Consider the following 57,245-nt stretch of genomic DNA (forward strand, 5'->3'; position numbering starts at 1 on the left):
CCTCGTAGGTGGGGTTGGTGACGATAGTATCGACGGCGGCAGCGGCAATGATGCGGTTTACTATTCGGGGAACCGTTCCGACTATGACATCACGGAAAACTCCGACGGCTCCTACACTGTCATCGACACCAGGACCGATTCACCTGACGGCACCGACACCGTTGCGAACGTTGAGAAATTCTGCTTTTCCGATGGCGATGTTCTCGCAGGCGATCTAGTCGCAAAAGATGTTTCCACGGTTTCGGATTCCGACACAGCCGCCAATACGATCATTGAAAATGGAGAAGAAGGGTCCACGGTCGGAATCAAGGCATTTGCCGATGACGCCAACACGTCCGACTCCGTCTCATACAGTGTCAATGACGCCCGTTTCTCGGTGGATGATGACGGGACCGTGCGTCTTGCGGCCGGTGCAAGCTTCGACTACGAGAGCGAGCCCGAGATCAACATCACCGTGACCGCGACGTCCACGGATGGCTCCAGCTCTAGCGAGAGCTTTTCCTTGAGCGTATCGGATGTATCGGAAAACCTGCAGCTGGCCGATGGTGGCGTCACCTTCACCGACACCGGCGTCGCCGAAAGCACCATTACAGGCGGCACGGGCGACGACTCGATTACCGCCCACAACGATGGCGGTACGACCATCGACGGCGGAGATGGCAGCGACAAACTCCAGGGCGGTGCCGGAAACGACATGTTGATTGGCGGCGCAGGAGCCGACCTTCTGCAGGGCGGCGCCGGTGACGACACTTTCCAGGTCGGCGGCGACGGCACGTGGTCATCAGGTTATTCAGCGCAGAATACCGTCACCGATGAAACTGTATCTATTACTGGACGCATCAGAAGCTCCGATGTTTTCGAGGGCGGCGAAGGCACGGACACCCTTCTGGGCACAGATGGCTCCGATGCGATCTTCCTGCATGACACCTATTCCGACAAGCATGCCGACGCATCAGAACCGCGGCTTGTCAGTATTGAAAATGTCAACCTGGGAGCCGGTGACGACATCCTGGACATGACCAGCGACACCCATGCCTACACCACGGACATGACGGTTGACGGTGGTGTAGGCGATGACATCATCTGGACGGGAGCTGGCAACGACACGATCCTTGGCGGTGAAGGCAACGACTCCCTGTTCGGTGGCGCAGGCAACGACACTCTTGACGGTGGCGCCGGTACAGACACCGCCATCTACTCGGGCAATTGGGAAGACTATGACATCGTACACAACGACGATGGCAGCTACACGATTTCCGATCTTCGCGCCGATGCTCCAGATGGTATCGACACAGTGTCCAACGTGGAATCTTATCGGTTTGCCGATGTCGAACTTCAGTCTGACGAATTGATCGACAGGCCAGTTGGCGATGTCAGCGACACCGACTCCGCTGAAAACACGATACACGAACTGGACGGAGCCGGCACGCATGTGGGGATCACTGCATTTGCCGAAGATCCGAACGGTGAGGCAATCACCTACACACTGAGTGACGACCGTTTCGAATTTGGTGCCGATGGCGTGGTCACAGTTGCCGATCACGCGTTTTTTGACAGCCAGGTCGAAAACTCCATCGACCTGACAGTTACTGCCACCTCTGAGGACGGGTCCCAGTCGAACCAGTCTTTCGCGGTCTCTGTCACGGGGGCATACGACGGTACGTTCACCGGCGATGACGAGGCAGGATCATTCACCGGCACCGACAAATCGTACAGTGTTGACGGCGGTGGCGGAGACGACAGCATCACGACCGGTGACTTCAACGACCGGCTTGACGGCGGTGCTAACGGCGGAAACGACACTCTCGACGGCGGCGGCGGCAACGATCTGATGTTTGGCCGCGGCGGCGACGACGTAATCTACGGCCGCGCCGGAGACGATACAATCATCGGCGGTGCCGGCAACGACACGCTTTACGGCGGCGATGGTTCGGACCTTTTCATGCACGGCCTTGGCGATGGAAACGACACCATCGATGCCGGCGCAGGGGCTGGCTGGACAGACGTCATCGATCTGGGCGGAGGGCCTGACATCGCGTCGGCTGGCGTCTATGAGACGGACTGGACCGTAACGATCACCAGCGGCTCGATTGAATCGACAGACACCGACGGCGGCAGGATTGACCTTTCCCAGGATGCCGATGGCTACATCGACTTTGCCGATGGCAGCCGGGTCAACTTCAACGATGTCGAGGAAATTCGCTGGTAGTTGATGCTAGCTGACAGCGGCAATTGAGCAAAAGCCCCACCGGAAACGGCGGGGCTTTTCATTTGCCGCACTTACGAGAAAACCGGATAGTCTTGTGACGCGCGCTCAACGTTCGCTGAGTGGATCACCGATTGCGCGGGTCACAGGTTTCAGCATGTACTGCAGCACCGACTTGGAGCCGGTGACGATCTTCGCATCAACGACCATACCGGGCGAGATGGTTTCCGCATGCGCGCCATGACCGATGGTGTTGGTCTTGAGGGGGATCGTGGCCTTGAAATAGTAGTTGCCGTATTCATCCCGGAAACTTGAGGCCGAGATAACGGACACCTCGCCTTTCAGGGTCCCCTCGATGTTCGGATCAAATGTTGTGACGGCAATCTCCGCTTCGTCGCCGACATCCACATGACCAATGTCTCGCGGGGAAACACGAACCTCGGCGACAAGATCGCTGTCGCTTGGCACCACTTCGGCCACGACATCACCGGGCGCCAGAACGCTTCCTGGACCTTTGAGATAAAGCGCCTTCACGTGTCCGCTGACAGGGGCCCGCACGAACAGACGATCGAAACGATCTTTCTGCTTGTCGGCTTCAAAAATCAGTTCACTGCGCTCCTGCGTGACACGGCTGCGCTCAACGGCCTGCTCTTCTTCTGCGACGGCGATCGACCGTTCCAGGCTGGCTGTTGCCTCTTCCAATTGTGCCTTGACGCTGCCGCTCATACCTTTCAGTTCACTCAGCTGGCTCTGAGCAACTTGAAGAGCTGACTTGGAATCCAGAAAACGCCGTTTGGAAGTATATCCCTGCTCGAAGAGGCTTTCCTGGATCTGGTATTTTTCCTGTTCGATCTCGACCTGCATTTCCTGAAGCGCGATCCGTTCCAGAATACTGGTCAGCTCGGCCTGCTTTTCGCTGACCCTGGCCTGCAGGGCCTGCTGTTCCTTTTCCAACGCGAGGCGCTGTGCATCGTAAGCAGCCTGCTGGGCCTCGCTGAAGCCTGCTTCAGCACCGAGCCTCAGACCATTCGCGCCGGTACCAAGGTCGGGATTGCCGAGGCGTTGCTCTTCCGTTGCCAGAAATTTCAGCCGGGTCTGCACTTTTTCGAGGTCGCTCGACGTCGCTGCTTCCTGCAGGCGAACGATCGGATCTCCCTTTTTAACCAGCTGGCCTTCCTGAACAATCACCTCGGCAACAATACCGCCTTCAAGATGGCCAACAGTCTGGACCTTGCCTGCGGGAACAATTTCACCCGTAGCATTTGCAACTTCACGCACCTGACCGATGGCAGCCCAGACAAGAAATGCAGCTGCAGTCACCGACAAGACCTGAAGGACGCGACGGTAGGCAACTGGTGGCGGTCCCTCCTCCAGTTCCAGGGGGATGTCCCACGAAAAATTGTCAGCGGTATTTTTACGGATAAACATGATGCCCTGGAGCTGGCTGTAGCTGCGCTAACTATCGATGATTAAAGTAAATATGAGCTGAATCGTACGTTTACCATTTTTCCTCGGTTTCTAAGAAGGATCCCCGCCCCGCAGACGGCCAAAATTGAGCAAACGGAGGGGTAATCTGCATTCTGGCTTTGACCAGAACGGATCGTCGTGCATTGATGTCACAAGAATATCCTATTGCTTGAAAAACACGTGATGCTTTGGGAGGGGCGTATGACTGACGCTAATACCGTGCTCGCTGAACAGCGCGATGGTTGTCTTTTTCTAACACTGAATCGACCGGATCGACTCAATGCTTTCAACGAGGCGATGCATCATGCGCTTCGCAAGCATTTGAGCGCCGCGACGCAAGACGGCTCAATCCGGGCAGTATTGCTGACAGGAGCCGGCCGCGCGTTTTGTGCAGGTCAGGACCTTTCCGACCGTGACATGCGCAATGGTGGCGAGGCTCCCGATCTTGGGGTGACGATTGAGACGCTCTACAATCCGCTGATCCGTCAGATAAGAGCCCTTAAAAAACCGGTCATTTGTGCGGTCAACGGCGTTGCAGCGGGCGCTGGCGCCAATATTGCGCTTGCCTGCGACATTGTCCTGGCCGCCCAGTCGGCACGTTTCATACAGGCGTTTTCGAAGATCGGACTGGTGCCCGATTCGGGCGGAACCTGGTTGCTGCCACGGTTGATCGGCGAAGCACGTGCCAAGGCGCTTGCAATGACCGGGGAACCGTTGGCAGCCGAAACCGCCGCCTCTTGGGGGCTGATCTGGAAGTCGGTTCCGGACGCGGAACTGATGACAGAAGCCGGAACGCTGGCGACGCGACTGGCCGCCGGGGCGACCACGGGACTGGCACTCACCAAGGACCTCATTCAGGCTGCAGCCGACCAGTCGCTCGACCGGCAACTCGATGCCGAACGTGACAGCCAGTGCCAGGCGGGTCGCACGAATGACTATCGGGAAGGCGTAACCGCTTTCCTGGAAAAACGGTCTGCCCGGTTTACCGGCGTTTGAATGAGGCCCCCATGACACCGGACGAACTAGCTCGTGCCTGCGCCGACCGCATGTGGTCTCAGGACACAGCGTCACAGAACCTCGATATGAAACTCGAGGCCGTGCGCGCCGGCCATTCGACAATGGCAATGACGGTTACAAATGCCATGACCAATGGCCACGGGATCTGCCACGGCGGCTATATCTTCACGCTTGCTGACAGCGCTTTTGCCTTTGCCTGCAACACCTACAACCAGGTTACGGTCGCCCAGCATTGTGACATCACGTTTCTGGCCCCTGCCCACCTGGGCGACCGCTTGACGGCCGTGGCCAGCGAAAGATCGCGTACGGGCCGGTCAGGTCTTTACGACATAACAGTGGCCAACCAGATGGGCACTGTTATTGCAGAATTCCGAGGAAATTCCAGAACAACTAAGGGTACAATTTTGCCGGATTGACGGCTGGTGGCCTACGGGCTGCCAAAGGGAGGAAACTATGGAAGATCTGGCTCCGCGACCGGGAGATCTTGAGCCTATTGAAAGAGCAAGCCGGGACGAATTGTCGGCCATCCAATTGCAAAGGCTGCAATGGTCTCTCAATCATTCCTACGAAAATGTTCCGCTTTTCAGGAAACGCTTCGATGAAAAAGGCGTGCATCCTTCAGACTTGAAAACCCTCGCCGACCTGTCGAAATTTCCGTTCACGACAAAGAGCGATCTCAGGGACAATTATCCCTTCGGCCTCTTTGCTGTCCCGCGCGACAAGATCGTACGTGTGCATGCTTCTTCAGGAACAACGGGAAAACCGACGGTGGTCGGCTACACAGCCAACGACATCGACATGTGGGCCGGACTTGTCGCGCGCTCTATTCGTGCATCCGGCGGACGGCCTGGCGATATCATTCACGTTGCCTACGGCTACGGGCTCTTTACCGGTGGGCTCGGCGCCCACTATGGCGCTGAAAAGCTCGGCTGTACTGTTGTTCCGGTCTCGGGCGGCATGACGGAACGCCAGGTGACGCTGATACAGGACTTCAAACCGCGCATCATCATGGTAACGCCATCGTACCTCCTGTCTATTCTGGACGAGTTCCGAAAACAGGGTATCGATCCGCGTGAAACCTCACTGGTCACCGGGATCTTTGGTGCCGAACCCTGGACCAATGCCATGCGTCTGGAGATAGAAGACGCGTTCGACATGCATGCCGTCGACATTTACGGCCTGTCGGAAGTGCTTGGCCCAGGTGTCGCGAACGAATGCGTGGAGACCAAGGACGGCCTGCATATCTGGGAAGATCATTTCTACCCTGAAATCGTCGACCCCGTGACTGGCGACGTTCTGCCGGACGGCGAAATTGGTGAGCTGGTGTTTACCACCCTCACCAAGGAAGGCTTGCCGATGGTTCGCTATCGCACCCGTGACCTGACCCGGCTCTTGCCAGGGACGGCCAGGTCCATGCGGCGGATGGAAAAAATTACGGGTCGCTCCGACGACATGATCATTCTGCGCGGTGTCAATGTGTTCCCGACCCAGATCGAGGAACAGATCCTGAAATGTAAAGGGCTGTCTCCGCATTTCCAGATCGAGCTGTCCCGGTCTGACCGTCTCGACGTCATGACAGTGCATGTGGAAGCCCTGCCGACTGCGGCCGCGGGCGATTCACGGCAGGCCTCCAGCCGTGAACTCTCACACCACATCAAGAGCGTGGTCGGCGTTTCGGCAAAGATCAACGTCACCGAACCTGGCGCGGTAGAACGCTCTGCTGGAAAGGCAAAACGGGTGGTCGATAACCGTCCCAAGAAGTAACGAAGACGCGTAAGCCTCCTGTTGGGAGGCTTACTCTCCTGGACGCAAAAAAGCTGTCGCTCTTGTCTCGGCCAGGCAAAACGCGCTGGGATCATTGCTCCGACGGAGAAACGGCAGGAACTTTGCCAAACGCTTTCGACAAAGAAAAAGGCACCCGATCAGGTGGCCTTTTCGTTTGAAGATGCGGGAGCCTTAGGCAGATACCGGCCATTCCTTGGCGACAAGTGTCAGAACGGTATGCTGGGCGACCGGGTCGCCCTTTTGATTGGTCACAAGACAGTCCCACTGAACTTCGCGTAGGCGACTGAAATCTTTGGCGAAAATTCCTTTTCGGTCTGTTGCACCTTGAGTGCATCGCCCGCATTGACGGGCGCAATGAAGCGCAGGTTGTCGACGCCGTAGTTCGCCAGAACCGGTCCTTCTTCGGCGACGGACGGATCGTTCGTGAAAAGAAACGCGACCAGAGACCCCTCGCCTCTGTGGGTCAGTTCAACAGATTCTTCCAACTCGTCGTAGGGCATTAATGTCGCCACCGGACCGAACGCCTCTACCGAATGCACCGCTTATGCTGTCAGGGGATTGTCATGATCAGTTGTGCAGCTTTGGGCGGAGATGGCTGTAGAAAACTGCGCGCCAGAGTTTCTTTGCCAGAGTGCATGAAGCTTTTGATCCATCGGCATTTTTGCAGGTTTACCCGTTGGTTTCCGGCAAACCAAGACGTTCGCAAACACGTCCGCGAACAAACCGGCGCACGTGGACTTGAAAAACAAAATTCCGAACGTTATAAAATAACACGTTATAAGATTACATCTTTCTAAAGGTAATACCTGATGCCCCTCTCCTTTCCCGCCATCCAAAACGGCGCCACTCGCTCGCTCCGTCTAGTGGCTCCTACGACAGCTGCGCTTTTGAGCCTGACAGTGTTCGCGCATGCTGAAGTCCCGGAGGTTGTCACCTCCATCAAACCGCTCCATTCCATTGCCTCGGCCGTAATGGAAGGTGTCGGCACTCCGCAGGTCCTTATCGACGGAGCATCTTCCCCGCACGGGTATGCGTTGAAACCGTCTCAGGCTTCTTTGCTTCAGGGTGCCGATGTTGTGTTCTGGGTCGGGCCGGAGTTGGCCCCTTCCCTCAAGAAGCCGATTGAAAACATGGCAAAGAATGCCGCGACTGTCGAGCTGATCGAGGCCCCGGAAATCCATCAACTCGACGTTCGGGAAGGTGCTACCTTCGACGCTCATGATCACCATCATGATGACGACGGCGAAGAAGACGAACATGCTGGTCACGACCATGATCATGACCATGATCATGCGGCCGATGAACATGACCACGACGAAGCCCATGGCGCTTCCGATCACGATGATCATGACCACGAAGCAGAGCATCATCACGCGGCGCACGAAGCCGTTGACCCGCATATCTGGCTAAACCCGGAAAACGGCGTCGAGATTGCTAAGATAATGGCAGATACCCTTGCAGAACGGGATCCAGCCAATGCCGATACCTACAAAAAGAATGCAGCAGCGTTCGCCAAACGGATCGGTGACCTTGACAAAGAGATTTCCGCTGAACTCGCCCCCCTGGCGGATCGCAAGTTCATCGTTTTCCACGATGCCTACCACCACTTCGAACATCATTACGATATTGAGGCAAGCGGCTCGGTTACCGTTTCTCCAGAAGCTTTGGCCAGTGCGGACCGGATCAAGGCAATTCAGAACAAGATCAGCGAACTCAATGTCAGCTGTGTCTTTCAGGAACCGCAATTCGACGCCAAGCTGGTTTCCGTTGTCATGGAAGGCAGTAACGCAAAATCGGCCACACTCGATCCGCTGGGAACCGGGCTTGAAAACGGACCGAACCTTTACCCGCAAATGCTCGAAGGGCTTGCAGACTCCTTGAAAGCATGTCTGGGCGACGCGTCCTGAGACGGGCCGTTTAATCGATAAACGCAAAAAACCGCCGAAGGTCTCCCTTCGGCGGTTTTTTTGTCAGTTCCTGCTCAGGAGGTTCTGAGTTTTTCGCGCGCTGTTTCCGTTTTCTCGATTGCCTTCAACAGGTGCATGTCCCTGTCATAAACATCGGTATAAAACGCAATAGTCCCGTCCTGTTGTGGCCATGCTGTGAAGTAGGACACATAAACCGGAATATCACCGGTCACCTGTTCCTGTTCGTTCTGGCCATTCGAAATTCGGGAGCTCACATAATCCTTCGACTTTCCGAGAACGGCAGCAGCCATGGCCCTTGGGTCCTGAAGGCGGACACAACCGTGGCTGAAGGCGCGCATGTCCTTCTTGAAGAGGCTCTTTGACGGTGTGTCATGCATGTAGATGTGATGCTTGTTGGGGAAGAGAATTTTGACCTCCCCAAGTGCGTTTGACCTGCCCGGGTACTGGCGCACATTGATGGACTGCTGTTTGGAGGCCACTGCATACCAATCCACGGCCGACGAGGAAACCTTGCGGCCGCCCGGCGTTGTGACTTCATATCCGGCGCGGTCCAGATAGCTGGGATCCTTGGCGAGTTTCGGCAGCATTTCGTTGACGATGATCGAATACGGCACCCCCCAATAGGGATTGTATTCAACGGTCTCGATCTTGTCGTAGAAGAAGTTGGTCTGATTGGACTTCTTGCCGACAACCACACGCATGCTCAGCGGATCTTGACCCGGTGCCGTATAGGTAGCCGTAAAGGCGGCCTGATTGATGAAGACCTTGCGCTCGCCAAGGTTCTCCGGCAGCCAGCGGCTGCGCTCCATGGCCAGTTCGACCTTTGCGATCTTCGCCGCGTTGGTTTCCCCCACCATCGCTTTGATGGTGTTCTTGCCGATGATGCCATCCGGCGTAAGCTTTGCTTCCTTCTGGAAGGCCTTCACCAGGTCCACAAGTTCCGGAGAATAAAGCTCAGCTCCGTCGTATGCGGTCAGCGTTTCGGCATGAGCCGTCTTGAGTTCCTCGGAACCGTTCTTGTCGATCGCGGCAACAATATTCTTCATTTCAGGGCTGGACTTGCCTGCCTTGAGGAATGTTCCAGGTGCGATGACGATCTGGTCGGCGTCTTCGTCTTCTGCCCTCAAGAGGGCCAGCTCTTCAGTCAGTTCGCGGAAGTGATCACTTTGCGGCTGAACATCGGCCAATTCCTTCTCGACGTCCGATGTATTCTTGAAACCTTCCAACGCGCCAACGAGATCGACTTCGTGCCGAGGCAGGTCGTGATACTCGGAGATCCGGTTCGGATCGACACGGCCGCGTCTGGAATCCAGAACATACGTCAGAACGGCTGCACTCATCTCCATTTCGAACCGCATCATCGCGGCATCGAGCGCCTCGCCTTCCAGTCCGGCGGTCGAGGGAAGATCAACAAGGTAGTCATCCGGGGTCAGCGCGTATTTGGCAGTGTCGCCAAGGCCACGGCGCACGGCAATTGCCTTGTCGGTCGGTTTGCCGTCCTTGACCCACACGAAATCGGGATGCTCGCGGTAAAAGGATATGACTGCAGCCCCAACCTCCGGCAGGACGGTCAGAGACATGTCCTTCAAAGCCGGACGCGCAGCATCGAACGCTGTCAAAACGACCGGAGCCTGAGGCACGCTATCGTTCTCGACAGCCGGCGCTTCCGGAATGTCAGCAGATTGCACGGTCGGCTTTACTTCCGCCGTCTTCATCTCTGACAGTTCGGCCAGAGAGACCGTTTTCCATTTATCGGGCGTGTAATTCAGGTACCGCGGCGCTGAGACCCTGGCCTTGGCTGCCTTCTTGCGCAGGTCCTTCTGTTGCTGCTGTTGTTCCCGTTCCTGCTGGCGCCGGTGCGCTTCAGGATTGAACAGGCGCTGGAACAGACCTTGCGCAGACGCTGTTTCCACGGTCGCAAGATTAACCCCGGAAAAAAGGACCGTCGCCATCAGGCCGGCCCTGAGGGAGGCGCCAAGCACAGAGCGTGTCCGGTTTTTCCTGGAACCTTCGCCCAGTGCCATTTCATTCGCTCGCATTGTTTAAACCCGTTTTTTTAGTCTGTTAGAACCCGACGCCTTGCCAAGTCTTCCAGGTATTTTCATTCCCTGTCAGGGCCGACGGCGTTCCGTCATATGCGCTCCCGACATCGGTTCGATGCGCATTATGCGGACATTGCAGCTTCAATGTGACCGGAGCACACCCTTCGACTCCCTGGAACCGCATCTGTAACCCGATTGATACTATAACAGGGTTCATCAGATGGTTAAGGGACGTCGTCATGCACAGGTTTTGATATCGGCCGAGTGTGACGATTATGCCTCGTACCGGATGCGACCGGATTGGCTTTCGCGCACTCTCTTCATGCGGAAACGCTGTAATTTCCAAAAGCGTTTCAAAGTGACCGGTGTCACTTCACCCGTCACTTCAAAGACGTATCACGGCTTCACGATTAAGTGAGAAAAGCCGGAGAGCAACATGCCGTTTCAATTCAATGTCGGTGATCATTCGTCACCCGTCTGGAAATACAGCCGTTTCGATTCATCCCAGTATTCAAAGCTGAAGTGGGCTCGAAACAAATTGTTCAAAATGGTCAAGAACAATCCCTCCTGTAATGCCTATTTCCGCACGCTGCCCAAAGGGCGCAGCCTCACGGACATGATCAACGACAGCACGATTTGGGTGAACTACGGCCCGACGATATCGCCGCTGCACGGGGAAATACATGCCGCCACTGGTGAGATCGCGGTTGGCGACAGAGCCTTCAGTATGGGCAGGTGGATGGTGCTGGCGACCATTATCCACGAGTTCGCACATCACAACGGTGCGCCGATCACAGGTGGCGACACGCGCGCCGAAGAGGCCGTCTATCATTGCGGCCTGGGTACTGCGAAGGAATATTATGACGGTGTTGACGATCCAAGCACACCTTACGATCCCGACGTAGGTGGCTGATCAACATTCCATGGTGCGCGGCCCTAATGTCAGGGCCGCACATGGAGAAATCGGACTGGATCAGAACGGAATTTCGTCGTCCATCGGGCCACTGCCGCCACCGGACGGGCCACCATAACCGCCACCGCCGCTGGAACCGCCGCCGTAGCCGCCGCCAAAATTCCCGCCGGAGCCGGAACCGGAACCACCACCGCCAAAGCCGCCGCCGCTGCCACCGCCGCCTTGAGAGTCATTGCCGTAATCGGGAAGACCGCCGGAGGCACCGCCACCTTCGCCGCGGCCATCAAGCATGGTCAGGTTGGAGTTGAAGCCCTGCAGCACGACTTCAGTTGAGTACCGGTCCTGACCGGACTGATCCTGCCATTTGCGGGTCTGAAGCTGACCTTCGAGATAGACCTTCGAGCCTTTGCGCAGGTACTGCTCGGCGACCTTGCACAAGCCATCGTTGAAGATCACCACACGGTGCCATTCCGTTTTTTCACGGCGTTCGCCGGTGTTGCGATCACGCCAGGTTTCCGACGTCGCAATCCGGAGATTGGCGATCGGGCGGCCATCCTGCGTGCGGCGGATTTCCGGGTCTGCTCCCAGATTGCCGACCAAAATTACTTTGTTGACGCTGCCCGCCATACTGCACTCCTGTTTGTTTTTCGCTGAAGTGACTGCCGATTTCCACGTGCTTCTCCGGCACGTTCCGGCAATCAGCCCGCGCTGCAAGCTTCGCTGCTAGAAACCAGAACCCTAACGGTACGCCAACAGCTTCGCCGCTATTTTCGCCTGCCTTCACCCATTTTCCACAAGGCAGCATCCAATCAGCGGCCTGTTTCATGCGCCCAAAATTCGAGCACCTCTGAACGATACCACCATGAATTGCAGTTCGTTACAATTTGCTCCGTTGTCACTCCGGGCGCCTCCGGGCTGTCTGGGCGGACGTGAACACACGCTTTTCCCCGGTTTGGCTTCCCTTTCAGAACCGCTTCCTGACGCGGCGCCTGTCAATGTACTTGTTTTGTTCTTATCATTTCTGTAAAAGCGATTCAATCAGGCATCGAAACCGAAACGGCTTTGACCAAGATATCGGATATGCCTCACTGGAAGCTCCGCCCGAAACTGCTATATCGGGGCAACAGACATCATCTTTAATGGAACATCTCTAACGCACGCGCAGCATCAAACGGCATCAGGCGCCGCGTGCGGTCAGGAAGAACGACGATGAAGACAGCCAAGGGATCGCAGTCGGAAGAAACCTGGATGGCGGACCCCACCCGGGTCATCAGCATTCGTGGCGCGCGGGAACATAACCTCAAGGGTGTCGACCTGGACCTGCCTCGCGACAAGCTGATTGTGATGACCGGCTTGTCGGGATCCGGAAAGTCTTCACTGGCCTTCGACACCATCTATGCCGAAGGACAGCGCCGGTACGTGGAAAGCCTCTCGGCCTATGCTCGTCAGTTCCTGGAAATGATGCAGAAGCCGGATGTCGACCAGATCGATGGCCTGTCACCGGCAATTTCCATTGAACAGAAGACCACGTCTCGTAACCCGCGTTCCACGGTTGGAACGGTTACGGAGATCTACGACTACATGCGCCTTTTGTTTGCGCGTGTCGGCATACCATATTCGCCCGCGACCGGCCTGCCGATCGAAAGCCAGACTGTCAGTCAGATGGTCGACCGTGTCCTGGAACTGGAAGAAGGCGCGCGCCTTTATCTGCTCGCTCCAATGGTACGCGGCCGCAAGGGAGAATACCGCAAGGAACTTGCCGAGCTGATGAAGAAGGGCTTCCAGCGGGTCAAGATCGACGGCACTTTCCACGAAATTTCAGAAGCCCCTGCCCTCGACAAGAAGTTCAAACACGATATCGATGTTGTCGTGGACCGAATTGTCGTTCGGGACGATATTTCTGGCAGGCTTGCCGATTCTCTGGAAACCGCGCTGAAACTCGCAGATGGCATCGCCATCGCCGAATTTGCCGACAAGACCGATGAGAACGGCAATCCGGAACGGATGATCTTTTCCGAAAAATTCGCCTGCCCCGTGTCCGGTTTCACAATTTCCGAAATCGAGCCACGCCTGTTCTCGTTCAACAATCCTTTCGGCGCCTGCCCCACGTGCGACGGTCTGGGCACGACGCTCGCGTTCGAGGATGATCTGGTGGTGCCCGACCACTCACTGTCCTTGCGCGAAGGTGCTGTGCTGCCCTGGGCCAAGACCGGGTCAACGTCTCCTTATTATGCGCAGACGCTTGAAGCGCTTTGCAGTCACTTCAAAGTGTCCATGGCGACACCCTGGAAAGATCTTCCGTCTGAGGTTCGCGAAGCGATCCTGCACGGTACCGGCAATGCGAAGATCGAGTTCGTTTACGACGATGGTGTCCGCAGCTACCGGACCGAAAAGACCTTCGAAGGTGTCATCGGCAATATCGAACGGCGATGGCGCGAGACGGAATCCACCTGGGTTCGCGAAGAGCTCTCCAGGTTCCAGTCGGATCACGCCTGCCCGGCCTGCAACGGTTTTCGCCTGAAGCCCGAAGCACTCGCCGTAAAGATTGCCGGCAAACATATCGGTCAGATCACGGAACATTCCATCCGCGATGCCAGCAAATGGTTTGAAGCTCTTCCGTCGCAGCTGAACGACAAACAGACAGAGATCGCCGGCCGCATTCTGAAGGAAATTCGAGAGAGGCTGAAGTTCCTGAACGATGTCGGTCTCGAGTATCTGACGTTGTCCCGGTCTTCGGGAACACTTTCAGGCGGTGAGAGCCAACGTATCCGCCTCGCATCGCAGATCGGGTCGGGGCTGACAGGTGTTCTTTATGTGCTGGATGAACCCTCCATCGGCCTTCATCAACGCGACAATGCCCGCCTTCTGGAAACGCTCAAGCATCTGCGCGATCTCGGCAACACGGTGATTGTCGTTGAACACGATGAGGATGCGGTTATCACGGCCGATTACGTGGTCGATGTGGGACCGGGCGCCGGTGTCCATGGCGGAGAGATCGTCGCCAAGGGCACACCTTCCGAAATCATGGCCAATTCAAACTCGCTGACAGGCCAGTATCTGTCGGGAGCAAAGATGGTTTCGTGCAATGAAGAGCGCCGGAAAATCAACAAGAAGCGGAAGATTTCCGTTCGCGGTGCCCGCGGAAACAACCTCAAGGATATTGATGTCGACGTGCCGCTGGGCACCTTCACCTGTGTTACCGGCGTTTCCGGCGGCGGCAAGTCCACGTTCCTGATCGATACGCTCTACAAGGCGGCTGCCCGCCGCCTCAACGGCGCACGGGACAACCCTGCCCCGCATGATCGCATCGAAGGGCTGGAGGTTCTCGACAAGGTCATCGACATCGACCAGTCACCCATCGGGCGGACGCCCCGGTCCAACCCGGCGACCTACACCGGTGCCTTTACCCCAATCCGTGAATGGTTTGCCGGCATGCCGGAGGCGAAGGCCAGAGGTTATCAGCCCGGCCGTTTCTCCTTCAACGTGAAGGGCGGTCGCTGCGAAGCCTGTCAGGGCGACGGCGTTATCAAGATCGAGATGCACTTCCTGCCGGATGTCTACGTCACCTGTGACGTGTGCAAAGGCAAACGCTACAATCGGGAAACGCTCGAGGTGGAGTTCAAGGGCAAGTCGATTGCCGACGTTCTCGACATGACCGTAGATGAAGCGGCCGTCTTCTTTTCCGCAGTTCCTTCAGTGCGCGACAAGATGGAGACCCTGGCACGTGTCGGTCTGGGCTACATCAAGGTCGGCCAGCAGGCAACGACGCTTTCGGGTGGTGAAGCGCAACGGGTAAAGCTCGCCAAGGAACTTTCAAAACGTTCGACAGGACGTACGCTGTACATTCTGGACGAGCCGACAACGGGGCTTCACTTCCATGATGTCGCCAAACTACTGGAAGTGCTGCATGAGCTTGTCGATCAGGGAAACACGGTGCTGGTGATCGAGCACAATCTGGAAGTCATCAAGACGGCCGACTGGATTATCGACCTTGGACCGGAAGGTGGTGACGGCGGCGGTACGGTTGTCGCGACCGGACGACCGGAAGACGTTGCCGAAGTGACCAAAAGCTACACGGGTCAATTTCTGCAGGAACTGCTCCAGCGACGGCCACAAAGGGCTCACGACGCGGCTGAATAAGCCTTAACCATTCTTTAGTTACGCGACGATGGGCCTGTGTGCGCCGCACACAGGCCTTTTCCGTTTGTTGTTCCGAATGTTATCCGAATCGGCATGGCTCACGTTGCTCAGACTTTGCTGCATTGCACCAAACGCATGTCAGACATGCAGAGATGGCACTTCTTTTATTTCGCGTGGTGAAATATATAATGTTTCAACAACGGCGCGGAACGCACACGCGTTTCGATAAATAAGGAATAAGAAGATGTTTGACACCGTGCGCCAAAAGTACAGCAACTGGGTAAGCTACCGCCGTGCGGTTGACGAGTTGTCCCGCCTTTCGGCCCGTGAGCTTGCCGACCTCGGCATCTGCCGCAGCGACATCAAGTTTGTCGCCCGCCGTCAGATCGGCTGAATGAAATAAAGAGATCGCGTCCCGAGGCATCCTCCTCCCAGCCAACGGACGTGTGACACGCAGGGCATCCTCCTCCCAGCCCTGTCACGTCGAAACGTCGCCCGCCAGCACCTCCTCCCGCTGGCGGGCGTTCGTTTTTCTGGCGTAGCGATTCTGCCTCACATCATTCGGCAAGTCGGCATTCTTCAAAAACGACAGTTCCCGATCGTTCAGCTTCAGCTTGTCACCTTATGCCCATCTTGGATTGGAACCAGGTGGCGCTGCCTCGTTGAGTCGCGTTGATCTGCTTTGACAGATGACTGCAGGACCAACGAGAAAGGAAACACGCATCAGATCATTTGAAGCAGCCTGTGAAAAAACGGATTCACGCTCCCGACTGTGCTGCATGCAAGGTGTGTGGTTGCCCGTGACGACTTCGAAATGATCCGATACGATCATTTCGCAGGATATGCCTGTCACGACCCGGGGACTTTCATCGCCGCAGATGCCGCAATTCGGCAAGCGTGGATGAGTGATGTCCCCTTACAAAAAGTATTTTGCTTTCGAGAGTCAGGACTGGCCTTTTGTGCTTCCGCACCACGTGCCTGCCCGCCGGAATGCCATGGGTTACCCCCCCTTCCTTCTCGCATGTGCGAACACGAAAAACATGACAGGTATGCGACAGGGGCGCAGCTAACTGCCACTTCAACCCTTTTAAGACTCTATTAATCTGCGTTTTCTGCATATCTGCTTCGCGATTTTAGATCTACCTCGCACTGCACAAAACTCCTATCTTCCAGCCTGTAAGAGATGAACGGGCCAGACGCCGATCCGCGGTGCCATGGCCATGAGATAGCGAAAGGCCTAAACCATGATCGATACTGTTGTTCGCAAATACAATAACTGGAAACGCTTCCGTCAGACCTATGACGAGCTGTCCAACCTGTCCAACCGCGAACTGGACGACCTGGGCATTGCCCGCTCCGACATCGCTCGCTACGCGCGCATGTCCGCAAAGTAAAAAGTTTCGCGGTCAGAAGGTATCCTCCTCCCAACCTGATGACGGCATCTCCACACCTCGTGTGTGGAACTTCAAAAGCGCCTGCCGGTACCTCCTCCCACCGGCAGGCGTTTTTTTTGCTTTTCAGCAGCGCATTCGCAAGAGCCCGTCGTGACATCAAAAGGCGATGGCCTTGCGGAGATTGCGGAAGCCCGGCTTTGCCTGTAATCAGGACGGCAAAGCAATTGTCCGGGTGCGCCGTGCCGTATGACGGCGACGACAGGCGGCCGGATCAGTCCCAGGGACACAAAATGACCCCCATCCATATCATAGGCGGCGGCCTTGCCGGTTCAGAGGCCGCCTGGCAGATTGCACAAGCCGGGTTGCCGGTCGTTCTTCACGAAATGCGCCCCGTCCGTAAAACGGATGCCCATCAGACTGATGGTCTTGCAGAACTTGTCTGCTCCAATTCCTTCCGTTCGGACGATTCGGAGCAAAACGCAGTCGGCTTGATACATCACGAACTGCGCCAGCTCGGCTCCCTGGTCATGTCCTGTGCGGATGCCAATCAAGTGCCTGCAGGCAGCGCGCTTGCGGTGGATCGGGACGGCTTTTCGAACGCCGTTACGTCGGCCCTTGAAAATCATCCGAAGGTGACGATGTCCCGTGAGGAAATTGCCGGGTTACCGCCTGAAGACTGGAACAAAGTGGTCATTGCAACGGGTCCGCTGACATCACCGGCCCTCTCGAAGGCCATTCTGGAGAAAAGCGGGGAAGATGCTCTCGCGTTCTTCGATGCCATTGCCCCGATCGTCCATTTCGAAAGCGTTGACCTTTCCAAGGCCTGGTTCCAATCCCGCTACGACAAGGTTGGCCCCGGCGGCAACGGCAAGGACTATCTGAACTGCCCGTTGGACAAAGTTCAATACGAAGCCTTTATCGATGCGCTTCTTGCTGGCGAAACTGCCGACTTCAAGGAATGGGAAGAGAATACGCCCTATTTCGACGGCTGCCTGCCGATTGAAGTCATGGCCGCGCGCGGTCGGGAAACACTGCGTCATGGACCGATGAAACCCATGGGCCTCACCAATGCCCATAACCCGGATGTAAAAGCCTACGCCGTTGTACAGCTGCGCCAGGACAATGCACTGGGTACGCTCTACAACATGGTCGGGTTCCAGACGAAACTCAAATATGGCGCCCAGGCTGATATCTTCCGCATGATTCCAGGCCTTGAAAACGCGCAATTTGCCCGCCTTGGCGGACTTCACCGCAATACGTTCCTGAACTCGCCAAAGGTCCTCGACGGAACGCTTCGGTTGAAAGCCGATCCCCGGCTACGGTTTGCAGGTCAGATTACCGGCTGCGAAGGGTATGTGGAGTCGGCAAGTGTTGGCTGCCTTGCCGGTCTTTTCGCCGTCCTTGAAGCCCGTGGTCAGGATATCGTCCAACCACCGGCGACAACTGCCATGGGCGCACTGCTCGGCCACATAACCGGCGGGCACATCACACGGAACGACGGTGCCGGCAAACCTGGATCCTTCCAGCCAATGAACGTCAATTTCGGGCTGTTTCCCGAAGTGGACGCGCCAAACAAGGACGAGAACGGCAAGCGATTGAAGGGCAAGGACAAGACACGGGCCAAGAAATTGGCCATGACCAACCGTGCAAAGGCGGATTTCGCCGAGTGGCAGGCAAAGCTCGGCCTCGTAAAACAGGCGGCCGAATAAGACAAGTTGTCGGGAGTTGATTTCAGGCAGCACCTGGCTGCGTCAACTTCTGAGCTTCCAACGACAGGCGCTTTTCTTGCGAAGGCGCCTGTTCGCATTTAATGCTTCGACCGGATCAGATGGCCTTCAGGACATTTCCTGAGGCCCGCCAGAGTATCCACTGGCGCTTGAGTTGAGAAAGCTCCGCCACCTGCTTCAATGGATCCAGGTTGTCCTTTTCCAGTTTCTTCAGGAACGGTTCCACGAGAACAAGCGGAAGAAAAGCTGACTGGCAGGCGGCAGGAACATCCTTGGCCGATTGACGAACGCGCCCGAGGTGATGGCGAACATGGCCGCGCATTTCGGCAAGTACCGCACGGAGTTCTGGTGTCGTTTCGCCACGAAAGACACTTTCGGTATTGAGATTATGCCGGTCGCAAACGTCCTTTGGCAGATACATTTGCTGTCTGGAGGCGTGCCAGGGAAGCGCGCGCATCAGCCCGGTCAGAGCGTAAGCCACACCCGCGTGCCCGGCAGCTGTCGCCGTACCTGATTCGGTGCCATTGTTCAGGACGAGGCACGCTAGCTGGATCAGACCGGAAACGGTCTCGCCGGCGTATCCTTCAAGGTCATTAAGGGTTGGCATCTGGTCGTTGTAGAGATCGAAGACCCGCGCATCCGCCATGGCCACAAGGCTGCCCTTTGGCAATGCGTATCTTTCGATGGTCTGAAGCAACGCGTTGGCAACCGGATTGGACGCAACAGCTCCATGTTCCGTGCCTTCCAGCAAGTCCCGCCACCATTGCAGCCGCACTTCGCCAGGAAGCGGCTCCGACACCAATTCGCGAATGCGGGCGATCTCGGCGCTGTAAGCATAAAGCGCCATCAGGCCATCACGATGCGCTTCAGGTGCAAGCAACGCGCTGAGATAGCGGTCCTTGTCGAATTGACGAACCACATCGGCGGCATGATCAAAATCGGTCGTCATTGAGCCGATAGCCTTTGAAGAGCGTCAGTCGACAGCAATAAGTGCAGCAGCGACTGCCCGGTCGTCTGACAGAAGCACGTTGAACGTGCGTATCGCCGCTCCGGTCGACATAGGGTCGGACAAGATGTCCGCCTCGCGAAACAGGTTTTTCAGATCTGCCGGCAAGGGCTGGAGTTCCTTGCCTGTTCCAACCAGAAGCACTTCAATATCTTCCTGTTCGTCCAGAACCTTCTGAAAGGCTTCAGGAGAAAAAGCAGACGTATCGTGCACGTCCCAGCCGTAAATGCCACTCGGAACACAAAGCAACGATCCGCGATGAGACATACCGGCAAACCGGAAGCCGCCATTGCCATAGGCTTCAAGCGGCGCCCGGCCGGGAAAGTGCGCATCGCGGATGTCCATCGTACCGTCCTTAAACCGACGCTTTGGTTTTTGGATCCTTTTCACCATCGTCGTCGTTCGGCGACATGGCCTCCGCACGGAGATTGAACAGGATCAGAAACGGAGCAGCCAGGAAGATCGACGAATAGGTGCCGATGACGATACCGAAGATCATTGCCAGCGTGAACGACTGGATGACTTCACCACCGAAGATGTAGAGCGCGAAAAGCGCCAGCAACGTCGTGAGGGAGGTCATGGTCGTACGAGACAGGGTCTCGTTGATCGACATGTCGAGCACTTCCGTCAGCGGCCGTTTCTTGTATTTGCGAAGGTTTTCGCGAATCCGGTCATAGACGACCACGGTATCGTTGAGGGAATAGCCGATGATGGTCAGCACGGCGGCGATACTGGACAACGAGAAATCGAGCTGCAGCAGCACGAACAAACCAATTGTAATGACGACGTCGTTTGCTGTCGTCAGGATAGCCCCAACCGCAAATTGCCACTCGAACCGGAACCAGATGTAAAACAGGATCGCGAGCAAAGAGGCCGCAACCGCGATTGCACCTGCCTGCGCAAGCTCACCAGAGACACGCGGGCCGACAACCTCGACCCGGCGGAAGTCCACTTTCTGGCCTTCGAAGATGGTCCGCACCTTGCCGACGACGGCCTGCTGCGCAAGCTCCCCACCGGGCTGCTCTTCAATGCGGATCAGGATATCGTCCGACCCGCCAAATTCCTGCACCTGAACATCACCCAGATTCAGAGACGACAGATCTGAACGGATCGAGGCGATATCGGCTGGACCATCGGTCTTGATCTCGATGATTGTACCGCCCTTGAAGTCGATGCCGTAGTTCAGCCCTACTGTGAAGAACGCCGCAAACGAGGCAATCACCAGGATGATGGACAGCGGAAAGCTGACTTTCCGCAGCCACATGAATTTGATTTTCGTGTTGTCCGGAACAATTCTCAGCAACATTTGTCAGTCTCCCGGATCAAATCGGCAATTTCGACGGACGGCGGCGGCGGAGCCAAATGGCAACCAGCAACCGGCTGAACGTGAAAGCAGAAAACACTGTGGTGAAGATACCGATGGCCAGTGTCACGGCGAAGCCCTTGACCGGGCCCGAGCCGAGCTGAAACAGGATCACGGCTGCGATCAATGTCGTGATGTTGGCATCCAGGATGGTGCCGAGGGCGCGGCTGAAACCGGCATCCACGGCTGATATGACAGACCTCCCTGCCCTTGCTTCTTCGCGGATGCGCTCAAAGATCAGCACGTTCGCGTCCACCGCCATACCGATCGTCAGAACGATACCTGCGATGCCGGGCAAGGTCAGTGTTGCCTGCAGCAGCGTCAATGCCCCGAAGATCAGGAAGACGTTCACCAACAGGGCGAGGTCAGCGATGATACCGAAGCGGCCGTAGGCCAGGATCATGAAGATGATGACCAGACCACCACCGATAATCGACGCCAGCTTGCCCGCCTCAATGGAGTCCGCACCAAGGCCAGGACCGATGGAACGTTCCTCGATGACGGTCAGCTTAGCCGGCAACGCGCCTGCGCGCAGCAGCACGGCAAGGTCGTTGGCACCGTCCACCGTGAAGTTACCGGAGATCTGACCGGACCCACCGGTGATGGGTTCGCGAATGACAGGCGCAGAAATCACTTCATCGTCGAGAACGATTGCGAATGGGCGATTGACGTTCTGCTGCGTGATCTGGGCGAACTTTCGTGCACCGGACTGATTGAAGCGGAAGTTCACCACCGGTTCGTTGTTCCGGGAATCGAAGCTGACCTGCGCATCGACAAGATCTTCACCAGACAGAAGCGGAGCTTCCTCAAGAAGATATGGAATGGGGGGGTCGTCCACCGACATCATGACAACCGTGCCTGCAGGCGGACGGCTCTGAAGTGCCTGTTCGCCGGACATGGATGTGTCGACCATGTGGAACGTGAGCTGTGCGGTTTGACCAACGAGAGCCTTCAGGCGTTCCGGATCATCTTCACCCGGTGCCTCAACAAGGATCCGATCGGTTCCCTGCCGCTGAATGCTGGGCTCGGTGGTGCCGATTTCGTCAACACGTCGCCGGATAACCTCGATCGACTGCTGAACGATGTTCGTCATGCGATCTTCGAGGCCCTGCTCGGAATAGGAAAAACGGATCAGCCCGTCTTCCGAGGCGGTCATGTCGAATTCATTGACTGCCTGCCCGCCAAAGACGCTGGACGCCAGCGGGTTGACGAGAGGCTGCAAACGCTCCTGCGCATCCGCCAGCCGGGTCAAATCGCGAATGCGGACCTGAGCCGTGTCTCCCTGAACTCCAAGCCCAGTATACCCGATGCGCGGATCTTCGCGCAGGGTCGACCGGATGTCACCGACAAGCGCTTTCATGCGCTTTTGGATGTAGTCCTGTTTGTCGATTTCATAGAGCAGATAAGCACCGCCCTGAAGGTCGAGCCCCAGAACCATCTGGTTCTTCGGCAGGAAGTCCGGCCAGCTTTCAAGTTGTTTTTGGGAGAAGAAATTCGGCAGCGTGGTCAGGATGCCAGCGGCAACCACAAGCACGATAAGCGCGATTTTCCAGCGTGCGAAATAGAGCATGGTCAAGCCTTAAATGCAGCCAGGCCGATCTGAAACCGGCCCGGCGATATCATCGAAGCAGCGGGGATCGCGTTACGCGTTGTCCTTGGCCGGTTCGGTTTTGGAACGCACTTCCTGCACCATGGAGCGAACCAGGCGAACCTTGACGCCCTCTGACAGTTCCACCTGCACTTCACCGTCGTCTACGACTTTGGAAACCTTGCCGATCAGGCCACCGGTGGTCACGACGGTGTCGCCACGACGAAGGTTGGCAACCATTTCCTGATGCTTCTTCATGCGCTGGCGCTGCGGGCGGATGATCAGGAAGTACATGATTGCAAAGATCGCCACGAAAGGCAGAATCTGGATCAAGAATCCGGAAGCGCCTGCCGCACCGGCTCCCTGCGCATAGGCTGGGGTTATAAACATTCACTTCTCCTAAGTGGCGTTTTTGATGACCAACGCCCTTACTGGCGGGACATCGGCAAAAACGCTCTCATTCTGGTGGCGCGGACTATAACTGTGGCGCGCCTCATTTCAAGCTTTGCAAGCAGTTTCCAGCGTACCGGTATGGGAATAACTGACGTTTTCGCGTTTCCCACACCGTGTTAATCCTGCCACCACTTAATTCAGGGCCTCACATGGGCCTTTTTGACAGGGCTTGCAAGAAGAATGAACGATGAAAACGACCTCACGGCATTAAATGCCAAACTCGATTCCCTGATCGACCTGATTGCTCGTGCGGTGCCGGCGCTTCCTGGCAAACCTGATTTTACAGCTGCTGATGCTTTCATCTGGTCGCCGGATCCGGGAGAACTGGTTCCGGTTAAAAAGGTCAACCGCGTCGACATCACGCTTCTATGTGCGGTTACTCATGTCCGCGACCTTCTGCTCGACAATACCCGCCGTTTTGCGAAAGGCCTTCCTGCCAACAACGCTTTGCTTTGGGGTGCCAGAGGCATGGGCAAGTCGTCGCTCGTCAAGGCAGCCCATGCGGCAATCGCCAGGGAGAAGGCATCCGATGGCCTGAAACTTATCGAAATTCATCGCGAAGACATTGAATCCCTGCCCAAACTCATGAACCTCATCAGGGATACCTCTTGCCGGTTCATCATATTTTGCGACGATCTGAGTTTCGACAACGACGATACTTCCTACAAATCACTCAAAGCCGTGCTTGAGGGAGGCATCGAGGGTCGGCCCGACAACGTCATTTTCTACGCCACCTCGAACCGACGTCATCTCCTGCCCAGGGACATGATCGAGAACGAACGCTCAACAGCAATCAACCCTGCCGAAGCCGTTGAAGAAAAGGTCTCTCTGTCAGATCGGTTTGGCCTCTGGCTTGGCTTCCACAAGTGCAGCCAGGACGATTACCTGGATATGGTGCGTGGCTATGCCGCACACTTTGACCTGGAAATCGAAGCTGAAGAGCTGCGAGCAAAGGCTCTTGAATGGGCAACGACGCGTGGAAGCAGGTCCGGTCGTGTCGCCTTCCAGTTCATCCAGGATATTGCAGGGCGTCTTGGCAAGACGATTTCCTGAAACAGCAAAGCCCGGCACAAAGGCCGGGCTTATTGAAAGACACTCAGGTCTTTTATGTCGCTGAACTTGAGTCTCACCCGGCGGGAACGATGGTCCGGCCGGATGTGACTTTGGCAAGCGTCAGCGTCGCGGCAGGTATTTCAGCGGATCGACCGGCTTGTTGCCCTGACGCAGTTCGAAATGGAGCTGCGGCTGGTTGACCGATCCACTCGCACCGGCAAGCGCAACCACGTCGCCACGGCGGATGGTATCGCCCCGCTTGACCTTCAGCTCACTGTTATGCGCGTACGCAGAGACCCATCCGTCATTGTGACGAACGAGGATCAGATTGCCGTACCCCTTCAATTCATTACCCGAATAGATCACGGATCCGTCGTCGGCAGCGTGCACAGGCGTTCCTTCCGGAACAGCGAGGTTTACGCCTTCGTTCTTGCCGCCACCCGGCTTGGCACCGAAGTCGGAGATGATGCGACCGCGAACTGGCCAACGGAACTTGGCATCGACACCATCATCGTCCTGAACCTTGGCAACGACAGTTGGCGTCTTGATCGGTTTGGTCGGCTTGGCTTCCTGGGTAAGGGCCGGCTGCGGCAGCTTGGTTTTCTCAACCGTTCCGGAAGGGGCAGCAGCAACGGCCTTTGCACCGGAGGAATGTGTAGCCGGTTGACGGCGCGGTGTCGGCACGCCGGAAGATGCGCCGGAGGAAATGGAAGCGGTGGTCAGAGATTGATCGGAGCCGCCCGGCTTGCGTTTCGGCAAGGCACTCACGTGAACAATATCGACGTTGCCTTGACGGATGTCGGCAAAGGTCGGCTGCTGACCGTTTTTCCCACTGGGCCGCTGAATGTTTCCGACTGACGTCGGCACCGTCCCCGTAACAACGTTATCGTTACGCCCAACCTTGGGCAGCTTCACCTTGCGGTTTTCGCCATAGGTCGTGCTCGTTGAGCCGTTGCGTTCTGCATATACGTAAGTCGGGATGATAACGCTCTGACCCGGCTGTACCTGTGCCGGATCTTTAATGCCATTGACCGCGACGATAGCCTGGATCGGAACACCATACCGTCGTGCCATGGAATTTACGGAGTCGCCCTGGCGCATTTGAACACGTGTTCCACCAGCAGACGTCCACCCCTTCCAGCTTTTTGCGCCGCTGGAAGCGGTCACAATTTCCGGAGTTGCCAGCGTCTGCACAGGAGCGGCCCGGGCAGGTGCAGGGCGCTGCGCTGTCGTCACGGGCGACGGCAACGGCGCGGACTGAACCTTCGACGCTCTACTTGGAATGGACCCGGTCGTCACTGGCTGGGATGTCCCCTGCGGAAGCCCCGCAGCGGTCCCACCCGGGCCATTCACGATGTCCTGATAGGACGGCTGCTTCTGGCCGCCGTTGAGAATATCCCGCTGATTCTGGGTATTGCCCGTATAATAGGGTGGTTCACCAAATCGCTCGACCGCGCCGGAACATCCTGCGAGAGCAACTGCAACCAGCGACACCGTCGCCACCTTGCCCATCAGATCCCTGCGGAGGGTACGCATCCGCTTCATCATCGCCTTAACTCTAACCGCTAACTATGGCTGTTATGGTTAAGAGTAGACGCCAGTAAGGTTTATAAAGGCTAAAGACCGCTTCGACTTATGGTGAAAAACCGAGATTTCTCAGTAATAAGGCAAGCCAGAAAGCCAGCAATCACGCCACTTATAGTAAATTTAATCAGGAAAATGGACGAGCAGGCGCTCTGCATGAAAATCGCTAAGAATCGGTCAGAAACCTCGATTTAGAGCTTCTTGGCGATTCCCGGCTGCAACATGACAGTCCGCACCATCATCAGCGTTTCCGCTGTCACGACACTCTCGGTCTTCTGGAATTTAATGAGTGCCTGCACCTGCTTGGCTTTGCCAACCGGAGCCACCAGAATGCCTCCCGGTTTCAACTGCTGCAGCCAGGCATCCGGAACTTCTTCCACCGCTGCATTGACGACAATCCTGTCGTAAGGTGCCTTCTGACGAAATTCGCTCAAACCGTCCGCCTGACGAGCCTTCACGTTTGTCAGTTTCAAGGCTTCGAACCTGCGGGTCGCCAGGTCGGTCAAGGTCGCGAATCTGTCCAGCGTTTCGACATGGGCAGCGAGATGGGAAAGAACAGCGGCCTGATAACCGGAGCCCGTCCCGATTTCCAGAATGGTGTGATTGTTCGTAATGGCGAGCGCTTGAACCGTGAAGGCAACAACGGAAGGGGCTGAAACAATCTGCCCGCATTCAATTGGCAGCATCGCGTCTTCATAAGCAAGGCTGTGATGGCGTGCCGACAGAAAAAGCCGCCGGGGCACGCGTTCTATGGCCGCCAGGACGTCCCTTGCCCCGACACCGCGTTGTCGCAAGGCCAGAACCAACGATGCGCGGGCTTCCGCCTCATCCGGCAATGCGGACGATGTCGCCCTTTTGTCCTTGCCGGACAAATGACCGGCCATAAACCGTTCCCCCAGGGTTTAACCCAACGCCTCCGCCAGGTGAGTCACCAGATCGTGGGCTGTTAGATCTATGCGTAGCGGCGAAACGGAAACATATCCATCCGCAATCGCATGCAAATCGGAATTATCAAGCACGGATTTGCCGCGATCCTGAAAACGCAGCCAGTAATAAGGATAGCCGCGCCCATCCTGGCGCTCGTCGATGGACAAACCACTTTGTTCATGATGGCCCTGGACGGTCACTTTCACGCCCTTCACATCCTCCGCAGCGCAGGCCGGGAAGTTCACGTTTAGAAGCGTGTATTGCGGAAGCTTGAAATCGATCAACTTTCGGAAGAGATCCGGAGCCAGCGTTTCGGCGGTGGAATAGTCAGGCTCTGCGCGCACATCCCAATTGTAGGCCTGGGAAACGGCAATGGATCTGATACCGAGAATGGCAGCTTCCATGGCACCTGCCACGGTTCCCGAATATGTCACATCCTCTGCGAGGTTCTGGCCGCGGTTGATGCCGGACAGCACGAGGTCCGGCAGAGCTGGCAGCACCTTGCGCACTCCCATGATCACACAGTCAGTCGGCGTTCCTTTAAGGGCAAAGTGCCGATCATCTATCTTTCGAAGACGTAAGGGGTCGCTGAGCGTCAAGGAATGGGCGACACCGCTCTGGTCAGTCTCGGGAGCGATGACCCAGACGTCGTCAGACAGTGTCCTGGCAATGTTTTCCAGAACGGTCAATCCCGCTGACTGAATGCCGTCGTCATTGGTGATGAGGATACGCATCTAGATACTGCTCCGTTTTCCCACGAGGCCTCCCGTCACAAGACCGGAAGAGCCGCCCGAAATGAAGATGGACGGCAATCTTGCTCGGTTGCCGTCCATACCTATTAAATCGATCAGCGAAATGTCGTATCCAAACGCCGATGCTGTTGGGTCGGGGGACTTCCAATTGGTGCCCCTGCCCGCCTTTTTAAGTCAGCCGATTTTTTCCAGCCCGCCCATGTAAGGCCGCAGAACATCGGGAACGGTGATCGATCCATCGCCATTCTGATAATTTTCCAGAACGGCAATCAGGGCCCGGCCGACCGCAATGCCGGATCCGTTGAGCGTGTGCACATAGAGTGGCTGCTTGGAATCTGCCGGGCGGAACCTGGCGTTCATGCGACGTGCCTGAAAATCTCCGCAAACGGAACAGGACGAAATTTCACGATAGGTATCCTGCCCCGGTAGCCAAACCTCGATGTCGTAGGTCTTTCGCGCCCCAAAGCCCATGTCGCCGGTGGACAGCGTCATCACACGATAGTGCAGGCCGAGCTTCTGCAGAACTTTCTCAGCGCACCCCAACATACGCTCCAGTTCGTTGAGCGACGCTTCCGGTTTGGTCACAGAAACGAGTTCGCACTTCTGGAACTGGTGCTGGCGCAGCATCCCGCGCGTGTCACGCCCGGCCGAACCGGCCTCAGAGCGGAAACAATAGGTCAACGCGGTTACGCGCAGCGGCAATTGATCCTCTGGCAGAATCTCGCCGGCTACGAGATTGGTCAGAGGAATTTCCGCGGTCGGGATCAGGTAGTGATCCGTTGTGGTCTTGAAGAGGTCTTCCTCGAATTTCGGCAACTGCCCGGTGCCATAGAGCGGTTCGCTATGAACCAGAAGCGGCGGCGAAACCTCGGTGTAGCCGTTTTCCTGGGTGTGCAGGTCAATCATGAACTGGCCAAGCGCACGTTCCAGCCGGGCGATCTGACCCTTGAGGACCACGAAACGCGATCCGGACAGCTTCGCTGCCGCGGCAAAGTCCATACCGCCCAGGTCTTCGCCCAGTTCGTAGTGTTCTTTTGGTGCTTCATTGAAGGTGAGCACCGGCTTTTCACCATGGGTCTTCAACAGCACGTTGTCGGCTTCATCCGCGCCCACCGGCACATCATCGTGCGGCAGATTGGGAATGACAGCCATGGCTGCTTCCAGATCGGCGATGAGCTTGCGCTCTTCTTCCTCACCCGACTGAATGAAAGCCTTGATCTGCGCGACCTCGTCAATCAGCTCCTGAGCGCGGGCATCATCGCCCGAGCCCTTGGCCTTGCCGATTTCCTTGGAGGCGGCGTTGCGCCGTTCCTGGGCTTCCTGAAGCTTGGTGATATGGGAACGTCGGGAATCGTCCAGCGCGATCAGTTTGGCCGCGGAGGCCTCATAACCCCGTTTCGCCAAGGCCTGGTCAAAGGCGGCTGCGTTTTCCCGTATCCATCTAATATCAAACATCTTCGCTTCCCGAACGACGGTCGTTTCAATTCATTCCGTCGGTCAATCCAGGAAGCAAAGCGGCCAGGGCGTCAGGCAGCCGCATCCTCGGCTTCGCGTTGAGCCTCCCTTTCGGCACGCTGGCGTTCCACCAGTTTGACGGACAGAATGGAGACTTCGTAGAGAAGCAGCGTTGGCAGCGCAAGACCGATCTGCGAGATCGGGTCGGGTGGTGTCAAAATTGCAGCAGCGGCAAATGCACCGACAATGGCGTATTTGCGTTTATGGCGAAGCGTTTCGGAGCTGACCAGACCGGCCCTGCCAAGCAAGGTCAGTACCACCGGAAGCTGGAACACCAGTCCGAAGGCGAAAATCAGGATCATGATCAGGCCGAGGTATTCGCTCACCTTGGCCAGGTGTTGAATGGCAACCTTGCCTGCGCCGGCAGCCTGTTCCTGCGACAGGAAGAAACCCATGGCCATTGGCATGACAAGAAAATAGACGAGGCAGGCACCGATCAGGAACAATACCGGTGTTGCGATCAGAAACGGAATGAAAGCTCCACGCTCATGTTTGTAGAGCCCGGGCGCCACGAACATGTAGATCTGGCTGGCCACCACGGGAAACGCCAGGAAAAGCGCGCCAAACAGGGCCAGCTTCAACTGGGTGAAGAACCATTCCTGCGGCGCGGTGAAAATCATTTCCACCGGATGTCCATCACCCGCGGCCTGCAGGTAGGGCACTGTCAGGATGTTGTATATATCCGTGGCGAAGTAGAAGCAGATAGCGAACATCACGAGAATCGCGCCGATCGACCACATCAGCCGTTGGCGTAATTCGATCAGGTGTTCGATCAGTGGCGCCTTCGAGGCGTCAATATCGTCTTGGCTCATGCCTTTACATCTTCCGTCACCGGCGCGGCTTTCGGCGTGGCCTCGGCTTCAGCCTTGGCTGAGTCGGTCGAGGATGCCTTGTTCGCATTTGCGTTATCTGCCGGCGGCGACGCCGGTTCGCTGGCAGCCTCTTTGGGCTTGTCGGCTTTTCTGGTCGCGTCTTCTTCGATGGATTTCTTCAAATCACCCAGCGGATTGAAGTTGGCCGCCGATTCGACCTGTTTCTTCATGTCCGCAATATCGGCCTGCTGTTCGGCCTCGCGAAGCGCGTCATTGAAGGTCGACTGGAACTCACGCGAAAGCTTTCGCATTTTACCAACCGTCTGGCCAAGCATGCGCAGCATGCGCGGCAAGTCTTTTGGCCCCACGACGATGATCGCCACACAGGCGATCACCAAAAGTTCGGTCCACCCGATATCGAACATGAGATGTATCGTCCCTTAAGGAGACGCGATGCAGATTAAGATCAGCTCGCTTTGGTCTGATCTTCAGCGTTTACGGACGAAGCCGTTTCGCTGTTCTTATGGTCGATGGTCTTCGGAGCGTCGGCAGTGTCGTCTTCGGCCATGCCTTTTTTGAAGCTTTTGATTCCCTTCGCGACATCACCCATGAGATCGGAAATCTTGCCACGTCCGAACAGCAGAATAACGACCACTGCAATGATCAAGATCTGCCAAATACTAATGCCCATACGCCAAACTCCTGATAAGCGGCTTTAAAAGCCATAGGGCCCTTCTTACAAAAACGGCCCACTCCCTGCAACAAGTCAGTCTATCTGTTTTCAATCATCCAGACAGAAGAATAAGTTGCCCTTCCCCTAGACTTGGGACTGTACACGCGGAAAAACAAGCACGTCTTTCGGATCAGTCGTGACGGCGACGTCCATTCCACGCTCCCATGGGCTTCCCGCACGAACCCGTGCCTGAAGCGGATGATTGAGCCCGTCTATGACAATAGACAACAAATCGACCTCGCCGACGAATCGTTTCGAACGAATTCTGCCCGGAACGCCGCATAAACCGGCATTATTCAGCAAAACACCTTGCGGGCGTACGCAAACGTCCACCTTTTGCCCGGTGGGCAGACCATCCGACGCCAACACACCGACCGGGGTTTCGACCCCGGCTGACGTCACAATGCCCTCAAGCTGGTTCAATTCGGAAAAGAACCTGGCTGCAAAAAGATCAACAGGCGCTTTGTAGAGATCCGCTGCCGTTCCGTGTTGCACCAGACGTCCCTGTCGCATCAAGGCAATTCTGTCGCCCATGCGCATGGCTTCTTCCGGATCGTGGGTCACGATAATACAGGTGGCACGTGTTTCGCGAATAACCGCAAGCGTTTCATCGCGCACATTGTCCCGCAGCCGTTTGTCGAGGCCCGAGAACGGTTCATCCATCAAGAGGATGCCAGGCCGGGGAACAAGTGCACGAGCAAGCGCAACACGCTGCTGCTCACCGCCGGAAAGCGCATGAGGATAGTCGGCTGCATAATCTGCCAGGCCAACGCGGCCGAGCGCACTCAGGGCCGCTGCCTGGGCTTCGCGCTTGGGCATGTTTGTCAGACCGAACATGACATTTGCCAGAATGCTCATGTGGGGAAAGAGCGCGTAGTCCTGGAACATCAGACCAACGCCACGTTTTTCAGGTGGCAGGAACTGCGTGTCACCGGCGATTTCCCGACCGTTGATCAGCACCCTGCCCTTGCTCTGGCGCTCAACGCCTGCGGCAATACGCATCAACGTGGTCTTGCCGCAGCCGGAATGTCCGAGCAGACACAAGATCTCGCCCGGCGCAATGGACAGGCTGAGATCCTGAACCGAAGTGACGCCATCATAGTCGTGGGACACGTTCTCAAAGACGAGGCCGGCGGCAATGGTGGCACCGGCTGTTCCGGGCGCACCCCAGCTCAGCGGATGGCCGCTGCCATTGGTTGAAGTCGGCTTCTTGCGATCTTGCATCAGGATCCGGCGGTCTCGTCCGCTTCATCGTCATCAAACAGAGACCCGTCTTCTAGAGGATCTTCGTCTTCCGTCAATGCGTTATCGTCATTCGGCGTCGGCACCAGGAACGAGGCTGGTACGGCGCTGTCCAACAGCCCTGCCCCCTTGAGCTCTTCCATGCCCGGCAGATCCCTGACGCTCTCGAGGCCAAAATGGATCAGAAAGTGGTCCGTGGTCCCATAAGTGACGGGACGGCCCGGAGTTCTGCGGCGTCCGCGCATTCGGATCCAGGTTGTTTCAAGCAACACGTCCAGCGTTCCCTTCGACGTGGAAACGCCACGGATCTCTTCAATCTCGGCGCGCGTGACCGGCTGGTGATAGGCAATGATCGCCAGCGTTTCGAGAGCCGCGCGCGACAATTTGCGCTGCTCCTCAACGTTCCGGTGCATCAGATAAGCGAGATCCTCAGCTGTCCGAAAACACCATTTTCCAGCGACCCTCACCAGATTGACGCCTCTTGACGCATAGGTGATCTGCAAGTGCTCCAGAAGGGACAGCACATCTGTGCCTTCCGGCAGACGTAAAGTCAGTTCTTCAAGTGAAAGCGGTTCGGATGAGGCAAACAGCAACGCTTCGACCATCCGAAGGCCTGACGGATCCAGCGGCTTAGGGCGGTCAGCAGGCTCTTCGCTTTCCTCCTGCAAGAGATCGAATTCAGGCGCCATGTTCCGGCTCCTTTTTGACGGCGCGGATATAGACCGGCGAGAAAGGCTCGCCCTGACGGATTTCGACCTGGCCTTCCCGCACCATTTCCAGGCTGGCGCTGAATGTGCTTGCGACAATCGTCGCCCAATCCTTGTTGTCGTAAAGATAGTCACGCAAATAGGCGTTCATCGGCGCCCATTCACCGATCCTGCCAACGAGCTTGGTGAGCAATTCACGCGCTTCCTGCAACGACCAGACAGTCCTGCGCAAGACGCGGACGGAGGTCACGGATTGCCGTTGGCGCTGCATGGCATATGCGGACAGAAGATCGTAGATGGAAGCGTCCCAGATGCTTTTGTGCTGCACCGACACGGTCTCAGGTTCACCGCGATGGAACACATCCCTGCCCTGCCGGTTTCGCGTCAACAGCTTCTCGGATACCTCACGCATCGCTTCCAGACGTCTGAGGCGGAAAGCAAGGGCAGCGGCAAGTTCCTCACCGGTCGGTTCATCTTCGTTCTTCTGCTCCGGCAACAGCAGTTTGGATTTCAGAAAGGCAAGCCAGGCAGCCATCACCAGATAGTCCGCGGCAAGCTCCAGTCTCATCCTGCGGGCTTCGGCCACGAATTCCAGGTATTGTTCGACGAGTTCGAGAATGGAAATACGCGCCAGGTCAACCTTTTGCGTTCGCGCCAGACCCAGCAGAAGGTCGAGCGGTCCTTCGAAACCCTCTACATCGACAACAAGCTGCGGATCGGAAGTGGCCCGCTCTTCCGGAGCACTGACAGAACTGAGGAGGTCATAGGAGCCATCCTCCTGTCGCGTCGTGCTGTTTTCCATGTCCGCCATTGCTGCTCCGGTCAAACGCCCTGCCAGCCGGTCAAGGAGTGAAACTCTTCAAAGGCCATAGGTCTGTCAAATTCCGGATCGGGAACCTGGAAACCGCTCAAGGCCTTGTCGCATCGACGCCTGGCCTCCCCCTCAAGCTCGGGGACAACCTTCGCGACTGCGATCATTTCTTTCATATCACCATTGCAGTGCAAAACGATGTCACAACCTGCTTCGATGATCTTGCCGGACCGATCCTCGAAACTGCCTCCGAGCGCCTTCATGGAAATATCGTCGCTCATAAGGCAACCGTCGAACCCGATTTCACCCCTGATGATATCCTGAATGACCTTCGCGCTCTGCGTCCCGGCCGTGTCCGGATCGATCCCTTCGTACACAATATGGGCTGTCATCCCCAATGACACGTGAGAAAGCGCCTTGAAGGGCCGGAAATCAACGCTTTCCAAAGAAGAAATAGGCGCATCGACACGCGGAAGCTCCAGATGGCTGTCGACACGTGCCCGGCCGTGACCCGGGATGTGTTTGATCACCGGCAGAACCCCTCCCGCCAAAGCGCCTTCCGCCATCGCCTTGCCCAGAACCGCAACCACGTCCGGGTCTTGCGAAAACGCTCGGTCTCCAATGGCATCGACAGTGTCGGGGAACCTGACATCAAGACACGGCAGACAATCAACGGAAATGCCGACCTGGTAAAGATCATCGGCGATCAGTTTCCCGGCGAGCCATGCGGCCCTTCTGCCACCGTCCGCATCCCGGCAAAAAAGATCGCCATATGTCTTGGGAGCGGGATACTTCGGCCAGTGAGGTGGTTTCAAACGCTGAACCCGGCCGCCTTCCTGATCGACAAGCACAGGAGCATCCTCACGGCCCACTGCTTCCCGGAAGGCTGCTGTGAGTGCCCTGACCTGATCCGGTGTTTCAATATTGCGCGCGAACAGGATCAGCCCCCAGGGGTCTTCCTGCCGGAAAAAATCGATTTCGGATCTTGTCAGGGTCAGTCCGGCACATCCGGATACGAAGGCTTTGGTCATTGATCCGGCTTAGCCGCAGCGCCCGGACCCGTCAAGAAATGCTACCTGCGCCCCTTGCGCGCTTGTCACGATCTTGCAATCTAGACGGCAATCGTCCCCAGATCTGATTGGAGCCTCCATGCGCGCGCGTCTCGACATCCCTGCCGGCACCCTGCACCGTTTTTCCCATAGATCTGAAATCCTTGGGCGAAATCGGCTGGGCGACACGGCAACGCGTGAAATCAACGTCTATACGCCGCATGGCCACGACGGCAGCGGTTTGCCACTTCTGGTGGATATCGTTGGCTTTACCGCCGGCGGTCCGGCGCATACCAACTGGAAGAATTTCGGTGAGAATGTTCCCGAACGGCTCGACCGGCTCATCCACGACGGCCACATGCCCCCTGTCACTGTCGCTTTTCCCGACTGTTTCACACGCCTTGGAGGGAACCAGTATATAGACAGTGACGCCATGGGACCGTGGGCAACCTGGCTGACAACCGAAATGCTTGAGGACGTCGAAGGCCGTTTCAAGTGCGGAGGAGCCGGCAAACGTGGCATCTTCGGCAAGTCATCCGGCGGCTACGGCGCAATTATCCACGCCATGAAACATTCCGACGTTTGGTCAGCTGCAGCTTGCCATTCCGGGGATATGGCATTCGAATTGTGTTACCTGTCCGACATGCCGAATGCCTTGAGAACGATTGCCAAGGCTGGTTCCATCGAAGCCTTTGTCAAGGATTTCGAAAAGGGACCAAAATATCCGGGCAATTCGCTCCACGATCTGATGACCTTCGCGATGGCAGCAACCTACGATCCCGATCCCGACCCCAACGTCTTTTGCGGCATCCGGTTGCCTGTTGATCTGGAAACCTGCGAACTGATCGAAGAGCGCTGGAACGCCTGGCTGAATTGGGATCCTGTGCACATCGTCGGCAATCACATCGATGCGCTGAAGTCCCTGAAAGGTCTTTGGATCGAATGCGGTGACGTGGATCAGTACAACCTTGTTTATGGCGCCCGCCGCCTGCACCGGAAACTGACCGACGCCGGCGTTGACCACGTTTATCAGGAGTTCAACGACAATCACTCCTCCGTGGATTACCGGTTGGATGAAAGCCTGCCGTTTCTGGCGGAAAAACTCAGTAGTTGAGTGAACGGATGACGCCGGGCCTCTCAGGAGGCCTGGCGGATTTTACGGAACGGGTTCGGCAACGTCAGGACCGCCCCGCCGGCGACGATCAGCGCAGCGCCCAGAACCGCGATACGCGTTGGTATTTCGCCCCAGACTGCAAAGCCGAACGCCGCGGACAACAGTACCGAGCCATAATAGATGGGTGCCAGCGTGGCCGCTCCCGCCCGCCTGTAGGCGGAGATATTCATGGATTGGCCAATGATTGCCAATGGCCCCATCCAGGCAAACAAAAGCAGGTCCTGTAAGGAAACCCCACCTTTGAAGATCAGCCAGACAACAGGTCCGGTCAGCAGAACTGCTGCGAAAACATTGACATAGGCCAGAATGGTGACTGTATCTTCACGCTGGGCGATATAGCGAATGATCAAGGCTTCACAGGCCATGAAGACGGCTCCCAGAAGAGCTGCAACGACGCCCGAGAGCGCGAGTTCATCATATCCGGCGCCTGTTTCCGCCGACCGAACCACGAGATACGCACCAGCGGCGCACAAGACACCTGCGATCCAGTGACGGCCGGAGATCACTTCCTTGAGGATCAAACCGGCCAACGCAATAGCGATTATGCCCTTTGTCAGACCGATCGCCGTCGCATCCGCCAGCGGCAATGCGCTGGCGGCATAAATGGAGCAGGCAAGCCCGCCGACACCACAAAAGGCGCGCATGAGGTGGAGCTTCCAGAGTGCACTCAAACGCGTGAATACCGGAACCCGCCTGACGGTTGCGATGCTGACAATTGTAGCCGCTCCGCCCACGTACCGAAGCCAGACCAGAACCACGACCGGCACCAATCCTCCCGACAGCTTGCCTGCGGCAAATATCGGGGTGAAGGCAGTCATGCCGGCAAGTGCCAACGCAAGGGCGAGCAGTATATTTTCCGGGCGGTGATAGATCGAGTTTTGCGACATAGACCAAGACCAGTTGAATTTGTTCCGGTCATAACACCAGGTACGCGTCAGGATCAGTCCTGAAATTCCAATAACGGGTATGCAAAAACGCATCGCATTGCCGCTGCCTTTGTAAATTGGTATAACCCTGTCATGAACTGGGATGATCTCAAACTTGTCGATGCCGCTGCACGCATGCGTTCGCTTTCAGGTGCTGCGAAGGCTCTCAATATCAGTCAACCGCAACTGAGCCGCCGCCTGAAGAGCTTCGAGGACCGTATTGGTGCGAGGCTGTTCGACCGGACGCCGACTGGGCTGAAACCGACTGATGCGGGTCTGCGCCTGATCCCGCTCGCAGAAGACATGCGCAAGAAAGCCGAGGCGGCTGCGAGGATCCTGCCAGATCTATCGGGGTCTGCATTGAAAGTTGTTCGCGTTGCCGTAGACGAAGTGCGTGCGCGTGTCTTGACCGACCGTTTCGACCTGCTGACCGCGCTGCTCGACGGTGTTGAGCTGGAACTCATCTCCAGCCATCAGCATGTCAATCATCAGTCCCGCAGTATTGAGCTCCAGATCCGTAACTGCCTGCCTGAAACAGACACGCTGATTGCCCGGAAAATCGGTGAGCTTGCCTATGCGGTTTACGGTTCGGCGAAGTATGTCACCGACCATCCGGCGGCCAGAACGACTGACCGATACAAGCTGTGCACCTGGCTGGGCTTTGCTCCAGACGACCTCTGGTACCCGGCTCAGATGCGCTGGCTGGAAGCCCGGGTTCCTCACATGCCTACGCTGCGGTCAAACACCATGACCACGCTGATGAACATGACAGCCTCCGGTGCCGGACTGTGTCTTCTGCCGGTTTTCATGGGAGACAATCATCAGGACCTGGTCAGACTGACCGACCCGATTCCGGAGCTTACAAACGTCGAGCACATCATCGTTCATCGAGACCTGCGCAGGGAACCTGCTGTCCGCAAGGCGATGGATGCCATTACTGAAGTCTTCCATCGGATGGCGCCGCATCTGCTCGGCGGGCAGTTGGATAAACCTGTTTCCGCCGCAGAATAAAACGGCCGGGAAATCCCGGCCGTCTGTGAAACATCTTTTGCAATCAATCGCCCACCGTCAGGGCTGTCTGCGCACGAAGCAATCCCCGCCAGCAGCCTGAAGGCTTTCGCACAACCTTATCGCTTCATCACGCGAACCGGTCGGAATTCGTGCGCGGTAGAACACGCCTCTTTCTTCGACATTCGCGGCAACGATCACCGCGCTCTGGTTACCCAGAACAGAGGGGAATCGACGCTGAAGTCCAGAGTAAGCATCTCTGGCAGCCGCTTCCGAACGCTGGGAAGTCACCTGTACGATGTAGGTACCGGACGGAATGCTGCCGGTCGTACTGGCAACAGGGGTCACCGGTGCTGCCGGAGCCGTTGCCGCCGGTGTTGCCGGAGCGGTTGCCGCTGGCGGCGCACTGGCAACCTGAACCGGTGCAGCCGGCTTCTTACGCGGAATGACAGTCGGCACTGGCGCGACAGGTTCACTTGCAGCCGGCTCCGGTGCCACGTCGGCACCCGTCACGATTGCCGGTGTACCGGGCTGAGCCGGCTCTGGTACTGCATCCGAAGGATCGGCCGGCGCAACATCTGCCCCTGTCACGACAGGTGTCGTTGTTACCACCTGCGAGCCGCTATCCCCGGAAGCCGCATCAGGTTGCACCGGCGTTGCCGGTTGCGGCTGCGCCGGTGCTGCCGCAGCAGGTTCTTCACCTTCGGGGATGATGGTTCCATCAGGACGCACGACGACAGTTCTCACCCGCTTTGGTGTTCCTGGGACGAGATCGGCGTCGCCGTTTGTGCCGACCGGAGCCGGTGGCAATTCCGCCAGTTGTGGCGATTCTGTCGGGATGAGCCTGTCGGGACCGGCGACACCGGTGCCATCAACCCGGTCGTAAATCAGCTTGCCGGCCTGGTCGTTTGCGGGTTCCTGGCTCTGTTCCGGATAGACCTTGAGAGGCTCTTGCAAACCGGCGATGATCGGCGGCGGTCCACTAGGGACAGGAACGGCATCGCTGTCGAACAAAAAGAAGCTGGCGCCACCCAGAACAGCCACGCCGAGGACACCGGCAGCAACAAACAAGCCCTTGCGGGATTTTTCGCCCCCGTGAGGAACCGCATTTTTCTCCGCAGACGAATGAGGGGGCAGAACACCAGCGCCGGTAAGGCTTGGATCGCTTTCCTGCATCGCCCGTGCAACCGCATCCAGATCATAACCTTCCGGCGGCGGCGGTGTTTCGTCGTCTTCGGACTGAGGAACGGCGGTGGCAGCAGCTGGCCACGTCATGTCATCCACATCCGGCTCAGCGGCCGGTGCGTCCTGGACGGGCTGATCAACCGGCGTATTAACAGGCGTGCCAACTGGTTTTCGCGCTGTTGGAGCCGGAAAATCGAGATCGGCAAACAGGGCGTCTATTCCAGCAGGGTCCCCGGCCTTTTCGGTTTCGGGTTCCACGTCATGCGAAACAGGCGCGGACTGGACCGGGTTAAGAGCTGCGAAGAAATCATTCTCGTCAATCTTCGGACGATCATTGGTCACCGGCTGCTGATAGCTTGGTGTTTTCTCAGGCGTCTCATCAACTGAGGGCGGAGAAGCAGGCTCCTCATGCCGAACACCACCCAGACGATAATCTTGTGTCGGACGCACTGGTTCGGCAGGCGCTGACACCGTTGATGCCGCAAAGCCCGTGCCGGAAGACAAGCTCGAGCCGCTTGGCAACTGCCCAGCACGGGAAAGGGTGTCGGAACCCGAGGCCTCGGACGTCTCACGCCCATGAATGTGCGTCTGCGGTTGGGCGGGCGCAGCATCTTCTGCTTCTTGTTCGAAACCCACATCCGACAGAACTGCCGACTGGGTCTCGTCAACAGACTGGCGCAACGCGCCTATAAGTTCGTCTTCGAGTTCAGCAGTCAGGTTCTGCTCAAGGTACAAGGCGACTGAAGGGGCAAGATAAGATGAGTCATCAGCACCTTCAGGATCGGCCTGCACCGCAGGTGCCTGCGGCGTGCGGAACTGAGCGCCCTGATCAACCGGCTCCGGCGATTGAGTGCTTTCCACCGGCTGTACCGGCTCCGGCTGGCTCGGCCATAGAGATGACACATGTGACGATGGCATCACCGGCGGCACGTCTGGCTGTGTATCCGCCTCGAAGGACTGCTCGTAACCGGTGGTCGGTGCTGCCTCGTAATAGTCGTCCGTTGAAACGCCAGGTGTTACGCTTGGCTCTTCAGCGCTCGTTTCTTCAGTGTTGGGCGCCGGCGTATTCGATACCGGTTGCAGATTTGAAAAAGATGGTTCGATGCGCGACGGTGCTGGGGAGGATTGCTCGCGCCCATCACCCGGAACATCGTCAAGCCCCGCAAAATAATCAGTACTACCAACGCGGCCGCTGTTCACATTTGCCCCCGATTGCTTATTCTTGTGGACAATCCGCGCCAATTCAACCAGCGGATCTTCCGCAGCCGGCCGTTCGTCGCCCGCCTCGCTTTGCGAGGCGCGCAAATCTGATCGCTTTGTTTCGTAGTCTTGTGACATGAGCTGTACGAAAACCGGTCCACTTCAAGTCGCTGGTGAACCGTTAAGTCGTTCCCAGCGCCCATTAAAACTAGCGCATTTCTTCAGGAGCATTCACGCCGAGAATCGTTAGACCTGAAGCGAGCACCAAAGATACTGCACGAACCAAAGCAAGACGCGCTAGGGTTAATTTCAAGTTACCGGATTGAATAAAACGTAAATGAGGCAATTCGTAGCCTTTGTTCCACTGTCCGTGCAAAGAACTGGCGAGTTCGTGTAGATAAAATGCAATTCTGTGCGGCTCATGTGTTTCTGCTGCGGCTTCTACCACTTTCGGCCATTCGGCCATCTTGGCAAACAGTTCCTGCTCACCCGCATCGTCCAGCAAGGAGAAGTCGGCTCCGGCGAGATCTTCATCCGAGAACCCGGCATCCTGAAATTCATCAGCCACCTGCCGCAAAACCGAACAGCAACGCGCATAACCGTATTGAACGTAGAAGACCGGATTGTCTTTCGACTGTTCCGTGACCTTTTTGAAGTCAAAGTCCAGCGGCGCGTCATTCTTGCGGAACAGCATCATGAAGCGAACCGGGTCCGACCCGACTTCGTCAACGACATCGCGCAAGGTGATGAAGTCGCCGGAGCGCTTTGACATCTTCACCGGCTCGCCATCACGCATCAGCTTTACAAGCTGACAGAACCTGACAACAACTTCCGTCTTGCCGTCTGAGATCGCCTTGCCGACAGCCTGCAGGCGTTTGGCGTAGCCACCGTGATCGGCACCCAGCACATAGATCGTTTCAGAGAACCCGCGCTCGAACTTGTCCTGGAAATAGGCCACGTCGGCAGCGAAGTAGGTGTAGGAGCCATCGGATTTCTTCAGAGCCCGGTCGGTGTCGTCTCCAAAGTCGCTTGCGCGAAATAGCGTCTGTTCACGGTCTTCCCAGTCATCGGGAACCTGCCCCTTCGGCGGCGGCAGCGTTCCTTCGTAGATCAACCCCTTGTTCCGGAGCGTTTCGAGCATGTGGTCGATCTTGGAACCATTGCCATCGCCGCGATCATGCAAGGTTCTCTCGGAATAGAACACCTCATGCTCGACCCCGAGCGCAGCCAGGTCCTGACGGATCAGTTCGAGCATGGCGGCGATTGCCCGCTCCTTCACCAGCGGCAACCATTCGCCTTCTTCCATGCCGGTAAGTGAAGACCCGAATTCGGACTTCAGTTTTTCGCCGACCGGTTTCAGGTAGTCCCCTGGGTAAAGACCGGCAGGTATCTCGCCAATGTCCTCGCCAAGCGCCTCGCGGTAACGCAGGAACGCGCTCCGCGCCAGCGTGTCGATCTGCGAGCCGGCATCGTTGATGTAGTATTCCTTGACCACTTCATTTCCGGCAAACGCCAGAATATTCGCCAATGCATCGCCGACGACCGCGCCGCGGATGTGGCCGACATGCATTGGGCCTGTCGGGTTGGCGGAAACGTATTCGACGTTGACCTTGCGAGCAGCAGACCGTTCCTGGGCGCCGAACCGGATCCCTTGAGACAGAACGCTGGCCAGAACCCTGTGCCAAACAACATGTGCCACGCGCAGGTTGATAAAGCCGGGTCCGGCAATGGACGTTTCGGTGATTTCCGGGTCGGCGTTAAGCCTGGCAACAAGCTGCTCGGCAACATCGCGCGGCTTCATGCCGAGTGGCTTTGCAAGCACCATTGCAGCGTTGGTGGCAAGATCTCCATGCGCAGGATCGCGGGGCGCTTCCACGACCACTCGCGAAAGATCTGGCGACTCTCCATTTGCATCTTTTAAATCAAGTTCTTGGAGAGCGTCTTTGACGCGCAGCGTGAAGTCCGCGAAGATATTCATAGAACACCGGTCAGGTTTTGGTTTTCAAACACAAAGCCCCCGCGCGCTGCGAAGGTGAGGCCTTCGGCGCCACAGGGTTTGTAAGTCGCTACTGCGCCTACCCCAAATCGGGAGTATCGTCAAACAGTCTGCGGTGCTCCTCTATGGCATAACGATCCGTCATGCCGGCGATATAGTCGCAAACCAGCCGCGCAGTTTCCGTGTCACTCAGAGTGCCTAGGCCGCTGTTCCAGGGTTTCGGCATAAGGTCCGGCTCCGCCAGGAACCGTTTGAACAGGTCCCGAACGACTCTTGCAACCAGTCTTCGAACTGCCAGCACATCTTCATGCCGGTACACCCTGGCAAAAAGAAATCGCTTCACTTCCTTTTCCGCAGCAGCCATTTCCGCCGAGAAACCAACGAGGCAACGGTCGGCCATACGAATCTCCTGCACGCTTCGCGGCTCGACCTCGTTCAGATTGCGGATCGCCTCGCGAATGACATCCTCAACCATTCGCGTTATCGACCGCCTGACGATTTCATGGATACGGCGGCTTTCCTCAAGGCCAGGATACTTGCCATCCACTTCTTCGAGGATATCGGCCAGGAAAGGCACGTCGCGCATATCATCGATCGCGAAGAGACCTGCCCTCAATCCGTCATCCAGATCATGTGCGTCATAGGCAATGTCGTCGGCAATCGCCGCGGCCTGTGCTTCAGCGCCCGGCCAGGTGTGCAACAGCAAATCCTGTTGTTTGGCATAGTCGCGGATCGCAAACGGCAACTGGCTCCCCTTGAACTTTCCAAGGGGGGCTCCGTCGGCATCAACCAGGGGGCCATTGTGCTTGACCAGCCCCTCCAGCGTTTCCCATGCCAGGTTCAGGCCATCGAAATCCGCGTAGCGCTGCTCCAGATGCGTCACGACCCTGAGCGACTGGGCATTGTGATCGAACCCACCATAAGGTGCCATGCTCTCATGCATGACATCTTCGCCCTCATGACCAAAAGGTGTGTGTCCCAGATCGTGCGACAAAGCCAGGCATTCCGCCAGATCTTCGTCAAGCCGAAGAGCACGTGCCAACGAGCGCGCGATTTGCGATACCTCGATGGTATGGGTCAGCCGTGTGCGGAAATGATCGCCTTCGTGATAGACGAAAACCTGCGTCTTGTGCTTCAGACGGCGAAAGGCGGAGGAATGAATAATTCTATCCCGATCCCGCTGGAAGGGTGTCCGCGTCGGGCTGTCAGGCTCGGGGAAGAGCCTGCCCCGGCTTTCCAGAGGGTTTTGCGCGTAGATCGCGCGCGATTGTCCCCCAAATCCGATATCCGCCTTCATCTGCTTCCAGCCATCCTTCACAGACCTCGTCCGTGTTTCCCGTTCTTTCAGCCGCTGGCAATACATTGACGTGAGCGACCGCAAAACATACTTATCTGAACAAATCAGGTTTAACGTTCCCGCACATAGCCGGAACAGAGCGAGTCGGTGAAACATGACCGAAACACTTGAAATTGGCGTAACAGTCAGCGACCGCGCTGCCAAGCGCATTGCTGCGATTTTGTCGAAGGAACCGAGCGGCAGCATGCTGCGCGTCAGCGTGGAAGGCGGCGGCTGTTCCGGACTGCAATATAAATATGACGTGGTCGACAGCCGCGAGGATGATGATCTGGTGATCGAAAAACCGGGAGCGACGGTTTTGATCGATTCCATTTCCCTGCAATACATGGGCGGATCGGAAATCGATTTCGTTGACGATCTGATCGGCCAGTCTTTTCAGATCAACAATCCAAATGCAGTCGCCGGATGTGGCTGCGGCACCAGTTTTACAATCTGATCCCATAGGCTCCATCCTTGCAGCCGGTTGCCCCGGCACTTTCGAACAGTTGAGGCAACCGCGCTCATGAAAATTGCGACATGGAACATCAACGGCGTCAAGGCACGTATCGACACGGTCCTCGAGTGGCTCAAGGAAACCTCCCCTGACGTTGCCTGCCTCCAGGAGATCAAATCCGTTGACGAGAACTTCCCTCGACAGCCGTTTGAAGACCTCGGATACGTGGTCGAGACGCATGGCCAGAAGGGCTTCAATGGTGTCGCGCTCCTGTCGAAAACACAGCTTTCCGATGTGCAGCGCGGCTTGCCGGGAAATGTCTCAGACGAACAGGCCCGGTATATCGAGGCCAGTCTTTCGACGGACAAAGGTCCTGTTCGGATCGGTTGCCTCTATCTACCGAACGGTAATCCGCTCGGAACGGAGAAATTCCCCTACAAGATCGAGTGGATGGACCGGCTGATCGCGCATGCGCAAAAGCGTCTTGATGAAGAGACGCCGTTCCTGCTGCTCGGAGACTACAACGTCATTCCGGATCCGGTTGATGCGAAGACCCCGCAAAACTGGCTGGACGACGCGCTCTTTCAACCCGAGAGCAGACAGCGCTTCCGTGCGCTTACGCATCTTGGCCTTACCGAAGCTGTGAGATCCTGCACCGAAGCGCCGGAAACGTTCACCTTCTGGGACTATCAAGCCGGTGCGTGGCAGAAGAACAACGGCATTCGCATCGATCACATATTGATGTCACCACAGGCGACGGATCGTTTTTCCGGCTGCGGTATCGACAAGCATGTGCGCGGGTGGGAAAAGCCGTCAGACCATGTACCAGTGTGGGTCAAACTCGCCGCTTGAGCCTGAATTCTGCGGAAACACTCGAAGGCACACAGGTTGTGTTTGCCTGTCCATACTGCTGAAACGTGAAAACCAGGCTTGCAGTTGGCAGATCTCATGGTAAACTTTTACCATCATGGGATAACGCTCGGCCGACCAACTTCCGCGACGGCGACATGCGGACATCACTTTCCGGCAACGACAAAGGTCGCCGGCCGTAGGTTGTTGACCGTTGTAACTTTTGTTTTTTCCGGTTTGATTTTTGCAGAGGTGTTGGGTTTCCGCGCAAGCGCCATCGCTCAAGACATTTCTTGCACGTGTCGTTACAAGGGCGAGAAATACGGTATCGGTGAATCCATTTGCCTGAAAAGCCCATCCGGATTGCGAATGGCAACTTGTGAAATGGTGCTGAACAACACGTCCTGGCAATTCAGCAACGCCCCCTGCCCGCTCACGCAGAACCAGAGCCCGGCTATCGACAGGCTCATCCCCAACCAATCCGGAAACATCCATCAAACGCGTTGGGCGCGAGCCACACTTTAAGTCCGGCTTCTTCAAAGACGTCGTAAAGGTACGGAAGAACTGCACCGCGTGCGATACAACGCACCTGCGGCAATGATCTGCGTTTGCGTGGCGCCCGATGGGCGCCGCGCTTCCGATCAGAGGAGCCGGTTTCAGCAGGTTTTGGTTATTGTGCGGGTAGTTGCTGAGCGGTGAGCATGTCCGGACGGTTCTGCTTCAGCCATCCATCTGCCATGGATCTTGCCATCTGCCTGACAGGCTCGGGCGAAACCGCGAAATACTGCTCATGCATGGAATGGATCCAGTTCGCATCCGTTCCTTTTGCCTGTTCGCGGGCAACCGTCATCCACATGAGGCCGCGTGCTTTTTTCTTGTCCGACGTGCCGAGCGCATAAAGCGTTTCACCAAGCCGGGCCTGAGCTCCGACATGCCCTTTCAGCGCTGCCAGATTGTACCATCGCACGGCCATGCGGCTGTTGTTTTCCTGGTACATGCGGCCCAGTTCATACTGAGCATCGGCATCACCAAAATAAGATGCAGCATGCGTAAAAATCTGCCGCGCACGCGGTTCATTTTTGGGGACAGCGCCATCTATGCCATTCAGGTAATAGGTCCCGAGGGCGACAAAAGCGCTGGACACAAAAGGCGCATCCGGCGCATCCGGACGGTCTTCACCATGTTCGCGAACGATCTGGCTGTAATATTCAAAGGCCTTGAGGTCGTCTTCCTTGACGCCATCGCCGGAGGCATACATTTCCCCCAACTTCCAGGCGGCCATCGGTTGACCATTTTCGGCTGCATATTGCAGCGAGCCGAGCGCTGCAGCCTTGTCGCCGGAATAATACTGGCGGGCACCTGCCCGCAATGCTTCAGAGGGGGACAGATCTGTCGGTCCGATCGCACGTGCAGGCGCCGGCTGCCCGTCAAAGGCGGCTACAGGATCGGTCAGTCCGATCAGGATCAACGCACCGAGCACGGTTCCGGCTTTTCCCATGCGTTGAAGCTTTGTGCTGTTCTTAGGCATCCCAGTCACACTATTATCCATCGGCAACGAAACAGATACCCGACGGACGCTCTTGTTTTTTGTCCGCGCAAAGCGCATTTGCTGTCTCTTCGACCCCGCAGCTTTCGCTCGCAGGATCAACTTTTTCGGAGTGGCCTAAATTGGCCGATCATTTCGTCCTAAGTTGGGCCATACGGCGCCGAAATAAGACAATTTCCTGACTCTTATGTCCGGACGGTGTCCAGCCCGGAAGCAACTACCGGTCGGACTGTCTCAAAACATTAGCGTAACGGGTGACGGGCAAACATGGCCGAACAGGGGCAACTGAGGCAAACCGGGACCCGGCAAAAGACTCTGTCAGCAACTGTTGCGGAATTGGCACATTTCGTTGCCACCCCTCCCATTCAAGACCTGCATTTCAACACATGCGGGTTGATGATGTGTTGCCAGACAGGCGTTTCGGCGCCGAGGGCTGTTGAAAACGGGGGCTTTTGGCCAATTGCCTTTGCCGTTCTATGTTTGTCCTTCAAACTGGGGCATGATTCGGTGTAGGTAACAGCGCTGAGTTTGTAAAAACTGTGACCCAAGACCCATCAGGCGATACGGAATGAGCGCAAAAGACGATCTGTTTGCAGGCAACGCGGCTGTCTCTGCCCCAATGACACGGGATAAACCCGCCCCCGCGCCGCAAAAACCGCGTCCCGTTGCGCCCGTCGCGGTCAGCGACGACTATTCCGCGGCCGATATCGAGGTTCTCGAAGGTCTCGAACCAGTCCGACGCCGGCCAGGCATGTATATTGGCGGCACGGATGAAAAGGCTTTGCACCATCTCTTTGCGGAGGTGATCGACAACTCCATGGACGAAGCAGTCGCCGGTCATGCGACCTGGATCGACGTTTCCCTATCGGCAGATGGCTACCTGACGATCACGGACAACGGCCGCGGCATTCCGGTCGACCCTCATCCGAAGTTCAAGGACAAATCCGCCCTTGAAGTGATCATGACGACGCTTCACGCAGGCGGTAAATTCGACAGCAAGGTCTACGAGACCTCCGGCGGCCTGCACGGCGTCGGCATCTCTGTGGTCAATGCCCTCTCCGAAGAACTGATCGTCGAAGTCGCACGCAGCCGAAAGCTGTATCGCCAGATCTTCCGCAGGGGGCATGCTCAAGGCCCGCTGGAACTGGTCGGCGACACGCAGAACAGGCGCGGCACACAGGTGAGCTTCAAGCCTGACGAGCAGATTTTCGGCAAAGGCGCCAAGTTCACCCCCGGCCGCCTGTTAAAGATGGCCAGGTCGAAGGCCTATCTTTTTGGCGGTGTCGAGATCCGCTGGCACTGCGCTCCTGAATTGCTGTCGGAAAAGGACGAAACACCGGCCGAGGCCGTTTTTCATTTTCCCGGCGGACTTCGTGATTTCCTCAATGAGCGGCTGTCCAAGGAACGCCGCGTCGTGGACGATGTCTTCTTTGGACGCACCGACAATGCCGGCAAACACGGGTCCGTCGAATGGGCCGTTAGCTGGTATGCCGGCGACGGCTTCGTCAATTCCTATTGTAACACCGTGCCGACGCCAGAAGGCGGAACCCACGAGGCGGGTTTCCGCTACGCGCTGCTGCGTGGCCTGAAGGCATATGGCGAACTGACCAACAACAAGAAGGCTTCCATCATCACCGGCGACGATGTCATGACATCCGCTGGCGGTATGCTGTCAGTCTTTATTCGCGAGCCCGAGTTTGTCGGCCAGACCAAGGACAAGCTTGCGACCAACGAAGCGACCCGCATTACTGAAACGGCCGTCCGCGATGCGTTCGATCATTGGCTGACGGCTTCCCCCAACCAGGCAAACAAACTTCTGGAATGGGTGATAGACCGCGCCGACGAGCGCTTGCGCCGCCGCCAGGAAAAGGACGTCGCCCGCAAGACCGCCGTGCGCAAGCTTCGCCTTCCGGGCAAGCTTGCTGACTGTTCAGCGAACCAGTCGGATGGAACCGAGCTGTTTATCGTGGAGGGTGACTCGGCAGGTGGCTCCGCCAAACAGGCGCGCAACCGGTCCAACCAGGCTGTTCTGCCTTTGCGGGGCAAGATCCTCAACGTTGCCAATGCCGGGCGTGACAAGCTCGTCGCCAACCAGCAGCTCGCCGATCTCATTCAGGCCCTTGGCTGCGGCACCCGCTCCCAGTACAGGGAAAGCGACCTGCGCTACGAAAAGATCGTCATCATGACGGATGCCGACGTCGACGGCGCCCACATCGCTTCACTTTTGATTACTTTCTTTTACCGGGAAATGCCTGAACTGATCCGTGGCAGTCACCTCTTCCTGGCCGTCCCGCCGCTCTATCGTCTCAGCCAGGGCGGCAAAACACTTTATGCACGCGACGATGCCCACAAGGACGAGCTGATGGAAACTGTCTTCAAAGGCAAGTCCAAGGTGGAAATCGGCCGTTTCAAGGGCTTGGGCGAAATGCTGCCGGCGCAGTTGAAAGAAACGACCATGGATCCGTCCAAGCGAACGATGCTGAAAGTCGTCGTCGAAGAAGACGCGGTGGCGGATACCAACGACACCGTTGAGCGTCTTATGGGCAACAAGCCGGAAGCGCGCTTCCGTTTCATTCAGGACAACGCTGAATTCGCTGAGGATCTTGATATTTAGCCGCAATAATGAGTAGTTTGATCTAAATCTTTTTTGAGGGGGCGTATCGGGTGTAATTTGTTTTACCCGCGTGGCCTAATTGACCGGTCGGAAAAGCAGTATGTTAAACCGGATGTATTCGATAATGGACAGACGACTTCGCCCGTTGCGAAATCACGTCTTCCTGGCTTTTCCAAAGCATAAAATCGCGTTTGCCCGTATTGCAGAGCCAGCATTCCATTTGTTGCGCCCTGTTCTTCATCGGCTCGCCGGCACCGACAAGCTCAAGGCTCTTTCCGAAATTGATCTCAAGGCTGCGGCCACCGAGCGTCTGTTGTTCCATGGAAATGTTGAATTGTTGACGGCACGAGAACTCAAGCGCCGCCACCCCGACATGACAGTTGCTGCCTGGGTCCAGGACCCGATGCATAGGCTTGCCTATTGCTATGAGAAAGTCATTCTCAGTTCAGATCCCCTTCCCGCCTACTACGAAGAACGACAGTTCACTCAGGACATGACGCCACAGCAATTCGTGTCCCATGTTGCGTCGATTTCGGATCTGGAAGCAGACAACCTCTTCCGGAGCCAGACCGCCGCACTGACCTACAAAGGCGTACTGACGGCCGATCTGGTTCTGCAGCTTGAAGATTTCGACCGGTCTTTCGCAAAGTTTCTTTCTGAAAGCTCGCTCAGACTTCGCTCAAAGGAACCAGTCACCTATAACGTGAGCAATTACATTTCACGGGATACGCTGCTGTCTTTCACCGAAGACCGTTTGGTTCAGCAGTTGAGGCGCCGCTACAAGACGGATTACGACCTGTTCTACAAGCCAGCTGCACTTACTGCCTGACGCTGCGCAATTTTACGTATTAATTACCGGCTGAAGCGAACTTTTCGGAAACAGACACCTTTGACCACGCCCTCTTTTTGGGCAATGCATACTGATGTTCCAACCTTTTTCATGATCCAACTTGACTGCACTATTAACTGAGACGGCAAGTCGTACCCCGTATTACTCTGTTTTCTTGAAAATTTACCTACAAGTGCATTGACACCTGAGCGCATGAATGTAGGGTGTGCGCACGTTGGCACCGGTGGTCCCCACGGCGCCGCCGATTAACAATCACAACATTCGGGCAAAACGCTCCATGGCATTTGATACTCTCGGTCTTAGCGAGAAGGTCCTCGCTGCAGTTGAAGCAGCAGGTTATAAAGAACCCACGGCAATCCAGTCGGGAGCCATTCCGCAGGTGCTCGAGCGCCGCGACATTCTTGGCATCGCCCAGACCGGAACCGGCAAGACCGCTAGTTTCACACTGCCCATGTTGACGCTACTCGAAAAGGGCCGCGCGAGGGCGCGCATGCCGCGCACGCTCATTCTCGAACCGACGCGCGAACTCGCTGCGCAGGTTGAAGAGAACTTTGAGCGTTACGGCACGAACCACAAACTCAACGTCGCTCTGCTGATTGGCGGCGTTTCCTTCTCCGAGCAGGACAAGAAGCTGGACCGTGGTACGGATGTGCTTATCGCGACGCCGGGCCGCCTGCTCGATCACTTCGAACGCGGCAAGCTGTTGCTTCAGGGTGTTGAAATCCTGGTTATTGATGAAGCCGACCGCATGCTCGACATGGGCTTCATTCCGGATATTGAACGGATCTGCAAACTGATACCGTTCACGCGCCAGACCCTTTTCTTCTCGGCAACCATGCCGCCTGAAATCCAACGTCTGACGGAAACCTTCCTTCAGAATCCGGCCCGCATCGAAGTTGCGCCGACCTCGTCCACGGCCGAGAACGTCGCGCAGTTTCTCAAAGCGACCGAATCCAAGGATTATGAAAAGCGCGCTGCCCTGCGCGAGTTGCTTGAAGGTGCTGAAGATCTTCAGAACGCGATTGTGTTCTGCAACCGCAAGCGGGACGTCACGACCCTTTATCGGTCTCTCGAGCGTCATGAATACAACGTTGGAGCGCTCCATGGCGACATGGATCAGCGCACACGCATGATGATGCTGGACAATTTCCGCAAGGGAACGATCAAGCTGCTGGTAGCAAGCGATGTCGCGGCCCGTGGCCTGGACATTCCCGAGGTCAGTCACGTTTTCAATTTCGATGTCCCGAGCAACGCTGAAGATTACGTACACCGGATCGGCAGAACCGGTCGTGCGGGGCGCAAGGGAACGGCCTTTACGCTTGTAACGGGTGACGACCAGAAATATCTCGATGCCATTGAGACGCTGATCAAGAAAGACATCGATTGGCTGGGCGACGCGATAGACTTCGAAGCTGCGGCGCAAGAGCGCAAGGCACGCCGCAAGGGTGGCGGCAAGTCGCCCAGGAACGCGCGTTCGAGCAACGACAACGAGGCCGCTGAGGCCAAGCCGTCCAATCGTCGCCGGTCACAGAACAAGCCGCGCGAAGTCGTGGAAGAGCAGGTTGAGGAGCTTCCGGAAATGCTGAACCCGACTCCGGTCTCAAATCTTCCGCAACGACAGACCGGGAAACGTTCCAGAAACGAGAAGCTGGAACCGGCCTTCAGTGCTGGCGTTCATATTCCTGCTTTCCTTCTGCGTGAGCCTCGGCCGAAAAAGGCGTCCTAACCACGGAAACTCTCCAGGTTTCGCTTTAAGCTTAACGACTCCTTAAGCCTTCCATTGGAGTTTAAACCCTAGTTCTTGTGTCCTTGTGGGGGGATACGCAAGGCATGGGTGAGAGAAACTTGATGGCGGATGAAGATGACCATAAGCGGACTATCCAGTACGGAGAATCCGCAATCAGTTACATCAAGAAAAACGTACTGCCAGCCTACCCTCGTTCTTACGAACTTTGGTACACATACGCTGCTGGTTACAATCAGGGCCTGAACCGGGCCGTCAATGAATCCATCAAATCCAACGGCAGAATCAGCACTGACGAGATGCTGACTCTTTATGGCCGCTTCCTGTCACCAACGAGGCTTGGTGATCGTCTGGATGAGGTTGGCTCCAAGGTTTCCAAAGAAGTCGAAGAACTCGTCGACACTCTGAAGCTGAGCGCAGATGCCACATCCGACTATGGCAGTGCTCTTGAACAGGCCGTTGAGAAAATCAAATCGGTCTCGGATCCCGAAAAACTGCAGATCTATGTCACCCATCTGGTCAAGTCGACCCAAAACGCAGTTGGGTCGAATCGGAAGCTTGAGAGCCAGCTTCTGGAATCCAAAAAGCACATCGAGAACCTGCAGTCTTCTCTGGAAGCGATCCGCTACGAATCCCTGACGGATGAATTGACCACGCTCAACAATCGCAAACACTTCGAGAATTCGATTGAACGGGTCATCGATCACTCCAAGGAAAGCGGGCGTGGTTTCTCGCTGCTTATGACCGATATCGACCACTTCAAGAAGTTCAACGATACCTACGGTCACCAGACAGGCGATCAGGTTCTGAGGCTTGTAGCGCTTGCAGTGAAGCAGAATATCAAGGCGCAGGACATTGCCTGCCGGTACGGCGGTGAAGAATTTGCGATCATTCTGCCGCATACCGAACTGGAAGAAGCAGCTGTGATTGGTGAGAACATCCGCAACGCCGTGATGTCCAAGGAACTGGTGAAGCGTTCGACAGGCGAGAACCTCGGCCGGGTCACCATTTCAGTCGGGATAGCAACCTTCGAAGACATGGATACGGCGCATTCCATCGTCTCACGCGCGGACGAGGCACTGTACCTTGCCAAGGACGCCGGCCGGAACGTTGTCAAAACCGAAAAAGAACTTAATGATACGCAAGAGCAGGAAGACGTCGCCTGAACTCAGGCCCCGTCTTTCCAATTACTTGTTTTCCGCACCGGTCAAGATTGGTCAGGCTTGAGTAGATTTCTGTCTCAGGCTTTTGCGTTCAGCCCCATCTGCCAGAAGTCGCTTTCAAGGCGGCAGGCTTTTTCAAAAATCGATAGAACACGCGGATAGCGGTGCCCCGTCAGTACCTGGCTTGCAGTCCCATCCATCCAGGCCACGAAGCCCTGTCCCAGCTCCTGATAGCCTTCTGCGGCGTATTCCTGGATCCAGCGGTTGTAGGGATTACTGTCAGTGTCGCAACCTTCCGCCGAGAGCCTTGCACCAATCTCCGCATAACCGATCACGCAAGGGGCGAGCGCTGCCTGCAGATCCAGAAGGTCTCCTGCCATGCCAGCGTCCAGCACAAAGCGCGTGTAGGCCATCGTTGGTGTGTCTTCCGGAGCAGTCTCAATCATTGACCGATCCATGCCCCAGTCACGGCACATCTCGACATGCAGATCGAGTTCGTCATCCAGAATGGCTTTCACCCCTTCCAAAGACTGACGCATGTCGGCGATGGAAGAGCTCTTGTAGACCCCCAATGCATAGGCACGGGCAAACTGAATGAGAAACAGATAGTCCTGAACTAGGTAGTGTTTGAAACAAGGCAGCGGAAGCGTTCCGGCCCCCAGCTGTTGAACAAACGCGTGACGGGTGTAGTCGGCCCATTGCGGGCCTGCGTCGGCTTTCAGCCGCTCGAAAAGGCTCATGAAACACTCTTTGAAAGAATGAACAAGCGTGGTCAGCGCGCCAGGGCGTTCACGTCCGCCGCCTGAAGCGAGACGGATTCACCGCAACCGCAGGCAGACACTTCATTCGGGTTCTTGAAGATGAAACCGGACCGGAACTTGGTGACTTCAAAATCCATTTCAGTCCCGAGCAGGAACAGCACCGCAGACGGATCGACAAAGAGTTTTGCCCCCTTGTCTTCGACCGTGTCATCTCCGGGCTTCGCGGCATCCACCATTTCCATGGTGTATTCCATGCCGGCACAGCCGCCCTTCTTGATACCGACACGCAAGCCGATGGCATTCTTGTCAGAATTCTCGACAAGTTCCTTCACGCGCTCGGCGGCAGCGTCAGTCAGGGTCATAACCTGGAATTTAGCGGCGGAAGCCATATGATCCTCGTGCAGTGAAGCGAATGCTAAACCTGATATGGGGTGTCAGCTTATCCGATTAAAGGCTTGAAGCTCAATACCAGTTGAGCGCAACCTTGGCTTCGTCCGACATCCGGTCAGGTGTCCAGGGTGGATCGAAGACCATATCGACGTTGACCGGTCCAACACCGGCAACGGCTGAAACGGCATTTTCCACCCAGCCAGGCATTTCGCCTGCCACAGGACACCCGGGAGCTGTCAGCGTCATATCGATGTTGATCGATCTGTCGTCTTCGATATCGACCTTGTAGATCAGGCCAAGCTCATAGATGTCGCAGGGGATTTCCGGATCATAAACCGTTTTCAGAGCACCGATGATATCGGTGGTCAGCTGGTCGAGTTCGTTTGCCGGAATCGCGCTTTTTGCCGAGACTTCCGTCTGCAGCTCTTCGCCATCCGCGCTGGTATCAATTGTGGTAGCGTTTTCCATAGGGTCCGTCCTTACCCGAAAAAGCTCTGAGCCTTCAACAGGGCTTCATACAGCGCGTCCACTTCCGCACGCGTGTTGTAAAGCCCGAAACTAGCCCGACATGTAGAAGTCACACCGTATTTTGCCAAGAGCGGCTGAGCACAATGGGTCCCTGCCCTGACCGCAACCCCCGACCGGTCGATGATCGTGGCAACGTCATGTGCGTGAGCACCTTGCAGTTCAAAGGAGACAATTGCTCCCTTGTCCGGCGCATCCCCAAAGATCCGCAGCGAGTTGATCTCGCGCAGCTTCTGGTGGGCATAGTCCTTCAGATCCGCTTCATGCCGCGCGATGTTGTCCCGGCCGAGCGCATCCATGTAGTCGAGCGCTGCGCCAAGGCCGATCGCCTGCACGATCGGCGGCGTACCGGCCTCAAACCGATGTGGCGGCTCATTGTAGGTCACAATGTCTTCGGTTACGTCGAGAATCATCTCTCCGCCGCCGTTGAATGGGCGCAAAGCGTTAAGTCTGTCAGGCTTGCCCCAAAGAACACCGATGCCCGACGGCCCATAGACCTTGTGACCGGTGAAGACGTAATAGTCGCAGTCTATATCCTGAACGTCGACGGGTAGATGGACCGCCGCCTGGCTGCCGTCCACCAGGACCGGAATGCCACGTTCATGGGCGATCCGACAGACTTCCTTGACCGGAACGACTGTACCAAGAACATTCGACATATGCGTGATCGCAACCAGCCTTGTCTTGTCCGTCAAGGCATCAGAAAAGGCATCAAGATCAAACGAGCCATCCTCCCGGACATAGACCCATTTAAGCTTCGCGCCGTGACGCTCGCGATGGAAATGCCAGGGTACGATGTTGGAGTGGTGTTCCATGATCGACAGAACGATCTCGCCGCCATCAGCGAAATAGTCGCCACCAAGGCCATAGGACACCAGATTGATTGCCTCCGTGGTGGACTTGGTGAAAACCACCTCGTCGACCGACTGTGCATTCAGGAAGCGGCGCACTTTCTCGCGCGCAGCTTCATAGTTGTCCGTTGCGGTGTTGGACAGGAAATGCAGGCCACGATGAACATTGGCGTATTCCTCGGAATAAGCCTTGGTCACCGCATCGATCACCTGCCGGGGTTTCTGGGCGGAAGCACCGTTATCCAGATAGACCAGCGGCTTGCCGTAAACCTCCCGCGCCAGGATTGGAAAATCCTGGCGGATGGCATCGACATCGTAACCGGCGCTGCCGGTTGTTTTTTCTGCGGTCGCGACCGTCATGCGGCGCTGCTCCTTATTCCCGTTCGCTTCAGATGTCAGTGGTCGGCTAGCCAGTCACGCACGCGTGCTTCCAGGCCTTCCGTAACATCGTCTTCGCCGTATTCCTCAATCGCTTCGGAAAGGAATGCGAGTACCAGCAGGGTCTTCGCCTCGTCTTCCGGAATGCCGCGAGCGCGCAGATAGAAGAGCAGATCCTCATCGATCTGTCCGCTGGTCGCACCATGGGCACACAATACGTCGTCCGCGAAGATTTCCAGTTCCGGCTTGTTGGCCATTTCCGCGTCCTCGGAGAGGAGCAGAGCCTGGGTCATCATCTCGCCATCGGTCTTCTGGGCATGCTGGGCAACGTTGATGCGCCCCTGGTAAACACCCTTGGCCTCACCGTCGAGCACGGTCTTGAAGAACTCGCGGCTGTTACAGTTCGGCACGACATGATCGACAATCAACGTCTGGTCGGCAAGCGACTTGCCACCAGCCATGGTCACTCCGTAGATCTTCGCTTCGGAGTTTTCGCCCGTGAAGTTGATGAATTGCTGGTTGCGGGTAAATTGCGGTCCAGCAATGAAGCCAAGCGATTTCAGTTCCGCCTCTGCGCCAAGCGTCGCGATTGTCGTGAACAGCTGCGCTGCGTCGGTCTTGCCGACGATCAGACGCGTGGCGGCGAGCGCTGCCTTGTTGGCGATATCGTAATCGAAGACCGTGTTCAGCTCCCCCTCGCCGGTATCTCCGACAAAGGTTTCCAGAAGGCGCAACTTAGCCCCCTCGCCGAGTTCCACGCGGTTGCGGACTGCCTGAGCACCTTTGGCTGTCGCCACCTGAACCAGTTCGACCGGTTTGGATACTTCCACACCGCTCTTGACCGTGATGACAACGCCCCCCTGGAGAAACGCAGTGTTCAAGGCGACCACGCCATCAGTGAGGCCCGACTTCGGCGAAGCAACCAACTGGGTGCCCGTTTCGCCGGCAAGCGCTTCAGCAACGCTTGTCAGCGTCACGCCTTCACAGGCAAGTGCTTCAACATCCGAAAGCCCGGCAAGAAAAGAGCCATTGGCGACGACGATACGGTAGCGGTCGATATCTCCGAAACCGTCCTGAGTCTCAATCAGGCTTGTAGCCTCAGCCTCATCAGCCGCGCCAGCAAGCGGGGCAGCTGATTTCATGTAGGCGCGAAGGTCGGAATACTTGTATTCCTCAACCCGGCGGTGCGGCAGACCACGGTCACGGATCTGGCCAAGCGCGGCGTCGCGCAGAGCCTTGACGGCAACCGAACCGGCCAAACCGTCTTTCGCGCGTTCGAAACGTTCCAGCAGGTCGCTTTCCGCCTGTGTGTGTTTGATGGGTGCGCTGGCGTTCATATAGCTTTGCTCCCTCAGGCGGCCGTGTCGATGTAGTCGGCGTAACCGTTCTTTTCCAGCTCCAGCGCCAGGTCCTTGTCACCGGTCTTTACGATGCGGCCCTTGGACAGAACGTGGACGACATCCGGAACGATGTGGTCGAGCAAACGCTGATAGTGGGTGATCACAACCATGGCACGATCCGGACCACGCAGCTTGTTCACGCCTTCCGAAACGATCTTGAGTGCGTCGATGTCGAGGCCAGAATCCGTCTCGTCAAGCACGCAAAGCTTCGGTTCCAGCAAGGACATCTGCAGAATTTCAGCGCGCTTCTTCTCACCACCGGAGAAACCGACGTTGAGCGGGCGCTTCAGCATGTCCATGGAGACGTTCAGGTGGCCTGCGGCCTCCTTCACTCGTTTCATGAAGTCGGGGATCGACAGCGTATCTTCTCCACGCGCCTTGCGCTGTGCATTCATCGCCGTCTTGAGGAATTCCATGGTGGCAACCCCTGGAATCTCGATCGGGTACTGGAACGCCAGGAACAGGCCCGCAGCAGCGCGCTCATCCGGCTCCATTTCCAGAAGGTTCTCTCCGTTGAACAGGATCTCGCCTTCGGTAACCTCGTAGTCGTCCTTGCCAGCCAGGATGTAGGACAGCGTCGACTTGCCAGAGCCGTTCGGTCCCATGATGGCATGTACTTCGCCCGCATTGATGGTCAGATCGATGCCGCGCAGGATCTCTGTTTCGTCTTCCGCAATGCGG

Annotated in this window: 50 protein-coding genes and 1 pseudogene (1 of these 51 running past the window's edge); 20 read left to right on the forward strand and 31 right to left on the reverse strand. The window is 56.7% G+C overall.

Going from position 1 to position 57,245, the window contains the following annotated elements; genetic code table 11:
• Positions 1–2,209: calcium-binding protein (locus AC2A6O_RS00005; RefSeq protein ID WP_498925260.1), on the forward strand; the 2,209-nt coding region annotated here is incomplete at its 5' end.
• 105 nt (positions 2,210–2,314) lie between these two features.
• On the opposite strand, the gene AC2A6O_RS00010 is transcribed toward AC2A6O_RS00005, so the two are convergent.
• Positions 2,315–3,634, reverse strand: coding sequence for an HlyD family type I secretion periplasmic adaptor subunit (locus AC2A6O_RS00010; protein WP_148586951.1), 1,320 nt, complete (start codon positions 3,632–3,634; stop codon positions 2,315–2,317).
• Positions 3,635–3,874: 240 nt separating this feature from the next.
• Between AC2A6O_RS00010 and paaG the strand changes: the two genes are divergently transcribed.
• Genes paaG through paaK form a run of 3 tightly spaced genes read left to right on the forward strand, consistent with a single transcriptional unit; the run spans position 3,875 to position 6,454 of the window.
• Complete coding sequence (gene paaG / locus AC2A6O_RS00015) at positions 3,875–4,669, forward strand: 2-(1,2-epoxy-1,2-dihydrophenyl)acetyl-CoA isomerase PaaG (protein ID WP_498925261.1); 795 nt, start codon at positions 3,875–3,877, stop codon at positions 4,667–4,669.
• Between the two features lie 11 nt (positions 4,670–4,680).
• Complete coding sequence (gene paaI, locus AC2A6O_RS00020; protein ID WP_148586953.1) at positions 4,681–5,106, forward strand: hydroxyphenylacetyl-CoA thioesterase PaaI; 426 nt, start codon at positions 4,681–4,683, stop codon at positions 5,104–5,106.
• Positions 5,107–5,143: 37 nt separating this feature from the next.
• Positions 5,144–6,454 carry a phenylacetate--CoA ligase PaaK gene (gene paaK / locus AC2A6O_RS00025; RefSeq protein WP_498925262.1) on the forward strand — a complete coding sequence of 437 codons (1,311 nt, stop codon included), beginning with the start codon at positions 5,144–5,146 and terminating at the stop codon, positions 6,452–6,454.
• A 192-nt stretch (positions 6,455–6,646) separates the two neighbouring features.
• On the opposite strand, the pseudogene AC2A6O_RS00030 reads toward paaK, so the two are convergent.
• Positions 6,647–6,921, reverse strand: a pseudogene (locus AC2A6O_RS00030) (hotdog family protein); the annotation flags it as partial.
• A gap of 363 nt (positions 6,922–7,284) precedes the next feature.
• Between AC2A6O_RS00030 and AC2A6O_RS00035 the strand changes: the two are divergent.
• Positions 7,285–8,382, forward strand: a complete 1,098-nt coding sequence (locus AC2A6O_RS00035; protein WP_498925263.1) for a zinc ABC transporter substrate-binding protein — start codon at positions 7,285–7,287, stop codon at positions 8,380–8,382.
• Positions 8,383–8,456: 74 nt separating this feature from the next.
• Here AC2A6O_RS00035 and AC2A6O_RS00040 read toward each other — a convergent pair whose 3' ends face one another.
• A complete protein-coding gene (locus AC2A6O_RS00040) occupies positions 8,457–10,442 on the reverse strand; it encodes a L,D-transpeptidase family protein (RefSeq protein WP_498925264.1) in 1,986 nt (661 codons plus the stop codon).
• 439 nt (positions 10,443–10,881) lie between these two features.
• On the opposite strand from AC2A6O_RS00040, the gene AC2A6O_RS00045 reads away from it, so the two are divergent.
• The gene (locus tag AC2A6O_RS00045) at positions 10,882–11,358 is read left to right on the forward strand and encodes a hypothetical protein (protein ID WP_148586956.1); all 477 of its coding nucleotides are present in this window, start codon (positions 10,882–10,884) and stop codon (positions 11,356–11,358) included.
• Positions 11,359–11,418: 60 nt separating this feature from the next.
• Here the strand turns inward: AC2A6O_RS00045 and AC2A6O_RS00050 are convergent, their stop codons facing one another.
• The gene (locus AC2A6O_RS00050; protein WP_498925265.1) at positions 11,419–11,985 is read right to left on the reverse strand and encodes a single-stranded DNA-binding protein; all 567 of its coding nucleotides are present in this window, start codon (positions 11,983–11,985) and stop codon (positions 11,419–11,421) included.
• A 621-nt stretch (positions 11,986–12,606) separates the two neighbouring features.
• Between AC2A6O_RS00050 and uvrA the strand changes: the two genes are divergently transcribed.
• The 4 genes from uvrA to trmFO all read left to right on the forward strand — a co-directional run bounded on the left by uvrA (position 12,607) and on the right by trmFO (position 18,601).
• Positions 12,607–15,498, forward strand: coding sequence for an excinuclease ABC subunit UvrA (uvrA, locus tag AC2A6O_RS00055; protein ID WP_498925900.1), 2,892 nt, complete (start codon positions 12,607–12,609; stop codon positions 15,496–15,498).
• A 244-nt stretch (positions 15,499–15,742) separates the two neighbouring features.
• Complete coding sequence (locus AC2A6O_RS00060) at positions 15,743–15,892, forward strand: DUF1127 domain-containing protein (protein ID WP_006933294.1); 150 nt, start codon at positions 15,743–15,745, stop codon at positions 15,890–15,892.
• Positions 15,893–16,742: 850 nt separating this feature from the next.
• Positions 16,743–16,892, forward strand: a complete 150-nt coding sequence (locus tag AC2A6O_RS00065) for a DUF1127 domain-containing protein (protein WP_148586958.1) — start codon at positions 16,743–16,745, stop codon at positions 16,890–16,892.
• Between the two features lie 290 nt (positions 16,893–17,182).
• Complete coding sequence (trmFO, locus tag AC2A6O_RS00070) at positions 17,183–18,601, forward strand: methylenetetrahydrofolate--tRNA-(uracil(54)-C(5))-methyltransferase (FADH(2)-oxidizing) TrmFO (protein ID WP_498925267.1); 1,419 nt, start codon at positions 17,183–17,185, stop codon at positions 18,599–18,601.
• 115 nt (positions 18,602–18,716) lie between these two features.
• Here the strand turns inward: trmFO and AC2A6O_RS00075 are convergent, their stop codons facing one another.
• The 5 genes from AC2A6O_RS00075 to yajC all read right to left on the reverse strand — a co-directional run bounded on the left by AC2A6O_RS00075 (position 18,717) and on the right by yajC (position 22,966).
• Positions 18,717–19,568, reverse strand: coding sequence for a phytoene/squalene synthase family protein (locus AC2A6O_RS00075; RefSeq protein ID WP_498925268.1), 852 nt, complete (start codon positions 19,566–19,568; stop codon positions 18,717–18,719).
• A 24-nt stretch (positions 19,569–19,592) separates the two neighbouring features.
• Positions 19,593–19,970 carry an Mth938-like domain-containing protein gene (locus tag AC2A6O_RS00080; protein ID WP_148586961.1) on the reverse strand — a complete coding sequence of 126 codons (378 nt, stop codon included), beginning with the start codon at positions 19,968–19,970 and terminating at the stop codon, positions 19,593–19,595.
• Positions 19,971–19,980: 10 nt separating this feature from the next.
• A complete protein-coding gene (gene secF, locus AC2A6O_RS00085; RefSeq protein ID WP_148586962.1) occupies positions 19,981–20,931 on the reverse strand; it encodes a protein translocase subunit SecF in 951 nt (316 codons plus the stop codon).
• A 16-nt stretch (positions 20,932–20,947) separates the two neighbouring features.
• Positions 20,948–22,558 carry a protein translocase subunit SecD gene (secD, locus tag AC2A6O_RS00090; protein WP_498925269.1) on the reverse strand — a complete coding sequence of 537 codons (1,611 nt, stop codon included), beginning with the start codon at positions 22,556–22,558 and terminating at the stop codon, positions 20,948–20,950.
• 72 nt (positions 22,559–22,630) lie between these two features.
• A complete protein-coding gene (yajC, locus tag AC2A6O_RS00095) occupies positions 22,631–22,966 on the reverse strand; it encodes a preprotein translocase subunit YajC (protein WP_148586964.1) in 336 nt (111 codons plus the stop codon).
• Between the two features lie 243 nt (positions 22,967–23,209).
• Between yajC and AC2A6O_RS00100 the strand changes: the two genes are divergently transcribed.
• Positions 23,210–24,082, forward strand: coding sequence for an ATP-binding protein (locus AC2A6O_RS00100; protein ID WP_498925270.1), 873 nt, complete (start codon positions 23,210–23,212; stop codon positions 24,080–24,082).
• A gap of 120 nt (positions 24,083–24,202) precedes the next feature.
• Here the strand turns inward: AC2A6O_RS00100 and AC2A6O_RS00105 are convergent, their stop codons facing one another.
• The 11 genes from AC2A6O_RS00105 to nagZ form a co-directional block, all read right to left on the reverse strand.
• Positions 24,203–25,618, reverse strand: a complete 1,416-nt coding sequence (locus AC2A6O_RS00105; RefSeq protein WP_498925271.1) for a peptidoglycan DD-metalloendopeptidase family protein — start codon at positions 25,616–25,618, stop codon at positions 24,203–24,205.
• A gap of 239 nt (positions 25,619–25,857) precedes the next feature.
• Positions 25,858–26,550, reverse strand: coding sequence for a protein-L-isoaspartate(D-aspartate) O-methyltransferase (locus AC2A6O_RS00110; RefSeq protein WP_498925272.1), 693 nt, complete (start codon positions 26,548–26,550; stop codon positions 25,858–25,860).
• Positions 26,551–26,568: 18 nt separating this feature from the next.
• Positions 26,569–27,327: a 5'/3'-nucleotidase SurE gene (gene surE, locus AC2A6O_RS00115; protein WP_498925273.1), complete on the reverse strand. Its 759-nt coding sequence runs from the start codon at positions 27,325–27,327 to the stop codon at positions 26,569–26,571.
• A 192-nt stretch (positions 27,328–27,519) separates the two neighbouring features.
• Positions 27,520–28,800: a serine--tRNA ligase gene (gene serS / locus AC2A6O_RS00120; protein WP_498925274.1), complete on the reverse strand. Its 1,281-nt coding sequence runs from the start codon at positions 28,798–28,800 to the stop codon at positions 27,520–27,522.
• A 71-nt stretch (positions 28,801–28,871) separates the two neighbouring features.
• On the reverse strand, positions 28,872–29,672 hold the full coding sequence (gene tatC / locus AC2A6O_RS00125; RefSeq protein WP_148586969.1) for a twin-arginine translocase subunit TatC: 801 nt from the start codon (positions 29,670–29,672) through the stop codon (positions 28,872–28,874).
• A complete protein-coding gene (gene tatB, locus AC2A6O_RS00130; protein WP_148586970.1) occupies positions 29,669–30,097 on the reverse strand; it encodes a Sec-independent protein translocase protein TatB in 429 nt (142 codons plus the stop codon). Before tatB ends, tatC begins: the two co-directional genes overlap by 4 nt.
• Before the next feature lie 41 nt (positions 30,098–30,138).
• On the reverse strand, positions 30,139–30,363 hold the full coding sequence (locus tag AC2A6O_RS00135; RefSeq protein WP_148586971.1) for a twin-arginine translocase TatA/TatE family subunit: 225 nt from the start codon (positions 30,361–30,363) through the stop codon (positions 30,139–30,141).
• Between the two features lie 126 nt (positions 30,364–30,489).
• Positions 30,490–31,629: an ABC transporter ATP-binding protein gene (locus AC2A6O_RS00140; protein ID WP_498925275.1), complete on the reverse strand. Its 1,140-nt coding sequence runs from the start codon at positions 31,627–31,629 to the stop codon at positions 30,490–30,492.
• On the reverse strand, positions 31,629–32,336 hold the full coding sequence (gene scpB / locus AC2A6O_RS00145; protein WP_498925276.1) for an SMC-Scp complex subunit ScpB: 708 nt from the start codon (positions 32,334–32,336) through the stop codon (positions 31,629–31,631). Before scpB ends, AC2A6O_RS00140 begins: the two co-directional genes overlap by 1 nt.
• A complete protein-coding gene (locus tag AC2A6O_RS00150; protein ID WP_498925278.1) occupies positions 32,326–33,165 on the reverse strand; it encodes a segregation and condensation protein A in 840 nt (279 codons plus the stop codon). The genes scpB and AC2A6O_RS00150 overlap by 11 nt, the downstream gene beginning before the upstream one ends.
• 11 nt (positions 33,166–33,176) lie before the next feature.
• A complete protein-coding gene (gene nagZ, locus AC2A6O_RS00155) occupies positions 33,177–34,196 on the reverse strand; it encodes a beta-N-acetylhexosaminidase (protein ID WP_498925279.1) in 1,020 nt (339 codons plus the stop codon).
• A 118-nt stretch (positions 34,197–34,314) separates the two neighbouring features.
• Here nagZ and AC2A6O_RS00160 point away from each other — a divergent pair, with 118 nt between their 5' ends.
• Positions 34,315–35,328: an alpha/beta hydrolase gene (locus AC2A6O_RS00160; protein WP_498925280.1), complete on the forward strand. Its 1,014-nt coding sequence runs from the start codon at positions 34,315–34,317 to the stop codon at positions 35,326–35,328.
• 23 nt (positions 35,329–35,351) lie between these two features.
• Here AC2A6O_RS00160 and AC2A6O_RS00165 read toward each other — a convergent pair whose 3' ends face one another.
• Positions 35,352–36,275: a DMT family transporter gene (locus AC2A6O_RS00165; protein ID WP_498925281.1), complete on the reverse strand. Its 924-nt coding sequence runs from the start codon at positions 36,273–36,275 to the stop codon at positions 35,352–35,354.
• Positions 36,276–36,407: 132 nt separating this feature from the next.
• On the opposite strand from AC2A6O_RS00165, the gene AC2A6O_RS00170 reads away from it, so the two are divergent.
• Complete coding sequence (locus AC2A6O_RS00170) at positions 36,408–37,325, forward strand: LysR family transcriptional regulator (RefSeq protein WP_498925282.1); 918 nt, start codon at positions 36,408–36,410, stop codon at positions 37,323–37,325.
• A 57-nt stretch (positions 37,326–37,382) separates the two neighbouring features.
• On the opposite strand, the gene AC2A6O_RS00175 is transcribed toward AC2A6O_RS00170, so the two are convergent.
• From AC2A6O_RS00175 to AC2A6O_RS00185, 3 genes are all read right to left on the reverse strand, one after another.
• Positions 37,383–39,845, reverse strand: coding sequence for an SPOR domain-containing protein (locus AC2A6O_RS00175; RefSeq protein WP_498925283.1), 2,463 nt, complete (start codon positions 39,843–39,845; stop codon positions 37,383–37,385).
• A gap of 70 nt (positions 39,846–39,915) precedes the next feature.
• A complete protein-coding gene (gene argS / locus AC2A6O_RS00180; RefSeq protein WP_498925284.1) occupies positions 39,916–41,685 on the reverse strand; it encodes an arginine--tRNA ligase in 1,770 nt (589 codons plus the stop codon).
• 97 nt (positions 41,686–41,782) lie between these two features.
• Positions 41,783–43,000 (reverse strand): deoxyguanosinetriphosphate triphosphohydrolase, encoded by a 1,218-nt coding sequence (locus tag AC2A6O_RS00185; RefSeq protein WP_498925901.1) that lies wholly within the window; start codon positions 42,998–43,000, stop codon positions 41,783–41,785.
• A 154-nt stretch (positions 43,001–43,154) separates the two neighbouring features.
• Here AC2A6O_RS00185 and erpA point away from each other — a divergent pair, with 154 nt between their 5' ends.
• The 3 genes from erpA to AC2A6O_RS00200 all read left to right on the forward strand — a co-directional run bounded on the left by erpA (position 43,155) and on the right by AC2A6O_RS00200 (position 44,867).
• Positions 43,155–43,496, forward strand: a complete 342-nt coding sequence (gene erpA, locus AC2A6O_RS00190) for an iron-sulfur cluster insertion protein ErpA (protein ID WP_148586981.1) — start codon at positions 43,155–43,157, stop codon at positions 43,494–43,496.
• Positions 43,497–43,562: 66 nt separating this feature from the next.
• A complete protein-coding gene (xth, locus tag AC2A6O_RS00195) occupies positions 43,563–44,345 on the forward strand; it encodes an exodeoxyribonuclease III (RefSeq protein ID WP_498925285.1) in 783 nt (260 codons plus the stop codon).
• 204 nt (positions 44,346–44,549) lie between these two features.
• Entirely contained in the window at positions 44,550–44,867 is a 318-nt protein-coding gene (locus AC2A6O_RS00200) for a hypothetical protein (protein ID WP_498925286.1), read from the forward strand.
• A gap of 145 nt (positions 44,868–45,012) precedes the next feature.
• Here AC2A6O_RS00200 and AC2A6O_RS00205 read toward each other — a convergent pair whose 3' ends face one another.
• Positions 45,013–45,870 (reverse strand): tetratricopeptide repeat protein, encoded by an 858-nt coding sequence (locus tag AC2A6O_RS00205; protein ID WP_498925902.1) that lies wholly within the window; start codon positions 45,868–45,870, stop codon positions 45,013–45,015.
• Positions 45,871–46,456: 586 nt separating this feature from the next.
• Here AC2A6O_RS00205 and parE point away from each other — a divergent pair.
• The 4 genes from parE to AC2A6O_RS00225 all read left to right on the forward strand — a co-directional run bounded on the left by parE (position 46,457) and on the right by AC2A6O_RS00225 (position 52,262).
• Positions 46,457–48,502, forward strand: coding sequence for a DNA topoisomerase IV subunit B (gene parE / locus AC2A6O_RS00210; RefSeq protein ID WP_148586984.1), 2,046 nt, complete (start codon positions 46,457–46,459; stop codon positions 48,500–48,502).
• Positions 48,503–48,581: 79 nt separating this feature from the next.
• Positions 48,582–49,331, forward strand: coding sequence for a sulfotransferase family 2 domain-containing protein (locus AC2A6O_RS00215; RefSeq protein WP_498925288.1), 750 nt, complete (start codon positions 48,582–48,584; stop codon positions 49,329–49,331).
• A gap of 298 nt (positions 49,332–49,629) precedes the next feature.
• Complete coding sequence (locus tag AC2A6O_RS00220) at positions 49,630–51,078, forward strand: DEAD/DEAH box helicase (protein WP_148586986.1); 1,449 nt, start codon at positions 49,630–49,632, stop codon at positions 51,076–51,078.
• A 122-nt stretch (positions 51,079–51,200) separates the two neighbouring features.
• Positions 51,201–52,262 (forward strand): GGDEF domain-containing protein, encoded by a 1,062-nt coding sequence (locus AC2A6O_RS00225; RefSeq protein ID WP_148586987.1) that lies wholly within the window; start codon positions 51,201–51,203, stop codon positions 52,260–52,262.
• A 74-nt stretch (positions 52,263–52,336) separates the two neighbouring features.
• Here AC2A6O_RS00225 and tenA read toward each other — a convergent pair whose 3' ends face one another.
• From tenA to sufC, 6 genes are all read right to left on the reverse strand, one after another.
• Positions 52,337–52,999 (reverse strand): thiaminase II, encoded by a 663-nt coding sequence (gene tenA / locus AC2A6O_RS00230; RefSeq protein WP_148586988.1) that lies wholly within the window; start codon positions 52,997–52,999, stop codon positions 52,337–52,339.
• Positions 53,000–53,031: 32 nt separating this feature from the next.
• Positions 53,032–53,409 carry a Fe-S cluster assembly scaffold SufA gene (gene sufA, locus AC2A6O_RS00235; RefSeq protein ID WP_148586989.1) on the reverse strand — a complete coding sequence of 126 codons (378 nt, stop codon included), beginning with the start codon at positions 53,407–53,409 and terminating at the stop codon, positions 53,032–53,034.
• 73 nt (positions 53,410–53,482) lie between these two features.
• The gene (locus AC2A6O_RS00240) at positions 53,483–53,878 is read right to left on the reverse strand and encodes an SUF system Fe-S cluster assembly protein (protein ID WP_148586990.1); all 396 of its coding nucleotides are present in this window, start codon (positions 53,876–53,878) and stop codon (positions 53,483–53,485) included.
• A gap of 11 nt (positions 53,879–53,889) precedes the next feature.
• A complete protein-coding gene (locus AC2A6O_RS00245) occupies positions 53,890–55,146 on the reverse strand; it encodes a cysteine desulfurase (RefSeq protein WP_498925289.1) in 1,257 nt (418 codons plus the stop codon).
• Positions 55,147–55,181: 35 nt separating this feature from the next.
• Positions 55,182–56,501 carry a Fe-S cluster assembly protein SufD gene (gene sufD, locus AC2A6O_RS00250; protein ID WP_498925290.1) on the reverse strand — a complete coding sequence of 440 codons (1,320 nt, stop codon included), beginning with the start codon at positions 56,499–56,501 and terminating at the stop codon, positions 55,182–55,184.
• Between the two features lie 14 nt (positions 56,502–56,515).
• Positions 56,516–57,245: the 3' portion of a Fe-S cluster assembly ATPase SufC gene (gene sufC / locus AC2A6O_RS00255; protein ID WP_148586993.1), read on the reverse strand. The gene runs 26 nt beyond the window's last position; only the last 730 of its 756 coding nucleotides appear in the window; its start codon lies beyond the right edge, outside the window; it ends in the stop codon at positions 56,516–56,518.

The organism is Labrenzia sp. ATLA3 (genome assembly GCF_057180185.1).

What these genes read in the sequence shown, in the direction of transcription:
- AC2A6O_RS00135 (WP_148586971.1), bottom strand. Translation starts at nt 30,363, where the DNA reads ATGGGCATTAGTATTTGGCAGATCTTGATCATTGCAGTGGTCGTTATT.
- AC2A6O_RS00185 (WP_498925901.1), bottom strand. Translation starts at nt 43,000, where the DNA reads ATGAAGGCGGATATCGGATTTGGGGGACAATCGCGCGCGATCTACGCG.
- AC2A6O_RS00245 (WP_498925289.1), bottom strand. Translation starts at nt 55,146, where the DNA reads ATGACGGTCGCGACCGCAGAAAAAACAACCGGCAGCGCCGGTTACGAT.
- paaI (WP_148586953.1), top strand. Translation starts at nt 4,681, where the DNA reads ATGACACCGGACGAACTAGCTCGTGCCTGCGCCGACCGCATGTGGTCT.
- AC2A6O_RS00140 (WP_498925275.1), bottom strand. Translation starts at nt 31,629, where the DNA reads ATGCAAGATCGCAAGAAGCCGACTTCAACCAATGGCAGCGGCCATCCG.
- secF (WP_148586962.1), bottom strand. Translation starts at nt 20,931, where the DNA reads ATGTTGCTGAGAATTGTTCCGGACAACACGAAAATCAAATTCATGTGG.
- parE (WP_148586984.1), top strand. Translation starts at nt 46,457, where the DNA reads ATGAGCGCAAAAGACGATCTGTTTGCAGGCAACGCGGCTGTCTCTGCC.
- AC2A6O_RS00050 (WP_498925265.1), bottom strand. Translation starts at nt 11,985, where the DNA reads ATGGCGGGCAGCGTCAACAAAGTAATTTTGGTCGGCAATCTGGGAGCA.
- xth (WP_498925285.1), top strand. Translation starts at nt 43,563, where the DNA reads ATGAAAATTGCGACATGGAACATCAACGGCGTCAAGGCACGTATCGAC.
- tatC (WP_148586969.1), bottom strand. Translation starts at nt 29,672, where the DNA reads ATGAGCCAAGACGATATTGACGCCTCGAAGGCGCCACTGATCGAACAC.
- secD (WP_498925269.1), bottom strand. Translation starts at nt 22,558, where the DNA reads ATGCTCTATTTCGCACGCTGGAAAATCGCGCTTATCGTGCTTGTGGTT.
- AC2A6O_RS00035 (WP_498925263.1), top strand. Translation starts at nt 7,285, where the DNA reads ATGCCCCTCTCCTTTCCCGCCATCCAAAACGGCGCCACTCGCTCGCTC.
- AC2A6O_RS00175 (WP_498925283.1), bottom strand. Translation starts at nt 39,845, where the DNA reads ATGTCACAAGACTACGAAACAAAGCGATCAGATTTGCGCGCCTCGCAA.
- AC2A6O_RS00170 (WP_498925282.1), top strand. Translation starts at nt 36,408, where the DNA reads ATGAACTGGGATGATCTCAAACTTGTCGATGCCGCTGCACGCATGCGT.
- sufD (WP_498925290.1), bottom strand. Translation starts at nt 56,501, where the DNA reads ATGAACGCCAGCGCACCCATCAAACACACACAGGCGGAAAGCGACCTG.
- argS (WP_498925284.1), bottom strand. Translation starts at nt 41,685, where the DNA reads ATGAATATCTTCGCGGACTTCACGCTGCGCGTCAAAGACGCTCTCCAA.
- AC2A6O_RS00080 (WP_148586961.1), bottom strand. Translation starts at nt 19,970, where the DNA reads ATGGACATCCGCGATGCGCACTTTCCCGGCCGGGCGCCGCTTGAAGCC.
- paaG (WP_498925261.1), top strand. Translation starts at nt 3,875, where the DNA reads ATGACTGACGCTAATACCGTGCTCGCTGAACAGCGCGATGGTTGTCTT.
- erpA (WP_148586981.1), top strand. Translation starts at nt 43,155, where the DNA reads ATGACCGAAACACTTGAAATTGGCGTAACAGTCAGCGACCGCGCTGCC.
- AC2A6O_RS00105 (WP_498925271.1), bottom strand. Translation starts at nt 25,618, where the DNA reads ATGCGTACCCTCCGCAGGGATCTGATGGGCAAGGTGGCGACGGTGTCG.
- AC2A6O_RS00205 (WP_498925902.1), bottom strand. Translation starts at nt 45,870, where the DNA reads ATGCCTAAGAACAGCACAAAGCTTCAACGCATGGGAAAAGCCGGAACC.
- yajC (WP_148586964.1), bottom strand. Translation starts at nt 22,966, where the DNA reads ATGTTTATAACCCCAGCCTATGCGCAGGGAGCCGGTGCGGCAGGCGCT.
- surE (WP_498925273.1), bottom strand. Translation starts at nt 27,327, where the DNA reads ATGCGTATCCTCATCACCAATGACGACGGCATTCAGTCAGCGGGATTG.
- AC2A6O_RS00160 (WP_498925280.1), top strand. Translation starts at nt 34,315, where the DNA reads ATGCGCGCGCGTCTCGACATCCCTGCCGGCACCCTGCACCGTTTTTCC.
- scpB (WP_498925276.1), bottom strand. Translation starts at nt 32,336, where the DNA reads ATGGCGCCTGAATTCGATCTCTTGCAGGAGGAAAGCGAAGAGCCTGCT.
- serS (WP_498925274.1), bottom strand. Translation starts at nt 28,800, where the DNA reads ATGTTTGATATTAGATGGATACGGGAAAACGCAGCCGCCTTTGACCAG.
- AC2A6O_RS00220 (WP_148586986.1), top strand. Translation starts at nt 49,630, where the DNA reads ATGGCATTTGATACTCTCGGTCTTAGCGAGAAGGTCCTCGCTGCAGTT.
- sufA (WP_148586989.1), bottom strand. Translation starts at nt 53,409, where the DNA reads ATGGCTTCCGCCGCTAAATTCCAGGTTATGACCCTGACTGACGCTGCC.
- AC2A6O_RS00010 (WP_148586951.1), bottom strand. Translation starts at nt 3,634, where the DNA reads ATGTTTATCCGTAAAAATACCGCTGACAATTTTTCGTGGGACATCCCC.
- paaK (WP_498925262.1), top strand. Translation starts at nt 5,144, where the DNA reads ATGGAAGATCTGGCTCCGCGACCGGGAGATCTTGAGCCTATTGAAAGA.
- AC2A6O_RS00165 (WP_498925281.1), bottom strand. Translation starts at nt 36,275, where the DNA reads ATGTCGCAAAACTCGATCTATCACCGCCCGGAAAATATACTGCTCGCC.
- trmFO (WP_498925267.1), top strand. Translation starts at nt 17,183, where the DNA reads ATGACCCCCATCCATATCATAGGCGGCGGCCTTGCCGGTTCAGAGGCC.
- AC2A6O_RS00100 (WP_498925270.1), top strand. Translation starts at nt 23,210, where the DNA reads ATGAACGATGAAAACGACCTCACGGCATTAAATGCCAAACTCGATTCC.
- AC2A6O_RS00110 (WP_498925272.1), bottom strand. Translation starts at nt 26,550, where the DNA reads ATGGCCGGTCATTTGTCCGGCAAGGACAAAAGGGCGACATCGTCCGCA.
- nagZ (WP_498925279.1), bottom strand. Translation starts at nt 34,196, where the DNA reads ATGACCAAAGCCTTCGTATCCGGATGTGCCGGACTGACCCTGACAAGA.
- AC2A6O_RS00075 (WP_498925268.1), bottom strand. Translation starts at nt 19,568, where the DNA reads ATGACGACCGATTTTGATCATGCCGCCGATGTGGTTCGTCAATTCGAC.
- AC2A6O_RS00040 (WP_498925264.1), bottom strand. Translation starts at nt 10,442, where the DNA reads ATGCGAGCGAATGAAATGGCACTGGGCGAAGGTTCCAGGAAAAACCGG.
- AC2A6O_RS00065 (WP_148586958.1), top strand. Translation starts at nt 16,743, where the DNA reads ATGATCGATACTGTTGTTCGCAAATACAATAACTGGAAACGCTTCCGT.
- AC2A6O_RS00240 (WP_148586990.1), bottom strand. Translation starts at nt 53,878, where the DNA reads ATGGAAAACGCTACCACAATTGATACCAGCGCGGATGGCGAAGAGCTG.
- AC2A6O_RS00225 (WP_148586987.1), top strand. Translation starts at nt 51,201, where the DNA reads ATGGCGGATGAAGATGACCATAAGCGGACTATCCAGTACGGAGAATCC.
- AC2A6O_RS00060 (WP_006933294.1), top strand. Translation starts at nt 15,743, where the DNA reads ATGTTTGACACCGTGCGCCAAAAGTACAGCAACTGGGTAAGCTACCGC.
- tatB (WP_148586970.1), bottom strand. Translation starts at nt 30,097, where the DNA reads ATGTTCGATATCGGGTGGACCGAACTTTTGGTGATCGCCTGTGTGGCG.
- uvrA (WP_498925900.1), top strand. Translation starts at nt 12,607, where the DNA reads ATGGCGGACCCCACCCGGGTCATCAGCATTCGTGGCGCGCGGGAACAT.
- tenA (WP_148586988.1), bottom strand. Translation starts at nt 52,999, where the DNA reads ATGAGCCTTTTCGAGCGGCTGAAAGCCGACGCAGGCCCGCAATGGGCC.
- AC2A6O_RS00150 (WP_498925278.1), bottom strand. Translation starts at nt 33,165, where the DNA reads ATGGCGGACATGGAAAACAGCACGACGCGACAGGAGGATGGCTCCTAT.
- AC2A6O_RS00045 (WP_148586956.1), top strand. Translation starts at nt 10,882, where the DNA reads ATGCCGTTTCAATTCAATGTCGGTGATCATTCGTCACCCGTCTGGAAA.